Here is a 57,552-nt window from a genome sequence, read left to right as displayed (position 1 = left end):
CCGAGGGACATGGAGGAAATTGCGGTGTCGACAACGTCAGCGCCGGCCTCGATGGCCTTCATCAGCGTCACCAGGGTCACGCCAGTGGTGGAGTGGCAGTGGACGTTCACCTGAGTATCTTCGCCGTAGGTTTCCTTGATGCCCTTGACGATGTCATACGCAGGCTGTGGCTTGAGCAGCGCAGCCATATCCTTCAGAGCGATGGAGGACGCGCCCATGTCCAGGAGGCGACCGGCCTGCTCAATGTACCCTTCCACCGTGTGCAGCGGGGAGACGGTGTAGCAGATTGTACCCTGGGCATGCTTGCCGACGCGGGTGACCGCGTTCATGGCTCGCTCCAGGTTGCGTGGGTCATTGAGGGCGTCGAACACTCGGAACACGTCCATGCCGTTTTCGGCGGACTTCTCTACGAATTTGTCCACCACCATGTCTTCGTAGTGGCGGTAGCCGAGGAGGTTCTGGCCACGCAGCAGCATCTGCAGGCGGGAGTTGGGCATCAGTTTGCGGAAGGTGCGCAGGCGCTCCCAGGGGTCTTCGTTCAGGAAGCGGATGCAGGAGTCGAAGGTCGCGCCGCCCCAGCACTCGACGGACCAGAAACCAGCTTGATCAATTTCTTCGCAGATTCCGACCATGTCTTCCATGGCCATGCGGGTGGCCATGAGGCTTTGGTGAGCATCGCGGAGGGCAACTTCAGTAACACCAATTTTTCGTGGGCTCATGCACTCAAGGTTAGGTCAGCTTGGAGTTTCGCGCACTGGCTGTAAGTCAGTTGCGCAACCCAACGTTGGCTTTTCGGACAGCCTCATCTCACTTGAGCTGCGGTTTTGCTAACAATTTCACATGGCGGGCGTCACAGTGAAATTGCCCATACTTGCACGAATTTCTTTGTTTGATGTCTGCTTATGTTGTTTTTCGTGCTTGGTTTACTAACCACCGCGGGTCAGCTTGAGTAATACCGGGCCCCGCGCACCCGTGGAACCACTACAGCCCGAGTTGTGAGAACAGGAACTACAGCCGGAGGTGGGACAAGAGCTTAGGCTTTCTCGCACTAATTCGCCGGTGTGCCCCATATGATCCATGACAAGCTCGACTGTGCCGCGAGATAGTCCGCTGTGGCGCGCGACGTCAGCCACAGTGCCACAACCAGCGCTAATGGCGGCGCGTACCAGTTCGGTGGGGGTCATAGGAACACCTTGAGGATCTGGAATGCCACGACCGCAAGCATCCACGAACCGACGAATTGCACGGCGAAGCCGAAGAGGGTCCACTTGGCCCCAATTTCCCGACGCTGCGCCGCACTAGTCGCCACGCACGGGGTGTAGGAGAGCATGAAGATCATGAAGGCCCACACCGCTGCCACCGCGTGACCGCCAGAAGTGTCCTCAAAATCTTGGCGAATGTTCTTGGACAGGGCAGATTCTGCTTGGTCTTCGGGCGCTGCGTCGGTGACATCCTCCACGGCGTAGACCTGCGCCCAGGTCGAAATAACCGCTTCCTTAGCTACAAATCCGGTGATCAGAGGACCGGTCAGGCTCCATGATCCGAAACCAGCTGGCTGGAACACTGGAGAGATTGCTTCGGAGACAACACCATAGGCGGAATCCTGCGGTGGCACATCGGCGATATCATGATCACCGCGAACCGGGATAGCCATGAGCAGCCACACCACCACAACCGTCGTGACGATGATGCCACCAGCGGTTTCCAGGAAGCCACGCAGTCGCTGCCAGGTGACCGAGCCCGCCATGCGGGCTGTCGGTAACTGATAGGTTGGCAGATCAATGACCAAGGCCTCGCTGGGCATAGCGCGCCACAATGTCGAGCGCAGCAGCAGGCCCGTCGCCACGATCAACACGATCGATAGCACGTACATCGCAAACACTGCGCTACCGGCATGGTCTGGGAAGAAGATCGTCGTCAGCATGAGGAACACGATCAACCGCGCCGAGCATGAGGTGAACGGAATGAGCAACGACGTGAGGATGCGGTGGCGGGGGCTACCCAGCACGCGAGTTGCGGAGATCGCGGGCACGTTGCAGCCAAAGCCGACCACGATCGGAATAAAAGCTTTGCCGGGCAGGCCGATAGACCGCATCACCCGGTCTGTAACCACGGCCGCGCGGGCCATGTAACCGGAATCTTCCAGGACCGCCAGGCTCAGGAACATGAGCGCAAGCAGCGGCGCAAACGTTAGTACCATGCCAACGCCACCAATGAGGCCGTCGACAAGCAGGCCGGTCACCAACGGGTGATCCCACCCTGTCGCGGCGAGCCCGTCGGAGACTACCCCACCGAACCAGCCGGTGATCAGCGTTTCCAGACTGTCTTGCAGTGGCGCAGCCACAGTGGTGGTGATCTTGAAAACCAGCCACATCACACCGAGGAAGATCAGGGGCCCGAGGAAGGGGTGGAGCACAACGCGGTCAATGCGCTGCGTCCAGGTTTCCCGCTCTTCGCCCTCCACGACGGCTGCCTTAACGGCATCGTCCAGGTCAGCAAAGCGCTTCTCGACGCCATCCCCCACGCGCACCTGCACCTTCGGGCGGCCTAGTTGCGCGAGCACAACCTGCTCCAGGTCTGCCAGCCCCTCAAACTTTCGACCGTTCACTACCACGGCTGGAATACCAGTGACCTCAGCGAGGCGCTGGACGTCGACGGAGATGCCCTGCGCTTGGGCCAGATCCATCTTGGTCACAGCGAGGACAACGCGATAGGGGTGCTCGGCAAGCTGAAAAGCGAGATTGAGTCCGCGTGCGGGAGCCGTAGCGTCAACCACAACTACCGCCAGGTCGGGGCGTTCGTCCTCGGCACGCTCGATGAGCATGTCCCGGGTGAGCTCTTCATCTGGGCTGAGCGGGTCCAAGGAATAGGTTCCGGGGAAGTCAATGACATCCAACGCCATGCCATCCTGGGTTTTCCACACACCTCGGCTCACCTCAACGGAGGTCCCCGGCCAGTTGCCGGTCTTTACTTTCGCACCGGTGAGCGTGTTAAAGGTGGTGGACTTTCCTGAGTTAGGCGCGCCAATGAGCGCCACGATTGGCGACCCCTTCGGGGCTACCACGGTGGATGCTGCAGCATGGCAGCTAGGAATGTTGGCAGGCTTGCCGCTCACAGCGTGACGTCGAGGTGACGGAGGGTGACGCGATCGATGGCATATCGCGTCGTTCCAACGGTAACGATGCGTCCGCCACCAGCAACTTTTTGGCCAAGCTTAACGCTCATGCCAGGACGGATTCCGAGTTCTTCGAGTCGCATCGCCAGCGCCGGATCACGCTCGATCGCTCGTTCAAGGCAGCACTCTGGGAGGCTAGCGCAGCAGCCGACTGGTGCTTGGTCCGCAGAGATGCAGTCTTTACGTTCGCACTGCACTCTGCTCTTGAGCTTGAACATGGTCATTACCGTTACCGCTGTACTTCCCCGGGAGAGTTTCTTAGGTCCCCCTACCCTCATCTTGGTAAGCCTTACCTTAAACTGTAAGCGGGGGAAGACAATGAGTAAGGCGCTAAAAATCCCCTTATAGCCCCTGTTCTTCAGGACCGGCTCGCGCTATCCCAACATCCGGGCCCGGAACACTCGGGGTGCTTCCCCAAATTCAGCCTTGAACACTCGAGAAAAGTGCGAGGGCTCATGAAAGCCATACTGACTACTAATGTGATGAATCGATTCTGTCGCGTGGGCAGGGTCAGCGAGGTCATTTTTCACCCGCTCCAAGCGCCTACCCCGAATATATGCCGCGACCGTGACCCCTTGAGTAGCAAACTGCGCATGCAGGTGTCGCACGCTCACGAACAGCGCAGCTGCAATCATGCCCGGCGAAAGGTCTGCATCATGGAGATTCTGCTCAATAAAAGCTGTCGCTTGCCTAAAGAGGAGATTGGCAGTTCCAGATTCCAGCTCAGCAGCATATTCCGAAGAAAACACGGAGATCAACATGTTCAACGCCGACCGCACTAAAGCTTCAGCATGTTCCCCGTCGAGCACATCAATATTGGTGGCTAGCTGCTCGAACATCGGGATGGCCACCCTCCCCAGTCCCGAGCAGCGAGAAATAGGAGAGGCGGTGAGTGCTTCAATCTGGTTGGGCGTGAAATTCAAATAGCGCTGCGGAAAATACACCACCAGCGTGTGCTGGGGTTGCTCGTACACCAACTCATAAGGCCGCTGGGTAACGTACAGAGCCAGGTCCCCCGGATGCAGCACGCAGGTTCGCCCGTCCTGCGTCATCGCAGAGGAGCCTTCAAGTTGCAAGCTGAGCTTACAGAACGGCTCACGGTCCATACCGATGGATTCGCTTGTCCTGCGAACAGTATGGGGCGACGTGATCATGTCAAAGAGGGCAATCTCCCCCAAGGTTGCCGCCGACATGCGCGCCGAGAACGCTCCGCCAGGGGCGCTCCTGATATCCATCTTTCCAAAGTGCGAGGTCACCGCACTGCGCCACTGGGCGAGGGTAAATTCTTCCGACATTGGTGGTGTCATGCCCACCATCTTAAAGTGACGCAGCGCACATTTAAAGCCAAATTGCGTGCACTCAAAGTCAACTCCTATCGCTGTGATCGGGGCAACATTGGGGAACATTCTGTCGTTTGTCCCCCAAAGGAGGCACTCATGTCTGACTTTTCAGCGCTGCTCGAGTCCGTCGTCACCAGCGAAGGCCAGGAAATCTTCAACCCAGCTACCGGAGAATCCCTCGGTTGTTGCCCAGTAGGCACTCCCGCTGATGTCGATGCCGCAGTCGCACGCGCCCGCGCTGCCGCTCCGGGCTTGGCCCAACTCAGCCATGAAGAGCGCAGCGAACTGCTCATGCGCGCCGCTGATGCCATCGAGGCAAAGGCCGAAGCCCTCGCGGAACTGCTCTCCCGGGAACAGGGCAAACCCCTCAATGGCCCGAACGCCCGCTTTGAAGTCGGTGCCTGTGCCGGGTGGTTGCGCGCCACCGCGTCCTTCGATTCGCCGGACTATGTCGCAGTTGACGCCGATGTCACCGCGACCGTGACCTACAAACCACTCGGTGTGGTCGGGGCGATCGGCCCATGGAACTGGCCCATGATGATTACCATCTGGCAAATTGCTCCGGCAGTTCGTATGGGCAACACGGTCGTCGTTAAGCCGTCGGAATACACCCCGCTGTCTGTGCTCGCTCTGGTGAAAACCATCAACGAAGTCCTCCCTCAGGACGTCGTGCAGGTAGTCACGGGCGGTGGTGACGTTGGAGCTGCCCTCTCGACGCACGCTGGCATTGACAAGCTCATGTTTACCGGCTCTACCGTCACCGGCAAGAAGATCGTCTCTGCATCTGCGGAAGGCCTCACGCCACTCACGCTGGAGCTCGGCGGCAACGACGCCGGCATCGTCCTCGACGACGCCGACCCAGCAGCCATCGCCGGCGACCTCTTCTGGGGCGCCTTCATTAACACCGGCCAGACCTGCGCAGCGATGAAGCGCCTTTACGTTCCAGCCTCGCTTTACGACGCCGTATGCGACGCACTCCTCGCCGTAGCCGAAGCCTCCCCCATGGGTGTCGGACTCGACGAAAACAACGTCCTCGGCCCGCTGCAGAACAAGGCCCAGTTCGACATCGTCGACGGCTTGGTGAAAGAAGCCGTCGCCTCAGGTGCGCGCGTCCTGACCGGCGCCAACCCTGATTACGAGGCACCCGGCTACTTCTACCCCACCACCCTCATCGCAGACATTGACCCAGACAATCCATTGGTCACCGAGGAGCAGTTCGGCCCGGCGCTGCCGATCATCAAGTACACCGATCTGGATTGGGCCATCGAACAGGCCAACTCTCTGGATGTGGGACTGGGGTCGTCCGTGTGGTCATCAGATCGTGACCGCGCCCTGGAAGTAGCAAGCCGACTGGAAGCGGGTACTACCTGGATCAACTCTCATGGCGCAGTGGATCCTCGGGTGCCGTTCGGTGGCATCAAATCCTCCGGTTACGGCGTCGAATTCGGCACCGAAGGCCTCAAGGGTCTGGCTTATCCACACATCATCAACGGCTAGGGAGGGATCTTGACCATTACTGCTCCAGATAAAGAATTCCTGCACCAGGATGACGGTCTGCATCGCGGAATGAAGTCCCGCCATCTGCAGATGATCTCGTTCGGCTCCGCCATTGGCACTGGCCTCTTCCTCGGTTCTGGTGCATCAATCCAGCAAGCTGGCCCGAGCGTGGTGTTGGCTTTCGCCATCGGCGGATTCATCATCTACTTGATCATGCGCATGCTGGGCGAAATGGCCGTTGAGCACCCCGTATCGGGTTCTTTCAGCGCATATGCACGCCATTACATTGGCCCCCGCGCAGGGTTTATCACCGGCTGGAACTGGTGGTTCACCACCATCGTGGTGGGGATGCTGGAACTGACGGCAGCGGGTACCATCATGGACTTTTGGTTCCCAGAACTACCGCACTGGGTGACAGCGCTGGTGACCCTGCTGGTGGTTACCGCTATTAATTTGGTGCATGTGGGGGCGTTCGCCGAGGCTGAGTTCTGGCTATCCTTCATCAAGGTCGCAGCTCTTATCCTCATGATTGTGGTCGGGGCTGCAATCGTATTGGGCCTGACTCCAGAACCTGCCCTGGGTATGAAAAACATCACCGAAAATGGCGGTATTTTCCCTAACGGTGCGGTTGGAGTCCTGTTCTCGTTAGTCGCTGTGATTTTCGCCTTCGGTGGCATCGAGTCCATCGGCACCGCGGCGGGCGAAACCCAAGACCCAGCAAAGACTTTGCCCAACGCCATCAACTCCGTCATCTGGCGTATTTTGATTTTCTACATCGGTGGCATGTCAATCATCGTCCTGCTGGCGCCGTGGAATCAGTTGGATACCGCCACCTCACCATTCGTGCGTGCACTAACCACAATCGGTATCTCCGGTGCAGCTACCGGGCTCAACCTCATCGTGCTAGTCGCCGCGCTGTCTGTGTTTAACACCATGACGTTCTCCGGCACCCGTATGCTTCGGGACCTGTCGCTCGGTGGCCAAGCACCACCGTTCTTCTCGGCAACCACCAAGAAGGGCGTGCCGCTGCGGGCCTTGTTGTTTAATGCCGGACTGATGGGCACCGCCGTGCTGCTCAACTACCTGTTCGAAGGCAAACTGCTCATGGTCTTCATCGCCATCATCGTGGGCGCTGAACTAATTTCCTGGTCGGCCATCGCCATCGCACACTGGAAATTCCGTAAGGAATACGCCATTAAAGGTAAGTCCTCCGCGTACCGCGCTCCCTTGTTCCCCATCGCAAACATGCTGTGCCTGGCGTTCTTCGCCATGATTGTCGTGTTGATGGCTTTCCTCCCCGACTATCGGATGGGTGTCGTCGCACTTCCACTCTGGATTTTGCTCCTCGGTGTGATCTGGGCGGGTAAACAAGCACACGAAAAGCGCCAAACGACTAACTAGAAAAGGACACTGATTCTTCATGCAGACCACCGTGGGTGAATTCATCCTCGATCGACTCAAAGCTATTGGCATTTCCGAGATCATCGGCGTGCCAGGCGACTTCAACCTCAGCTTCCTCGAGCAGGTAAAGGAAACCCCTGGTATCCGATTTGTTGGTAGCTGTAACGAGCTCAACGCGGCTTACGCAGCTGATGGCTATGCTCGCCAGCGTGGTGTTGGCTGTCTGCTCACTACCTATGGTGTGGGCGAGTTGTCCGCGCTCAACGGAATTGCTGGTGCCCGAGCTGAGCATGTACCCGTGGTGTCTCTTGCAGGTGCGCCGCCGTTGTATGCCACCGAGTATCGGTGGGCGATGCACCATTCTCTTGCGGATGGCGATTACGCGAACATGCTCGAAGCTATCGCACCTTTTACGGAAATCTCGTGTCGTGTCACCCCAATGAACGTGGTGGAGGAGTTTGACCGGGCGCTGCACACCTGTCTGCGCGAAAAGCGGCCGGTGCACATTCAGATCCCTTCTGACATCACCCACCTCACCATTGAGGTTCCTGACCAGCCATTTTCCACGGATTTGGCGACCTCCGACAAGGAGCGCTTGGAAGCTGCCACCGCAGCTGTGCTGCGACGCTTCGAGGAAGCCACCGATCCGATCATCTTGATCGACCAGGACACCGACCGCCACGGTTTCACGGAAAAGTTCCGACGGATCATCGACAAGGCCCAGGTGCCGTACTCCCAGCTCTCCTCCGGAAAGGCCATCCTTTCCGAGCGCGACCCACTGTTCATCGGCACGTACAACGGCAACGCCTCCGCACCGGGTGTGAAGGAACGCGTGGAAAACTGCGACTTCCTGGTCACCACGAATCCACGCTTCATCGAGGTCAACTCCGGGTCCTACACCCACGAGCTCCCCGAGGAACACATCATCAACTTCGGCGATCAGCATGCCAACGTCGGCGGAGAGTTCTTCGTTGGCATTAATACGCTGGAGCTTCTCGACGCCATTGCCGACCAGATCCCGGCCGCTGAGCAATCCGCGGCCGCGCCATACGAAGAGGCAGCAGTGGACGTCGATAAGCAGGCGCCTCTCACTCATGCCCGCATGTGGCCGCAGATGGTCAGCCACATCGGGGAAGGTGACGTGGTGATCGCAGAGGCGGGCACCTCCAACATCGGCCTCGGGCCGCTCCACTTCCCCGAGGGGGTGCAGTACATTAACTCGCCGATTTGGGGCTCAATTGGTTTCACCCTGCCTGCGCTGCTCGGCTCGATGTTGGCTGCCCCGGAGCGTCGGCACGTGCTGTTTATCGGCGACGGGTCCTTCCAACTCACAGCTCAGGAGCTTTCCACTATCCTGCGAGAGGACCTCAAACCGCTCATCGTGCTGGTCAATAACAAGGGCTACACCATCGAGCGCTTCATCCTCGGTATGGAGGAGGACTACAATGACATCCAAGACTGGTCCTACAATGAACTACCTAAGGTGTTCAAGCGAGATACCACCATGCAGTCCTACAGTGCCCGCACTGAAGGGGAACTGGAGGACGCACTGAACCAGATCAAGGCATCCGATGCCGGAGCGTTCCTGGAAGTGCACCTCGATCCCTTCGACGCACCACGTGGGCTGCAGGTGTTCGGCCCGCTGACCGCCGACTTTGACTACGGCCCACGCGGCCCACGCAACCCGTAACGTAAGGAGCTGTTCATGATCCGACCTGACCTTGCCTCGCTGCCTGTCTACGTCCCAGGCAAGCGCCACCCAGGGGCAGTCAAGCTCTCTTCCAACGAAACGACGCAACCGCCGCTTGCCGACGCCGTAACCGCCATGACCACTGCCGCAGCGTCGCTCCACCGCTACCCCGATATGGGAGCGGTACAGCTGCGCACCGACCTCGCCTCGCACCTTGGCCTAACACTCGAACAGGTCGCCGTGGGGACCGGGTCCTCCGCCCTGTGCCAGCAGCTGGTCCAGATCACCTGCGGCGCCGGGGACGACGTCGTATTCCCCTGGCGTTCCTTCGAGGCATACCCACTCTTTGCCCAGGTAGTCGGCGCAAACCCAGTGGCTGTGCCACTTACCGCCGAGCAAGGCGTGGACCTGCCAGCCATGGCGGCCGCCATCACCGACCGCACTCGGCTGATCTTCGTGTGCAACCCCAACAACCCCACTGGAACAACCGTCACCACGGCAGAATTCCGTGATTTCCTCGACGCCGTCCCCTCCGACGTCATCGTGGCCCTCGACGAAGCCTACTTCGAATACAACAATGCCACCGATACGCCCGTCGCCACCGACTTCCTGGAATCACACCCCAACGTCATCGGGCTGCGCACCTTCTCCAAGGCCTACAGCCTCGCCGGCGCCCGCGTCGGCTACGCTTTCGGCGCCACGGAGATAATAGAAGCGCTCAACAAGGTTGCGATCCCCTTTTCCGTGAACGCCGTCGCCCAGGCAGGCGCCGTCGCCTCCCTCAAAGCATGCGACCAACTGGACGAACGTATCGCGCACACCGTCACCTCCCGCGAACGCATCGCCCGGGAACTCGCCCCCTACGGTGCCCTGGAATCCGAAGCCAACTTCGTATGGATCCCCGCGGCCGGGCTCGCTTCGCTTGGAACCGGGCCACTCGAACTTGCCGACAAGCTCGCCGACGCCGGCGTCCTCGTCCGTGCCTTCCCAGAAGGCATTCGCATCACGGCCACCACAGATGAAGAAACCGACGCGTTTCTCACCGCATGGAAAACCGTGATTGAATAACGCATCTCAGATGGATACAGCCCCCTTCGATAATTTTTCGACGGGGGCTGCTTTGGTTGTTTGTGGGTTAAGTATGTCCGCTTTCCTCGGTAACGCCTGGTCAGGAGATTTTTCTATTGCTTTGGGGCGTTGGGGCTTTAGGGCTTTGGGGTGATTTTGTTTTCTCCCCGACATTACCCTCCCGAAGTTCGGGCTCATCGCAAAGATTTTCGAACAACCTCGGGGGCGTAATGTCGGGGTCGTGGCTCCGACCCACCAATCTCGGGGGCGTAATGTCGGGCTCAACGCCACAGCCACGCCCCCAAAACAATCAACTATTGGGCCAGCAGCTCCCGCATCAGTGCTGCAGCTTGAGATGGTGTTTTGCCGACTTTCACCCCGGCAGCTTCAAGGGCGGCTTGTTTTCCGGCGGCGGTTCCGGCACTGCCAGAGACGATTGCTCCCGCGTGCCCCATGGTTTTTCCCTCGGGTGCGGTGAAGCCAGCGATGTAGGCGACCACCGGTTTGGTGACGTGTTCTTTGATGTAGGCTGCTGCATGCTCTTCCGCGTCACCGCCGATTTCGCCGATCATGATGATGGCTTCGGTTTCTGGGTCGTTTTGGAATTGCTCGATGACGCCGATGTGGGTGGTGCCGATGATGGGGTCTCCGCCGATACCGACGCAGGTGGAGAATCCGATGTCGGAGAGTTCGTACATCATTTGGTAAGTGAGGGTGCCCGATTTGGATACGAGGCCGATCCGCCCAGGGTTGGGGGCGGTTTCGGCTGGGATGATGCCGGCGTTGGATTTGCCTGGACTGATGATTCCGGGGCAGTTAGGTCCGATCAGGCGGGTGCCAGATTCTTTAGCAAGAGCGTGGAATTCGGCGGTGTCTTTGACTGGGATACCTTCGGTAATGACGATGCACAGCGGGATTTCAGCCCGGATCGCTTCTTCCACTGCGTATTTCGTGAAAGCGGCGGGGACGAAGATGACGGTGGTGTCGGCGCCGGTGGCGCGCATTGCTTCGCGGACGGATCCGAAGACAGGGATGGTGACGTCGTTGTCGAAGGCGACGCTGCTGCCGGCACGCTTCGGGTTCACGCCACCTACGATGTTGGAGCCGGAGTTCAGCATCCGCTGGGTATGCTTTTGACCTTCGGAGCCGGTCATGCCTTGGACGATGATTTTCGAGTTTTCGTTAAGGAAGATTGCCATGTCAGTTGCCCCTTTTTTATTGCGATGCCAGTTCGGCCGCGCGGTGGGCGGCGTCGTCCATGGAGTCTGCTTGTTCGAGTTTCGGGAGGTTGGCGTCGGAAAGTATGCTTCGTCCCAATTCTGCGTTGTTGCCGTCGAGACGCACGACCAACGGCTTCGGTTCGATTCCTTCGGAGGCGAGGATGCGGAACGCTTGGACGATGCCTTTGGCTACTTCGTCGCAGGCGGTGATTCCGCCGAAAACGTTGACGAATACGGATGTGACCTGGGCGTCGCCGAGGATCACTTCAAGGCCGTTGGCCATCACTTCGGCGTTGGCGCCGCCACCGATGTCGAGGAAGTTCGCAGGCCGCGGCTGGCCGGGTAGTTCTTCGCCGGCGTAGGCGACCACGTCGAGGGTGGACATCACCAGGCCGGCACCGTTGCCGATGACGCCGACATTACCGTCAAGCTTGACGTAGTTGAGCCCCATTTTCTGCGCTTTGAGCTCCAGCGGGTCAGTTGCGCCATGGTCCTCCAGCGCTGCGTGGTCGGGGTGGCGGTAGGCGGCGTTGTCATCGAGGGTGACTTTGCCATCCAGTGCCACGATGTCGCCGGAACCGGTTTTGACCAAGGGGTTGACCTCGACGAGGGTGGCGTCTTCGGCGGTGTAGACGTGGTAGAGGCGTTTGAGGACGGGCACCAGCTTGTCGACGTCCACTGCATCAAATCCAGCCTCCCTAGCCATCTCACGTGCCAGGGTGTCCGTCATGCCATCCAACGGTGAGAAGTTCCGCTTGACCAGCGCTTCTGGCCGCTCCTTGGCCAGGGTTTCGATATCCACCCCGCCTTCCTTAGACAGCATCGCCAGGTAGCGGCGTTTGGTGCGGTCCAAGAGGATGGAGAAGTAGTACTCCTCGGCAATGTCAGCACCTTCCGCGACCATCACCTTCCGAACCGTGTGACCTTTAATTTTGAGTCCGAGGATGTCGTCTGCCACCTGCCCAGCCTCTGCTGGGCTATGCGCGAGCTTTACGCCACCAGCTTTACCGCGTCCGCCCACTTTTACTTGGGCTTTGACCACCACAACTGGGGTTGCCAGTTTCGCTGCAGCGTGTTCCGCTTGGATCGGGCTCGTGGCCACAATGCCGCACAGGACGGGGACGCCATGCTTTTCAAAGAGATCTCGAGCTTGGTACTCGTAAAGATCCACTGTGAGTCTCCATTTCAGTCAATAATCAATACCCCACATTGATATATGACTTGCCTCACAGATAACAAGGTGGTCAATTTACATCACTTTGCATAATTCACAAACACAGCGTAACAGCAAATCTTTTTGCAAAGGTCAACACCCCCGCTGTTTACCCCCTATTTCCTAATGGATTAATGGTGGGAGCAGAAAGGCCATCCCGACTCCCCAGGTGAGGTGGAGAGCCGTTGCCGAAACTAGATTTCCCGCACGCCGAGCTTCGAAAGTAGCTATCCCACCCACCAACAACGCTGCAACAATTAATAGCGGAACCCCCATCGCCATAGTGACCAGCAAGTAGATTCCTACCTGCACAATCACAGATCTTTGCCCTGGAAGAACGTTGTCAAGGTGTCGTTGCACCACATCCCTGAAAAACATCTCTTCACCCACACCATTGACCACCAAGGTGATCAACGTCAACAGCACCGTTCCTGTCCGCATATTATCTAGGAGGTCGCTGACCGGACCCGCTAGAACTGGAATCATCCTCACAGCCATAGCTCCTGCCATGAAAAAGACAATCAGCAGGCTTCCCACCAGCACCCCACGGGTGACACCGGAAAGGCCCTCCCGATAGGCATCACGGTTTCCGTAGCGCCACCACGTAACCAACCAGACTGCCGCGGTGAAGAAGGTACCAGCATAAAAGCCTGTGGAAGCTGGGGGTGACTGCGCAGCGAAGAACAACCCAGACGCGCCCAGCGTGGCGGGAAAAACGACTTGCCACAGGGCTGGTCGCTGCAAAAAAGAGGTAGTCGGTGAGGGCATGAAGCCAGTGTTGCACGAACTGAAGGATGAATTCACCCTCGTTAAAGCTGTGTACCCTGGGTGCCAATTATTGGATTAGAAAAACCACTACTGAGAGGACCTCCCCACTATGGACCAAACCACCATTCGTAAGGCCCTAGTCACGGGCGCAACAGGATATGTCGGAAGTAATGTCACCAAACGTCTATTGGAAGAGGGGTGGGCTGTGCGCACCCTGTCCCGCAGCCGGGAGAAGGCGTTAGGAATGGAATGGGGCGATAAAATCGTCGCCGAGGGAGAGCATGCGGGCGCCGGACAAGTAGAGGTTGTCGAGGGCGATGCGTCGCAGCTTTCCCACGTCCATGATGCGCTCCAGGGTGTCGACGTAGCCTGGTACCTGGTGCACTCAATGTCAGATGCCAATGACTTCAAAGACACTGAGTTGCGCATGGCTAAGATTTTCGCTTCCGCTGCAGAGGCCGAGGGGGTGAAACGAATCGTTTATCTTGGTGGCTTGCACCCCGAGGGCGAAGATCTTTCCGAACACTTGGCTTCCCGAGTAGAGGTAGGCGAGGTTTTTCTGTCCTCGCAGGTGCCTGCCGCTGTACTTCAAGCCGGAGTTGTCCTCGGGGATGGTTCGGTGTCATTCGAGATGCTGCGCCACCTTTCAGAGCGGCTTCCTGGCGCGATTGGCCCATCGTGGATCCGTAACCGTATTACGCCAATATCGGTTCGTGATGCTGTGTTCTACCTCGTTAGAGCCGCCGACCTTCCGGAAGAAGTCAACCGTACTTTTGATATTGGTGGCCCCGATACTCTCCGTTACGCAGACATGATGAAGGAATATGCGAAGGCAACCGGATTGGGGCCACGGTTGATATTGTCTGCCCCGGTAGCAACCCCTCAGCTTGCAGCCCAGTGGATTTCGCTGGTGACGCCTGTGAAAGCGCAGATTGCGCGCCCACTCATCGGCAGCCTCATGCACGATACTGTGGTGAAGGAACGCGACCTTGAGCGCTACACCGGCACCCCTGAAGGTGGAAATCTCACGTTTCGTGAAGCGATTCTGGCAGCCACAAAAGAGCTTGATACCCATCGGTGGATGCGAACGTTTACGTCGGTAAGTGCCGCGGTTGCGCTCTGTAGCGCAGTAGGTTCTGGTTTCGTGGCGACGCAAACCAAAGAGTATAAGAAGCTAGATTTTCCGAGCTGGCAACCTCCGGCGTCTGTCTTCCCTATCGTGTGGACTGCTCTTTACACCGACATCGCCATTATGAATGCGCTAGTGCTGTCCGATGAGCTGGAGGAAAACAACCGGGACTCCGCGAAGAAGCACGCCGGTGCCCTCGCAGTTAACCTGCTCCTCAATGCTGGATGGACGGGAGTATTTTTCCGCTCGCGCCGCAGAAAGCTAGCTACGGCGTGGGCTGGGGTCTTGGCGGTGAGCAGTGCTGATTTGGTGAGGCGAGCGTGGCGTTCCGCACCGCAACGTGGAGCACTGCTTTCTCCTTACGCTGTGTGGACTGGATTCGCTACTGTCCTAACCGCTGCAATCGCAAAGCGAAACGGTTAAACAAAAACTCCCTAGCCACATTGCTGTGACTAGGGAGTCTACTTAGTAGCGGGGGCAGGATTCGAACCTACGACCTCTGGGTTATGAGCCCAGCGAGCTACCGAGCTGCTCCACCCCGCGACGGGTGATAATTCACCGTGCCGTAACCTTCCGTTTTACCGGTGGCCTCGGCAACAGGGATTAACTATACACACCACCCGCCCGCTTGGCCAATCCGCAGGTCAAAAGGCAATTAACCGCGCGCCCATGCCCCGATTGGTCCCGGCACTACCGGCGGAAGATCACCCAGCAACGCATGCAGGTTGCTTTCTTCTTCTACCGCCGAGGTCACCGTCTTTACCTTGCCTCGTCGATCATCTTGTTGCGCTCCCGCCAACGGTGCACCTCCCATCGGTACCATTCCCCTGCCCATAGCGGAACCGGATCCGGATACGCTGGCTTGGGCGGGCAGCGCCGTCGAGAAGCCCGGCGCGGTCATCATGCCGGGACGCCCGGAAGCCATCCCGGCACCGACCGAACCGGCACGCCCCGCAGCACCGAACGCAGGCGCACCGCCAGCCAAAGGAGACATCGCCCCGAACTGCTGACTGCCACGCGCCAGGTCAGTCGGCCCCAGCGCCCCACCGCCACCAGCAAGCTTGCCGACGCCCCCAACAGGAGCCATCTTCCCGCCCGGCGTCCCAGCAGCCCCTAAACCGCCACCGACGGGCGAGAACTGGTACGGAGTCACTGCCGCATGCGCGCCCGTAGGCACATCTGCGACCATCCCACCTACCGGGCTGATCCCACCGAACGCACTGGAAACTTCAGTTCCGAAATCACCCAAGGATGGCAAACCAAACCCACCCATAGACGGATCAATGGCATCGAGCTGCTGCATATTCTGAGCAATCGCCTCAAAACTCCCCGGCCCCATGTTCTGAGGCTGGGCAACCAACTGCTCTAACTGCTGCGAGCCGGCCTGAATGCGGGCAATAGGACCTGGTTTGCCATTGCCGTCGACAAGCCCCATCTGCGCCTGCAGCTCCTCACCTCCAGCCGCAACCTGCTCCATCTTCATCAAATTACGAATCACCGGCATCGTGCTCTCCACCGCGGCCGGGAAGGTAGAGCCCATAAACGACGTCAAAAACTCCTGCTCAGCCGCCTTCCGCTCCACAGGATCCGGGATCATCGCAATCGCCATCTCAGCCATCGCCACATGAGCCCCACTAGCCTGCGCCACCTGCCCCATGTACTCCACAGACGTCGACATCAACCCGGCATTATTCGCAAAAACATCCGCAGCATCCGCAACCTCAAGCGCACGATCAACCGCCGCATTAATGCTGTCAGCCTTATTAATCTCAGCAATATCCCACGCGGTTGTGCGAATGTTCTCCGCTAGCTGCGCAGCATTCTTCGACATCCCCGACCACGCCTCAACTGACGCAGCCACAGCCGAAGCATCCGTCGCCGCAAACGCAGCACTCAACTCCGCCAAACTCGCCGGAATAGAAACCGAAGGCGTAGGGAACGAAAAATCCTCAAATACCTGATCAGGACGAGCAGGGAACAACGTAGACTCAGCCCCCACAGCACCGCCCTCATCAGCAATCTGCAACGCCCGCTCAGCCAACCCCTCCTGGCTCACCAACGAACGCTCCGTCGCCTTCAAACCATCCCGCAACCAAGCAACCTGCTCCGCATACTTCTGCAACGTCTGCACCGCCGAACCAGCGCCACCCTGAACAACAAGCCCATGAGAAGCACCCATCTGATCAAGCCCCGACACCTCGGAATACGCAGCGGAGAGGCCGGCTTGTTGGCCTCCTGCAAAGATCCCCTGCGCTTTGACCGCGAGAGTACCAATTTCTCCAACCTGCCTGTTTAGAACTGCAGGATCAATTTCTATATGTTCCATTTCTGATCTTCTTCTCCACTTCTGGGTAAAGGTTTTCAAGAAATGCCAATGATTGATCACAAACTTCGTTGCCACTTAACTTCTTATCCAGGTCATGAACCTTTATCTCAAACTGCCCCATGCGCGTTTGAGACGTTGAAGTACACTCATGGACTGATTCTGCATCCAACCGATACTGGTATACACCAGGGATTTCAGACTCAACGGACTCAGAAATTAGATGCTGTGTTCGTCGCACTGTTTTTTTATTGACGGAATTCATGATTACCGAAACAGACCCAAAATATTCCGAATCTTCACCGGTCGTGAAGGTGCAAATCCTAAAATCCGCTCCTGGCCAATTCCCGAAACCAGACCGCTTCCCCAACCCCGTTTTTTTGAACACTTCGTCGTCAAGCTCGGTGCATGGGTCGAAGAGGCGGAAGTTGGGATCTTTTGGGTTTAAGGTTGCGGGGGTTTGGGCGTCGATAGGCGCGGTGTCTGCACTGACCGTCGTGGTCGTTTCCCCCTTGCGTGGCGCAGTGTCCGCACCGTTGGTGCAGCTTGTAAGGCTGAGTGTGAAGAATGTGATTGCGATGGCAGTAGAGAGCACTGCAGATAGACGCGTGTGAGCTCCGCGCATGGTTTCCCCCTGTTGGTAATCAAGCGTGTATGAGGCGTTGCTGTGGTTGTAAGTCTATGTACAAGTGCCCTCATTGTCTTTAGACTCTGTGCCACCCCGAAATGGTTCCATCGGTAGGGAAAGTATTTTCTTGGGGGTGGTTTTGGGGGGTGCCCGAAGTGGTTGCGATGTCGGTGCAGGGAGAGTTCTGCGGTGGTGCTTGATAGGGATTAAGACGCTTGTTGCAGATCCCTATGTTTGTCGTGCTGCCGAGTTGTTTGCGTAATGACCCCGACATTACCCTCCCGAACTTCGGGCTCGCGGACACGTTTTGGGAGTAACCTCGGGGGCGTAATGTCGGGGTCAAGCGTCTGCCCCACCAACCTCGGGGGCGTAATGTCGGGGCCATGCCTCTGCCCCACCAATCTCGGGGTCAAGCTTCCAAGCAACCATCCTCGAGACCAAAGCACCGAGAGAACTGCCACCCCAAACCATTTGACGATCTTCCACTTATCCGTGGCGAATTCCCAGTTCGTGGAGTGGGGTGGGCGTAGTTATTTGTCGGGTCCGCCGCCCAAAAACTTAGGCCCCGCACCACCAAAGTGCGGGGCCGAAAGGGGCCGAAAGGGTCCGAAGGGGCTGGGCCCAAGGGGCTACTTCTGGGCCTTCTGCAGTTCTGCTACGGCCTTGTCCAGCTCATCCAGGGCTTTGCCATACTCTTCGTGCGACTTGTTCTTTGCTGCATTGAGCGCATCAAGGGCCTTGCGCAGGTTTTCCGTCGCGGCCTTGGCATCTACCGGGGCCTCAGGTGTATCCGGTTGTGGGGTGTCCGCTGGTTTGTCGGCGGTCTCTGATGGTTCCGTTGGCAAATCCTTCGCTTCCTCTAGGTCGCTTGCAGCTCGTGGGTCAATTCCCACCTGCTGCAGTGCCTCTGCGATGGTTGGCGCGTAGCCGACCTTGCCGTCGTAAGACACCAGAACACGCAGGAGCTTCGGGAACGCAGATTTTTGTTCCTTGCGCTGCGAGTAGATCGGCTCCACGTACATGATTTCCCCATCACCGACCGGCAGGGTCAGCAAGTTGCCGTTGGTGAGGGTGTTGGTGCGCTCCCACAGGGCGCGGTCACGGGCGATCTGGTCGGAGGACATCATGGTGTCCTGTGCCTGCTTCGGTCCCTGGGTTTGGGTGTCGGTAGGCAGGGCACGGACGGTGATCTTGCCGTAGTTCGCTGGGTCAGAGGCCACCGACATGTGGGCGGCGAGGAACTCACGCTCCAGGCCACGGAACGGCGTGATCAGCTGGAACGATGCCTTCCCCGACTCTGGGTCGGCTGCCACAACATAGTACGGTGGCTGGTTGAGCTGCTTACGATCGTCCGGCGCAGTCGGGTCGGAAGGAACGGACCAGAAAGCGTCGTTGGTGAAGAAGATGCCAGGATCATCCACGTGGTACTTCGCAATCAGCTCGCGCTGCACCTTGAACATGTCCTGTGGGTAGCGCAGGTGGCTGTTCAGCTCGTCAGAGATCGCAGACTTGGGCTTCACGGTGTTCGGGAATACGCCCTTCCAAGCCTTCAGCACCGGATCATCGGTGTCGAACTCGTATAGCTCCACCGTGCCGTCGTAAGCATCGACGGTGGCCTTGACGGAGTTGCGGATGTAGCTGGTGCGGTCCGTGACGAGCGGCTGACGGGTACCGTCCGGGTTGAGCGCGTCCTCGGTGGCTTCGGTGAGGGACGTGCGTTGCGAGTACGGCAGGTTGCTCAAGGTGGTGTAGCCGTCGACGATCCACTTGATGCGGCCGTCAATCACCGCGGGGTAGGTCGTGGAGTCTGCGGTGAGCCACGGCGCTACCTTTTCGACGCGGGCCCTCGGATCGCGTTCAAAGATAATCTTCGAGTTCTCGCCGATCCGCTCCGACAGCACCAGGTTCATTTCCTGGTATCGCAGCGCGAACAGCGCACGGTTGAACATGTTGGAAATGTCCACACCGCCGTTGCCGTCGTAGGTGAAATTCACCCCGTCGGCGTCGTACTCCACCGGGTTTCCGGCAGTGCCGACAATCGAGTAGTCCACACTTGGGTGAACATCAGAGATCACCGGGCCGAAGTAGGTACGGGGCTGCTCCACGTCGAGGCCCATTTTGTTTTCTTCGCCACGTTCCTTCGCCTGCAAGTCAGACACGGAGTACAGGGGGTAGCCGCCGCGGGTGGATCCCACATCGCGGGCAACCTCATCAACCTGGTTAGCCGGCGCGGCGATGAAACCATTTCCGTGGGTGTACACGGTGTGGCGGTTAATCCAGTCTTTCTGGTTACCGTCCAGCTCATTCGGGTCCATTTCACGGACAGCCACCACATAATCACGCAGCTCACCATCGACGGTGTACCGGTCGATAGCAAGGGTGTCTGGGAACCCATAGAAGTTCTTCAGCTGCTGTTGCTGGGTGAACGTCTTGGACAGTACCTCTGGGTCCAGGAGTCGGATGTTAGAAACGGTCGCTTCGTCAGAGGCGACAGACTCGGCGTCGGAGCCGGTTGCTCCCCAGTTACGCTGATAGGTGACCTTGTCGTCGGTAATGCCGTAGGCATAACGCGTCATCTGGATGTTGCGGCTAATGGATTCCGCTTCCTTCTGCGCACGGTTCGGCTTGACGGAGAACTGTTCCATCATCATCGGCCAGCCAATCCCAATGACACCGGAAGACAGCAGCATCAGAATTGCTGCCAGTACGGGGATACGCAGATCCTTGAGGAACACTGCGGAGAAGAAAGCCACAGCCACCACCGCCGCGATCACCATCAGGAGAATCTTGGCTGGCAAGTAAGCATGCAGGTCCGTGTAAGAAGCACCGTGGAACGTTTCGTGCTGGCGGCCCATCAAGTCATAACGATCCAGCCAGTACCCGGCCACCTTCACCAGCATCCACGCCCCCGCGGTGAGCGCCAGCTGGGTGCGGGCACCATAGGACACGAAGCTCTTCATCCCCGGCCCGCCTGGGCGGATGCTGCCGAGCAGATAGTGCCCAATCAACGCGATGAAAAACGCGACGACCAGCAGGACGGAGAGAGTGTCGGTGATGAGTCGCCACATCGGCAGACTGAAAGCGTAGAAACCGAGGTCGAGTCCGAACTCAGGGTCAGTGACCCCGAACGTTTCCCGGTTGAGGAACAAGGAGACAGTGCGCCACGCACTTTGCCCAGCGATACCTGCCAAAACACCCACCACGATGGGCAAGCCGATGAGGATTTTCTTCAGCGACTCTTCCACCATGCGCCGATAGCCATGGATGGGGTTGTCGAGGTCAAACACGTCGATATTGTGAGGCCGGTTTCGGAATGCCAGGAACCCGGCAGCCCAGACAATCGCGGCAGCAAAAATGAAGAAGATAAAGAACAAAATGATGCGCGTGACCAGCACCGTGGTAAACACTCCACGGAAATTCACCTCCCCGAACCACATCCAGTCTGTCAGATACGTGACGGCCATCGGCGCTACCACAATGAGTAGCGTCAGGACGGTAAGAACAATGCTCAACATCTTCGGAGAGCGTCTAGCTGGGGGTTGTAGGCTCGTCGCCAATTCCAACTCCTTCTATTTTGCAGGTATTCTCCTAATACTCTACGGATTTTAGTAATTACGCGAACAAAGGCAGGCAATGACCCAAAACGCTGCACTGAACAAAGCAATGCTCGAAGCCGTCGAATTTATCCATGCCGAAGGCTGGGATGCGAGCCCCACGTTGTTTGCGCTGGTAGGCGTCGAGAAGCTCGGGCTTCCTGAAGAGGAAGGACCACTCGCTCTGGTCGTACAAGACGACATCCCCGGCGCGATCGAAGACTTCCTCCCCACCGTCGCCTGGCCCGCCGATGTTGAAGGGGTCGTGCTGGCGCAGGAAATTATGTTCAGCGACGCCGGCGCCCCCGCCCGCCCGGCGCGACTGTTTTCCGGCGTTCTTCGCGACGACTCGGAGCTGACCCTCTTGCAGATCCGACCAACCGAAGATGAGCTACAAGAACCCTTTGCCGAGGACAAGATCGACCTGCGGGGTGGCCCAGACGTAGCGCCAGAAGTGATTGAGGCGCTACGCTACACTTTGAACGCCAACCCCTACGACTATTAATGGGAAAGACCGCGCTGTGCACAATCGCTGGAATATTCGTCTCGCCGGGTTTTTAGTACCGGTTGCGATGCTTGGGCTGTCCGCATGTAGCAAGGACGCCCTCGAGCCGGAGCCAGGCCCGGCACCTACGATCACCTCCAGTACCAGTGCGCTGCCCACGGCGTCGCTAAGCCCGTCAGCGACGGCCACCACCAGTGCTGCTTCGTCGACGGCGGACGAGGAAACGCCGACCTCCACGGCTACAAAAGAAGCGTCGTCGGTAAGCAAGGTGGCGCAGATGTACGGCTCGCTGGCGCCGGCGGAGTTCTTCGACATGTTTGAGGACTGCGCCCCTAACGGCATCCCGGATTCCAGCGCCTGCACCGGCCCGGAAGTCGGCCAATTTCAGTTCTTCAAGGGGGATGCAAAAGCCGCATCGACCACCCAGCTGCTCACCGAGTTGCGCAGTTCCCGGGTGGTGGAGGACTCCGGCGACCGGATCGTCGGTTGGTCGACCCTCGGTACCACCGCCGTGATCACCGTGGTGGATAACAAAAAGGGGCTCACCATGCAGCAGATGGTCTCCTCCGACAAGCAGGATCCGCTGGAGCGCATCTATGAGCTGGGCCTGGCCGCAGCGCCAGAACCAACCCCAACAGCAGAGCCCAGCGAGAACCCCTCCTAACTAGTCACACGTAGTGACCTGCTGGCCGCCGTTGTAGGCCTCGAGCTGTTTCACCGCGTCGGTCAGTGAGGTTACCTTGAGCAGCGTGATGTCCTTGACCTTCGCGGTTTTCGCTTCCCCGCAATTGGCCGCCGGGGTCAAAAACACCTCCGCCCCAGCGTCTTTCGCAGCCCGGATCTTGTGGGTGATACCGCCAATCGGCCCCACTTCACCCGATTCCGCGATCGTGCCGGTGCCCGCGATGAACTTCCCACCAGTGAGCTCACCAGGGCTGAGCTTATCGACGACCGCGAGCGTGAACATCAAGCCAGCACTCGGACCGCCAATATCCTCCAGGTTGTATTCGATGGTGGCGCCATCCGCGGGCACAGACACCAGGATCACCCCCAGAAGCCCCTTGCCGGTGTGCGGGTTCTTCCCCAACACCACCTCACGCGTCTGCCCTCCCTCAAAACCGAGGGTCACCTTCTCCTCCGGCGCTTTAGCCGCAACAAATTCCCGCAGCTGTGCCGGGGACTCCACCTTCTCGCCGTTGAAAGAGACAATGCGATCCCCCGCAGTCACCAGGTCTTTCACCGGGGCGTCCGGCATGACGTCTTTTACTTCTACCACTGTCGGGCGGCCCAAGTACCGGTAAGCAGCGAGTGTGGCCGAGGACTCGGAGTCAGAAAACGCCGTCTGGTTCTGCTGCTTGATTTCTTCTTCGGTGAGGTCCGGTGGGAACACGGACTCGATGGGCACGATTGTGTCGTCGCTGAGCAGCCAACGGCTCATCACCTGCGCCAGAGTCATTTGGGTGCGGACGGACACCGTGGTCATATTGAGGTTGCCTGTGGTCTGATCGACGTCCGTTCCCGTGATGTCAACGATCTTCTTGCCGTCGTATTCCGCCAGCGTATTGAAGGTAGGGCCAGGGCTTTCCGCAGCATAGGGCACCGTCAGCGGGATGTCCGTAAACGGCACGGTGGGGCTGGAAATAAGGTAGCTGAAAGCGAGCACTGGGATGGCGCCCCAGATCACTGTTTTCGATCGACGATTCACGCCTAGCTACCTTACCCGCTCTCAGGGTGTTCGCTAACAGCGTTGATAGAGATAGGGTCTTATCGGGTTGCACTGCGGTACTTTGGTGACTATGAACGACAACAATAATTTTTTCTTTGGTGGCAACTTCGGAGGCCCCGGCGGCTTCGGAGACTTCTTTAACCAACTAGGCCAGATGTTTAACGGCGGGGTAAACAGTAACCCGGACGAGCCGGTCAATTATGAGTTAGCGGAGCGCATTGCCAAGCAACAAATTGGCAAGGTTTCTCCAATTAGCAGCAAGGAAGCCACCGCTGTCGTCGACACGGTGCGCCTTGCAGACATGTGGCTCAACGACGCCACCGTCCTGCCCACCTCGGAGGGCTCCGTCAACGCCTGGAACGCCGAGGAATGGCTGCTGGCCACGCTACCGACATGGAAGCGTTTTGTTACCCCCGTAGCTAGGCGCATGAACGAGGCGCAGCTGGAGCAGCTACCGGAAGAAGCCCGTGACATGGTCGGGCCGATGCTGCAGATCATGAACTCCATGTCGGGGATGAATTTCGGCGTCCAGCTCGGCAACGCCCTGGGAGATCTTGCCACCCAGGCCTTAACCGGCTCGGACTTCGGCCTGCCGGTAGTTCCGAGTGGCACCATCGCGGTGTTGCCAACAAACCTCAAGGCGATCGCCAAGGATTTGAAAATCTCAGAGCTTGACGTCCTGATGTACATTTGCGCCCGCGAAGCCGCCCGACAGCGCCTGTTTAAGCACGTGCCCTGGCTCGTGGAACGCCTCGTATCCTCAGTCGAGGAGTACGCAACCGGCCTGGTGATTGACACCTCCCACATCGAGGAAGCCACCCGCGACCTGGGCCTGGAATCCGGCGACCCGGCCCAAATCCAGGAAGCGATGCAGCGGCTGCAAAACATGGATCTCTCGCCACGCATCACCTCCCGCAATGCCGGGGCCACTGCCCGCCTCGAAACCATGCTCGCGCTCGTCGAGGGCTGGGTCGAACTAGTCGTGACTCAGGCAATGGGTGAACGCGTCCCGTCGACCGACGCGCTCAACGAGGCATGGCGTCGCCGCCGCGCGACCGGTGGCTCCGCGGAAAAGGCCTTCGCCAAGGTGGTGGGCATCGAGTTCGCCGCGCCAAAGGTCGCTGAGGCAATGGAACTGTGGCGACGAGTGGAAAACGCCGTGGGTATCGAGCGTCGCGACGCCGTCTGGGATCACCCAGACTTCCTACCTGTCGCCGAGGACCTGGACAAACCGGCAGCGTTCATCGATTCCCTCCTCGGTGACACCCTGAGCGAGGACTTTGATCCCATCGCCGAAATCAACGCCCTGGAAGAGCAGCTGAAAGATCGTCCCGAGGACGAACACGGCGACGAGGAAAAGTAACTAAAACTGGCGCGCGTAGGCCTCCAAATAGCCTTTCGCGCGTTCTGCCTTCGGCGCCCGATCCGCCCACGCCCAAAACTCCGCGGAGTGCCCGGTACGAATGAACGTGTGCACCAGCTCGTGCACGATCACAGCGTCCAACACGTACCCCGGCACGTCCTGCAACCTGTGGGACACTCGAATTTCGCCCGTCCCCGCAGTACAGGACGCCCACCTGCTGTTTTGATTAGTCACCCACCTGATTCGGGTGAACCTTGCTCGGCCTTCCAACACCGTGGCGTTGAGTTCTTTCGCGCGGGCGGCCAGTTGTGCGTCGGTAAGCGAGCTAGCGTTCTTGGCCAACTTCACCTGCAGTCGCTCCACTACCTGCGCCACTTCGCGTTCTTCATCCGCCTCCGGCATCCCGGACGGCACCCGCACCTCGATGGTGTCGCCCACTAGTTTCGCGCTGATCGTGCGTTTGCGCCTTGTCGAACGGATTACCCGCACCTGATGAGCCATGTCACGATATTCTATGGCACATGGGGGAAATGCTAAAGCTCACGAGTGCTGCCCGGGTCGTGGTCCGGCCCGGCCCAGCAATTCAATTTGGTATCGATGCCACCACCGCGGGGGTAATCGACGGCATCGAACCGCACCATATCGGCCCGGTGGTGGGGGCGCTCGCCAGCGCCAAGTCCCCTGTGACGAGAACCGACCTCGCGATCAGACTCAGCAAGGCCGGTCTCAACTCCACTGCCGCCGAACAACTAGTGGGTGAACTGCTCGCTTTCGGGATCCTGCGTCACCTCCCCACCGTAGAACCACGCGTCGCCCTCCTGGGGCGCAGTTCCCTCTCCGCTCTGATCGCAGAGTTGCTGACCGGCAGCGGGTGCACGGTTCGCCGACCCTTGCGCGGCGAAACTGATGGGAGGTTTCTGCGGTCGCTACCAGGTGAGATGCCGCTGGTGGCCGTCGATAAGCTGGCGCATGCGCGGGTGCTGGCCGGGGCGCTCAGCGGGGGACGACGGGAGCTGTTCGTGCCGGTGCAGCTTGTCGACGGCCGTGGCGTCATCGGCCCACTTCGCTCCGGCGGCCTCGGTCCGTGCCCACTGTGCACCCAGCTGCACCGCACGGATGTGGATCCACATTGGCCACACCTTCTTACCCAGCTACCTGGCGCCGCCTCAGCGGCTCCGGTGACTGTGGCGGCGACAGCGGCTCACGCAGCTGCGATGGTGCTCGCCCATTATGGGTTGGATCGCCCGCCGTTGGGCACCACGTCGCGACGTTGGCAACCAGGGTTAGTGCTGGATGTGGACCCGTTTGGTGAGTTGCGGGAATCCGTGGTGGCCAGCCATCCCCATTGCCCGCTATGTTTCGAGTCGCAAAATATCCAGCAGAGCCTCCCCGAAGCTCGCTGCCTTGACCGGGCCAATTCCTGAGACTTCCAACAGTTCACTTTCGGTCTGCGGTCGGGCTTCAGCCAAGGCCATCAACGTGGCGTCGGTGAACACAATGTAAGCGGGCACCTCAAGTTCTTTCGCCTGTTCCAGACGCCACTGGCGGAGCTTGTCAAAGACGCTCTCGTCAGCGTCTGATGGGCAATCCTGGCATCTACCCAGCACCTTTTCCTGGGGCGCTTTCAGCGGGCTGCCGCACACCCGACAGCGCTGAGGGCGCTTGCTCCGCGGAGGCACATTCACAGCTTCTGCCACGATCCCGTCGAGGAAGCGACTGCGCTTGCGGGACTGTCGGCCCCCGTCTTGTCGAGCGAGCGCCCACGAACAGTGCAAATGCTCCCGAGCGCGGGTAATCCCGACATAGAATAGTCGGCGTTCCTCTTCGATCTGCTCCGCTCCCGCTTTGATAGCAAAGGAGATGGGAAGGGTGTTTTCCACCAATCCGGTGAGGAACACGGCGTCCCACTCCAGGCCTTTCGCCGCGTGCAGCGACGCCAGTGTCACGCCTTCTACTGTGGGAGGTGCTTTGGCTTCAGCCCGGTTTTTGAGCTGAATGAGGATCGCTTGTAGATCACTGTCCGGCGTTGCGGTTCCTAGTTCCTCGATGAGATCGACGAGAGCGGTGAGCATCTGCCAGCGTTCGCGGGCTTCCACGCCTTCGGGTTCTTTGGAGGTAAGTCCCAGTGGCACCAGGGCGGCGCGAGCGATGGCCGCCACTCGTGGCCCTACAGCATCCTCGGGGAGGTCGCGGCGCTGCGCGGTGCGCACCAGCTGGCTGATCGCCTGTTTAATCTCGTTTCGCTGAAAGAACCCTTCGCCGTTTTTGATCTGGAACACGATGCCCGCGTCAGCAAGCGCTTGTTCAAAAACCGCGGATTGGGCATTGATGCGGTATAGCACCGCGATTTCGCTGGGTGGGGTGCCATCGGCGATGAGCTTTTTTATCTGGCGCGCAACTTCACGCGCTTCCGCCGGCTCATCGGGGTAGGACTTGAACGTAGGTTCCGGCCCGGAAGGTCGCATACCCTGCAGTTCCAGCCGGGTGCCCGCTACCCTGCCGGTTGCTTTTCCGATGACGGTGTTGGCGAGGGCCGTGATTTCCGGGGTGGAGCGGTAGTCCCGTTGCAGCCGGGTCACCGTTGCGTGCGGGTACGTCCGTGAGAAATCGAGCAGGTAGTTTGGGGTCGCCCCGGTGAAAGAATAAATGGTCTGGTTGGCGTCGCCGACGACCGTGAGGTCATCGCGATCCCCAAGCCACGCATCAAGCACCCGTTGTTGCAGTGGGGTGACGTCCTGGTACTCGTCGACGACGAAGCTGCGATACTGGGCCCGGAACTCCTCTGCGACCGCCGGAGAATTTTCGATGGCTCCGGCCGTGTGAAGCAGCAGGTCATTGAAGTCCAGCAACATCCCAGCATCGGTGGTTTTTGCTGCTTCGTACATCCGGTACACGTCCGCGACCTTCTCCGCGGGCACCGGTGGGGTGCGCTGCGCCTTATCGACGGCCTCAGCGTATTGCTGGGGCGTAACCAGGCTCGCTTTTGCCCACTCGATCTCCCCGAGGAGGTCACGCACATTTTCTGTGTGGGATTCAATTCCGACGTTACGGGCGGCGCGCCCGACGAGGGAGAACTTGTTATTATCCAGCATCCGCCACGGCAGGTTCCCGGCGATCTGGGGCCAGAAGTACTGGAGTTGGCGCAGGGCTGCGGAGTGAAAAGTACGGGCTTGTACTGCCCCGATACCCATGAGGCTGAGACGGTGCCGCATCTCAGTGGCGGCACGGTTGGTGAAAGTGACGGCGAGGACTCGGTGTTGGCTGATGAATCCTTGGTCGATGAGGTGCGCGATGCGGTAGGTGATGGTCCGGGTTTTGCCGGTACCGGCTCCGGCAAGGATGCAAACCGGGCCGCGGGGTGCGGTGGCAGCGCGGCGTTGGTCGTCGTCAAGGTCGTTGAGGTTGATCATTGGTGCGTTTTTGCCCAGTCGTCGATGAGTTGGCGGGCGATGCTCCCGGGGGCAGCCAGTGGCAGCTGGCGGATCTGCTCGGGGCCAGCCCAGACGATTTCTTCGAGTTCACCGTCGGTGGTGCTGACGGGGTCTTCGTCCGTCGTGCTAGCAGTGAACCCGATCATGAGCGAGCCGGACATGGGCCAGGGTTGGGAACGCACGTAGGTAATGTTGTCGGCTCTGCGCCCGGTTTCTTCGAGCACCTCGCGGGCGAAGGCCGCTTCGAGGGTTTCGCCTGGGTTGACATAGCCCGCGATCAGGGAGAAGTAGTCGGGGCGGAGCCGATTTCGCCCGAGGAGGATTCTATTGTGTCCGTACAGTTCCACGAGCCCGATGACGGAAGGATCGATCCGCGGGTAGATCATGCGCTGATCGTGCCCAAACGCGAGGGAGCCGAAGTGGTGCAGGGGTGAGCCGTATTGGGGGTCGAAACGTTCGTTTTCCCGGAATCGCAATTTCGCAATCACTGACGCGACGTTGGGGTGGTCGAGGTAACCTCGGGCGCTGCGCCAGGTGCCAGTTGTAAGGTGCGGGAGTTCTTCGATTTCGGTGTCGGTGGCCCGCACTGCCACGTATGGAAAGCTCGGTCCTACGCTGGCGTGTGGATGGAAATGTTCTGGGGCGTCGGCCAGGGGTGCGTAAACAATGGCCGCGGCGTATCGCTGCTCGTCGACGGCTTCCAACGGGAGCCAGAGTGGTTGGTCTTGAGCATCGACGAGGATGCGGTAGTCCGGGGTGACGAAAAGCAGAGACATAGCGTGTTCCTAGAAAACGCGTCGCACGTAGAGTAGTCGGTCGCCTGGTTCCACGATTTCGGCTTCTGGCGCGTCGATGCGATAGAGCTCACCGGAGCGCACCACACCGAGGACTATGTCTGCCAGGTGCCGTGGGTTAGCGCCCACTTCGTCTTCCCCGACGAGCCGTTCAGCGATAGAGAATCCTTCGTCTGGAGACAGGAGGTCTTCCATCATCTCCACCACGGATGGCGTGACGGTGGCGAGGCCGAGCAGCCGGCCTGCCGTTTCGGAGGAAATCACCACGGAATCGGCCCCGGATTGCTTAAGCAGGTGCATGTTTTCGGATTCGCGGACGCTGGCAACGATCATGGCGCTTGGTGCGATTTCTCGGACGGATAGGGTGACCAGCACGGCGGTATCGTCCAGGTTGGGAGCCACGACGACGGCTTTGGCGCGGGTGACTCCGGCGAGTTTCAGCACGTCAGATTTGGTTGCCGATCCTTGAACGGTGGCAAGGCCTTGGTTTGCTGCGAGTTCCAATGATGTTGGATCGTTGTCAATGACCACGATCTGGCTGGCTGGGGTGCCGTCGGCAAGCAGTGCGGCGACGGCGGAGCGTCCCTTGGTGCCGAATCCGATGACCACGGTGTGATTACGCAAGCGCTTTCTCCATCGTTGAATTTGCAGGGCGCGACGGGATTCTTCCGTCAGGACTGACAGGGTGGTGCCGACCAGGAGGATCAGGAAGGCAATACGAAGTGGCGTGATGACGATGATGTTCATCAGTCGCGCGTGTTGGGTCACTGGTGTGATGTCGCCGTAGCCTGTGGTTGAGAGCGACACCGCCGAGTAGTACACGGCGTCGATGAAGGTGAGGTGCTCGGTGTACCCTCCCTTATCGAAGTACACGAGCACCGCCACGAGTGCGAGGAGCAGCGTGGCGTACACGAATCGTCGGATGATCAGTGCCCAAGGGCTGGTGTACGCAGCCCCTGGCACGCTGACAATGTTGATGAGCGCGTGATCAGGTAGATCACTCAGTTCCATGTCACCACGGAACCTGTCCCCGATCCGATTTCGCATTCGCGCTCCTTCAGTGTCCTTCTATTGCGTGTCATCCATTGCGAGCATCCGCGCCATTTCTTGTGCGTCAGGTAGTTTACCTGGCTCCAGTGTGAAACCTGCCGATACGTAGTAAAACGCTGCGCGAATCTTCTCTGGGTCGATGGCTGTGCCGAGTTTCTTGCTGAGCAGTTCGGCCCATGCGTGCCGGTACACTGCGAGCTGCAAACTCGCGGTTTCCAGGGCTGCCCCTGATGGGGGGCGACCTGTCTTCCAGTCCACCACGAGCCAGCCTTCTTCGTCGGAGTCGGCCTCGTGAAACACGGCGTCCATGCGACCACGCACGACGTGGTCGCCGAGGACCACTTCAAAGGGCTGCTCCACGTACTTCGGGGTTTTTTCAGCCCATTCCGAAGCCAGGAATTTCTCTTTGAGCTGCTCCACTTCCGCTTCGACGTACCCTTCGTCGCCCATCCCAGGAAGCTGTTCCTCATCGAGGAAGGATTGACCGCCGAGTTTGCGTTCGAGCCATTCGTGGAACGCGGTGCCACGCTTGGCGTATGCGTTGGGGCGGAATGGCACGGGGCGTGCGCTGCGCCGGGCGAAGTACTCCGGGTTGGAGGCAATGGAGACCATGTCTGTGGCGGTGAGTTCCTTGAGCACTGGGACGTGCACCTCTGTCACCTGCTGAGCTCGATGTTCCTCGATCAACGCGACCACGTCGGCTTCCCATTGTTTCGTCAGTTCGCTGCTGTCGAAGCGAGGCTCTGGCGGGGACGCGAGCGCAGCCTTCACAGCCTCCGCGGCTTTCGCCACTGCTTGCCGACGCCCGCCCAACGCATCCTGTGGGAAACTACCGTGTAGCGTTTTGGTCCCATCCTGGTTCGGCTCGAGTTCTTCTTCCCAGTGCACAACTGCGTGTGGGAGGGCCCGCTTGAGCTTGTTCAGGTGCAGGTAAGGCGCGTTTGATCGCCAGCCGTCTTTTCCGTTGTAGGAGGCGCTGACATAGAGGTGTTCTTCGCTGCGGGTGATGGCCACGTAAAACAATCGCTCTGATTCGGCGTTGAGGTTTTCCCGGAATTCATCGATGTGCGCATTGATCCCGTTGCGTAGTTCCTTGATAGTGTCGAAGCTTTCCAGTTCGAATACTGGGGCTCCGGTGAGGTCATCAACGGATCGGGCGTCGCCACGCAGGCTAGAGGGAATGCTGGTGACTGTGCTGACCCAGGTGGGGTTTTTGGCCCCTTTGCTGGTTTCATCATCGTACGTTTTGTTGTCCGCGTGTAGCACGGCAACGTGCTGCCATTCCAGCCCTTTGGACTTGTGCACGGTGAGGATTTGCACTCGTTCTGAGCGGACGGATACTTCACCGGGCTCGAAGCCGTCTTCTTCTTGGGAGGCGAGCTCGAAATATTCGAGAAGTCCGCGCAGGGTTGCTCCCGGAATGTTTTCGAAGGTGGCTACTTGGTCGGCAAAGGCGTCCAGGTGGGCGGTGCCGGGTGCACCGTCGGCGGTGGGGTCTTGCCTAGCTAGCACCTCGGTGCGGATGCCCATGACGGATTCGATATCGGCAAAGATGTCGCTGATGCTGCGGCCGAGGCTCTGCGTACGCAGGTGGCGCAACGCCGCTGCAAGTTCAGTGAGGCGTCGATAGCCTTCCGCAGAGTATTTTTCCGGTTCTCCCAGGTCAGCAATGGCATCGCTGAGACCGACGATGGTGCTGGGGTCGGGTTTATCGGCAGTGGTGATGGTCCAGGCGAGTTTTTCCAGCGGGTCCTTTGGTGCTGGCCCGACGTCTTCCGCGCTGCGGCCGGCGAGGTTCCGGGCGCGCTGGTAGACAGCCCGGATGTCGTTTGCTCCGAGGCCGACTAAGGGGCCGGTAAGGATCCGCAGTGCTGCCTTGTTGTCTTGCGGGTTGATCAGCATGGATGCGATCGACGTGAGGTCAGAGATCTCTGGGATGGAAAGCAGACCGGATAGACCTACCACTTCCACGGGAACTCCGCGTTCTTCCAGAGCTGCGACGATTAGCGCGATATGCCTGCGCTTCCTGACGAGCACTGCCCCGGTGAAATCATGCTCCCGTGGGGCGTGGAATGCCGTCGCCAGGGAGTCTGCCACCCAGGAGATTTCTTCCGCTGGCGTTCCGAACCAGCCAAGCTGTACGGTGCCTTGGCCGTTGGCTGCGAGTGGTTCCAGTGGCTGTACTGGCCGCTGGGATGGCCCACGGTCCTTAAATGCGTGGTCAGCAATGGTGTTCGCAGCTGCAAGGACGTCTGCCGGGTTTCTAAATGACACGGTGAGTTCTTGCTTTGGCGCTGGACCTAGTGGCTCTGAAGTCTCGGAAACGCAAGGGAAATCCGTGACGAAGCGATCGAGGTTGGCAGCCGTAGCGCCACGCCAACCATAGATGGACTGCATCGGGTCTCCCACTGCGGTCACGGTGAGGTGCGGATCGTGGCCCCCATACAAACTGCGTAGGAGCACGCGTTGGGCGTGCGAGGTGTCTTGGTATTCGTCGAGCATGACGACGCCAAACTTGGCTCGTTCCCGCTGCCCTACTTCTGGGTGTTTTTCAGCCAGGGTGGCTGCCAGTGTCATTTGCTGCCCGAAGGTAATGACGCGCTGCTCCGCGAGGGTTTCCCGGAGTTGCTGGACTAGTGGAAGGAAGTCAATGCGTTTTTGCTGTGCACTCAGCCAGTCCCGGTCTTTTTTAATCAGGTTGGCGGGGTTGCCTTTGTCATCGACGGGGTCGTCGAACAGGCGCATGAATTCTTGTGATTCGGTGCGGACGTCATCCAGGCTCACCATGTGGTTGTCGATTTCTGCCGAGAGTTTCAGCAAGGTTGCGGTGGTGTAGGCGACCTGGGTGGTGACGGACAGTTGTCCGGTGTAGTTCACCACGAGCTCACGGGCGATGGCGTACAGCTCGGTTTGAGTGATGAGCCGGGCAGAGGGCTCGACGGGCAGTAACAAGCCGTATTCTCCGACGAGCCGACCAGCGTAGGAGTCGTAGGTGAGCACGGTTGGGTTGATGTTTTCCAATGTGGCCGAAAGTCGGCCTTCGGGGTCCAGGTCACGCGCCTGTGGGGTCATAGCGAAGGTAGCCAGACGGGTTTTGATGCGCTGACGCAGCTGCTGGGCGGCCTTTCGGGTGAAGGTTAGGCCCAGGACTCGTTCTGGGTCGACGTACCCGTTCGCAACGAGCCACACGACGCGGTTGGCCATCGTTTCGGTTTTGCCGGCGCCGGCTCCTGCCACCACCAGCATTGGGCCTGGTGCTGCGCCGATCACGGCAGCTTGTTGCGGAGTTGGCGGAAATTTTTGGCCTTGAGCTGCGGCGAGTTCTTCCGGTGAGATCCGTTGCTTAAACATTGGTGAGAGCCTTTCCCTCGGGATGCGCTGGGCACATGGTGCGCAGCACGCACCGGTCGCAGGCTGGGTTTTCATGTGCTTGAAACTGGGGTCCTTGGATTGCGGTGACTACTTCGGGCAGGAGCGCGGCAAAATCGGTGAGCTGTTGTTCGTCTTTCATGGGTTGCTGCCGCTCGGTGACCTTCACAGCTTCGGACGCTGGGTATACCAGCCAGCCGCCACCGAGTACCTCTGGGCGGAGTCCCATGTTAGACGTAGTCGCGCCCTCCGGCCCTACCTCGGCGTGGGCGAGGGCGAGTTGGTAAGCGAATAGCTGCGGATGCACTTCCGCATCGTCCTTTGATACCCCATGCTTTCCGGTTTTGAGGTCAATGACCAGCAGGGCGTCATCGGCTTGTTTTTCTAGCCGGTCGATTCTGCCGCGAATGGCTATCGGTGTGCCGTCGGGTAGTGCGCTCACCACCACATTGACGGGGTATTCCACGCCCACTAGTTCGTTGGTTCGTTTATCCAACCATTCAAAAGTTCGGTCGAGGGTGCGCTTCCAGTTGGTTAGTTCGTTCTCCACCAGCCAGGCCGGAAAGTCGGTGTGGGCGACAAATGCCTCGGTGAGCATCCTTTCGATGTCCGCCCGTGGCACTGATCGGGCGTAGGCTTCTGCCCCGGCGTGGATGAGGATGCCTTTGAACAGGTGCAATGGGCTGTCGTCTTCTTCGCCGTATTCGCTGAGGACGGTCCGTAGTGGGCACACCAGAGCGCTTTCGATTTTTGATGGAGAAAGCTGCACTGGCGGGTTAAGGTTCATGATCGGTTCTGCTTCACTCGGCGCAGCGAGCCCCCACCAGGTGTCCGGGTGGGCACCGTGGATTCCGGCTTCGGCAAGCCTGGCCAGTTGGCGGGCTGCTTCCCGCTTGTGATGTTCTGGGGCATCGGGTGCTTCGAGGGTGCGGCGAAGTTCAGCGACGATGCTGGGCTGTGACAGCAGTCGGGGAAACTGTGTGCTGTCTCCGATGTCGTTGTTTAGCTCAGCGAAGGCGTCGGGGGTTCCTGAGGTGGTCACGAGGACATCAGGGTCCTCGGCTAGCTCGGTGACGAAGCGTGAAGGTTCTTCTACCTCATCTGAATCTGGTGCAGTGACCGCGGTGACGAGCAATGTGTGGGTTGCGCGCGAACAGGCGAGCAAGAACAGCCTGCGTTCCTCAGCGACTTTGTCTTTGGTGTTGGAAGTGATGACGTTGGGGTCGATATCGCGGTCATGCAGTTGGACAAGTTCTTCCTGGCCGAACAGCGAACCGGTCTCCCCCAGCGCGGGCCATTGCCCTTCCTGTACTCCGCAGACAACCACGAGAGGCCAGTGGCGACCGATGCAGCTGTGTGCGGTGAGGATTGACACGGCTTCTGGTGCGAAACCGCGTCGATCGCGAGTACCGCTGGGCAGTTCCTCTTCTCGAATGGTGGACACGAACCGCATCAGTGGTGCGGCTGGGTGGCGTTCAACGAAGTCTCCCGCTGCATCGAAAAGTGCCATGACAGCGTCAAGGTCGATGTCAGCTTGGCTTCCCAAGGCCCCGCCACGCAGTGAGGCGTTCATGAGCCGATCGGAAAGCCCTGTGGCGTCCCATACTTCCCACAACGTGAGTTCAATGGAGGCTCCTTGGGCAAGTGCCTCACGACCGGCTTTGAGCACTCCGGTCAGACGGAGCAGGATGTCTAGCTCGCGTTGCGTGAGATATTCGACTGTATCGGTTGGTAATTCGTCGGTAGCGCGGAGGATGTCGGCGAGGACGTCAGTGGCGCGACGAGTGCCGCCCCGCTTCATTTCGGCTTGCCGGAGTCCGCGGAGCAGCCTGCGCAGGGTCACGGGGTCGGCGCCACCGATGGGGCTGAGAATGAGTTCCTCAAGTTCCGTGGTGGTCAGTGGCTCGGTGAGCAGCGTGAGCGCTAGCAGCAGCCCGGACACCAGTCGTTGCTGTGCGAGGACCATCGACGTGGGTTGCAAGGACACGGGAACGCCAGCAGACAGCAGGGCACGACGGACCGCAGGGATGCTGCTACTGGAACGGACAATCACTGCCATCTCATCCCACGATGTCCCGTCGATAAGGTGGGCGCGGCGCAAGGTGTCCGCGACGACGAGGTGCTGTGTCGCCTCCGAGTCGGCGTAACAGATTTGTTGCCGGGGCGCGTGACGACGCCGATCCAGCACAATCTCATGGTCAACCGGCCAGCTCGTTAATGAATCCGGGGTTGCACCACGGAAGTGGAATACTGAGTGTTCGGGATTTCCCGCCAGCACAGCGCACTGCGCAGAGTGCGTAAAAACGCCGATGAGCTGCGCTGCTTGTGGGTCGAGGTTTTGGGCGTCGTCCACAAACAGGGAATCAATTTGTTCTTGCATAGCCTCGCGAAAAGCCTCGTCGGCGTTGAGGTGGTCGTGGGCCGCTACCACGAGTTCTGAAGCGTTGTACAGCTGGGCACCTGTGAGCTGAGTGATTTCTTCGTATTCCTGGAGGAATTTTCCGGCGGCCACCCACATGGGTCGGTTGTAGACGTGGCCGAGCCCTTGGAGCTGTTCCGGCCCCAGTCCGCGTTCTTGGGAACGCAGGAGGAAGTCACGAAGTTGCCTCGCGAAACCCACCATGGTTAGTGCGTCTCGTACGTTGTCCGGCCAGTAGTTATCCTCCGATTCAGCATGAACCTGGAGCAGCTCTTGAATAATCAGGTCCTGTTGTGCGCCGGTGATAAGGCGCGGGGTTCGCCCCAGCGACGCATCTTCCGCTGATTCGGGATTACGCAGCCGTGCCAGGCGCACCAAGGAGAAAGCGAACGAGTGCACCGACTGCACGAGAGGAGTTTCGGACACGTACCCGACGCTGGGCAAGAGCTTCGCAAACTCCTTGCGAAGCAATGCGCCCGATTCTTTAGAGGTAGCAAGGACCACAATCTCGGACGGGGACACCCCGGAAGCAATTCGCGCTAGAACAGCATCCACGATGAGGGAGGTGACGCCCGAATCGGCGGTGCCGGTGACCCGCCATTTTCCTGGTTTAGGGGTGTCCATCGCAGCGATAAGCTGCTGGGCAGCCCCATCCCAGGTACGAGATTCCGGCGAGGAAGACTCTCCAGCTACGAGCTTGACCTGTAGTTTTTCCGGCGGGGCGAAGCGAGCTGAGGGCACGAACTGATTCATGCCTCCATTGTGACAGACGCACCGGACACGGTAAGCTCCCCTACCGCCATTTTTAGAACATGTGCTCTATTTTCCGGTGAGAATGTTAGCAACCCTCTCCAGCCGTTCCGACACTCCCTCAACCTCATCGCTCAAGGCTGATACGAAAATCCGGTACATCAGCGCGCGCAGCAACAGCCCAGTGAATTCAGGAACATGGGAGAAGCGATGCACGATGTCGGAGTCGACAGCGTCGAATAACAAGCCATCCACCGCAGCGAGCGCTGCCGTGTAGCCATGCGGCCGCACAGTAGCGACGATGTCCGTCACCAGAGGTGGCTGGGTTCCGGAAAACAGCATGGTAGTGAGCATGTCAGCATGACCCACGTGCGACGGTCCCTCAATCGGAGGCAGCAACGGGCTAATGCGTGCTGCCAACCGCAGCGCGGCCTCCAGCTGCGCCCCCGCGACCGCGGAAGTATCAAGTCCGAGCGCCAGCAACTGTGCCGGATCATCGGACCAGGCCGCCTGGTCAGCAACACGGTAAATCTCGTGGGTTTTCCACTTCCCCGTTACTGGTTTGGTAGCGAACTCGGGGGATGGGACGTCGGCAAGCGCGTCAGCGAGGCGAAGACCTACGATCACCACTTCGTCCACCCTGCCCGACGCCAATTCCCCGGCTGCGTAGCTGTTCGCCCGCCATCCGGAGACCACAAACCGGCCGTCGGTGGCCCGCACAGGCTTGACCACGCGCAACCCCTCCACATGCAGGTTCTCCCGCACTTTCGCCGACCACGCCGCGTTATCGGGGTCCAACGCCGGGCTAAGCACAATGTTTCCGATTCGGAACCCGTAATCCCAGGCGTAGCCCAGCGGGGTGGCATCGCCAGATTCGGCATGAAACGCAGCGCGAACGTGTTCTGGCACAGCCATCATCGTCGTTCCTTTCCTTAAGGGTGATATCCCAGTGGGTACGGCCAAGGATTAAAAACGCAGGCCTGTTGATTGTCCGGATAGATTTCCTCCGGATCGATCTGATGCAACACAGAGTTATCCAGGCTCAACGTTTGCTGCATCATCACCGGAGCTAGATCACCATTTTTCGGACACGCCGCGTGTGCCGCATAGCCGATGCCGTGTCCCACCTCGTGATTAATCAGGTATTGGCGGTAGCTGCCCAGATCTCCGCTAGCAGTTATGGCACCGCGTACCCACCGGGATTCGTTGATGACTACCCGGTCGCCATCGGTGGTGTAACAGCTGGTTTCCATCTCGAGGTCATGTCCACACAGTTCATGCGTGGTGGCCATCGACGCCAGCTGGATTCGCATCGTGGGATTTTCCTCCGGCAACACATGTTGGAAAGAAAACGCTGGGTCAGCGATCCACCCTTTCGGATTGCTCAACGTGGCGTCGATCATGGCAGCGACAGCATCGTCGCCACCGTAGGCGGCAGTGTCCACGCCGTTTTCTACTTCGACGACGTAGGTGACGGCTTTGTCGCGCCCCTCACCCACCTTTGGCCCAGGCTTACCGACGACCCGGTACGTCTTATCCCCCGCCTCAGCGAAGGAACCACCAGGTGGAAGATCCCCTATGCCAATCGGTAGCGCCATTGTCCTATCTGGGACGGGGCCGATGGATTTGGACTCCTCATCGCCATGGTGTGATGCAGCATGCGTTGTCGCTGCTGGCGTGGTGATGTCCGGTTGTGGGTTGCGCGTTATATCGACGAGAATCCAGATAGTGACCACCAGTAACACTGGTATGGCATACGCTCGCCACCCGTATTCACGCGCAAAACGGACCAGGACCGGTTCCGAATGAGGAGAATTCACAGCTCTTTAACCAACAAATCCCACTGGTCGGGAAGCTGCGGCACCGAACTCCACGTAGGCGATCCGCGCGCCGCGCACCAGGAACGTGCGACCGCGTTCGTCGGAAAGCTCAAGCACACCACCGTCCTGGCTCAGCACCTCCGCAACGCGAGCCTGAAGCTCTTCCTTCGGCGTATCGGTGGACAGTGTCAATTCCCGCGGGTTGTCGCTAAAACCAATTTTGATGTCCATGATGTCCTCTTATCTCGCTGGATTTACGCAATTCGCTGCCCTAGTTTAAGGCAGCAGCTACACTCGGTTCATCTTATCCTTGACGGTAGCTAGCCGGAGCGCAGGCCGGGCCGGTGTTAAAACCGCTGTTCGTTGACTAGTATCAAGATCGTGTCTGCACAACAGAAATCCAGTAAACCGACCTTTGCCGAACTAGGTGTCGCCGCGGAGATCTGTGAGGCGCTAGCTGCGCGAGGGATCACTCACACCTTTGCCATTCAGGAGCTGACGCTTCCGATCGCGTTGGAGGGGTCCGATATAATCGGCCAAGCACGCACCGGCATGGGAAAGACCTTGGGTTTTGGTGTCCCGCTGCTGGATCGGGTGTTTGACTCCGCTGACATTGCAGAACTTGATGGCACCCCACGCGCGCTCGTCGTCACGCCAACCCGTGAACTGGCCGTGCAGGTGGCAGAAGACCTCACCATCGCCGCACAACACACGCCCGTGCGTGTCATGACGGTGTACGGCGGTCGCCCATATGAGGAGCAGATTGCCAAGCTTAACGACGGCGTAGATGTCATCGTGGGCACTCCCGGGCGCCTCATTGACCTGTACCAACAGGGCGCCCTGGCCCTTGACCAAGTAGCAATCCTCGTGCTGGATGAGGCCGATGAGATGCTCGACCTCGGTTTCCTCCCTGCGATTGAGAAACTGCTCAAGGCCCTGACTCATCAGCACCAAACCATGTTGTTTTCCGCCACGATGCCGGGCCCTATCATCACGTTGGCCCGAAGCTTCCTGAACAAGCCCATCCACATTCGTGCAGAGAGCGACAGCAATCAACACACCCACGCCACCACAAAGCAGGTGGTCATTCAGGCTCACCGCATGGACAAAGTGGCGATCGTCGTAAAGGCCCTGCAGGCAGCTGAGCGAGGTCGCACCATCATCTTCACCCGCACCAAGCGCAGCGCCGCGGAAGTGGCCAATGATCTTGCCACCGCGGGATTCACCGTCGGCGCCGTGCACGGCGACTTGGGCCAGGTCGCCCGTGAGAAATCCCTCCAGGCGTTCCGCGATGGCACCGTGGACATTCTGGTGGCCACCGACGTTGCTGCCCGAGGCATCGACGTTGACGACGTCACCCACGTCATCAACTACCAAACTCCCGACGATCCCATGACCTATGTCCACCGCATTGGCCGCACCGGACGCGCCGGACATAGTGGCACTGCTATCACGCTGGTAGGCTTTGACGAGCTCGCAAAGTGGCAGCTGGTCAATTCCGAACTTGATCTGGATGTTCCAGAGCCACCGCAGCTCTTTTCTACCTCACCGGAGTTGTTTGAGCTGCTGAATATCCCGGAGGATGCTGGTAGCAGCGTGGGACCTGCTAGGCGAGTGTTCGGTGGGTTCAGCAGCACCCAGCGGCTTCGTGGCGGTCGCCGCCCTCAGGAACGTGGTTCGCGAAGTGACAAGTCGACCCATGAGCGCATGACTTCCGCACGTCCCCGCCGAAAGGGTCGCAAGAGGTGAACAAAACGCACCGCAATACCCCGTTGCAGCGCTCGCCCAAGGATCTCATCGCCACCGCGGTCATCACTACCGTGGCACTCACCGGAATCGCAGTGGCGTGGGCCGCTGCGCCGATCCGACATTCTGAGCTCACCCCTGCAGAGCAACCATTCGAGAGCCCGGTCGTGCTAGCAGCGCTTCCGTCTCATTTGCGGGAAACGTGGCGAGCTGCCGATAGCGCCGTCCCTGCCCTTGTCCGCCCCTTGGTGGTGGATGGGCTCGTGATCACCGCGAACGGTGGCACTGTGTCAGCAATGGATCCCCACACGGGGCAGCCGGTGTGGACATACACCCGTGACCTTGAGGTGTGTTCCTTGGGCTTAGCCTTCAACTCCGTTGTCGCCACTTACCGCAACTCTGCGGGGTGCGGCGACGTCACCCGGATCGATGCCAAACAGGGCACCTACGAGGCGACACGGAGCGCCCCCGCCCCCGATCACGTGGTGCCCCTGGCTTCAAATGACCGCGTCGGCACTGTCAGCCCAGAGCGGGTCGAGCTCTGGCGCAGTGATCTCGTCCGCACCGTCGAGTACGGAGACAAAACTGCCAAGCAGGAGCCGAATCAGCAGCCTCATGAAGCCTGCACGATCTCATCGGCACTGAGCCGCAAGGAGCTCCTTGCGGTGGCAGAAACCTGTCCTGAGCAGCCCGATAACACCATGCTCCGGTTCCTAAGCTCCACCCCGGATGACTCGCGCGAGCCCACCGTCAAGGCCGATGTCTCGGTACCTGGCTCCGACGCACAGCTGATTGGCGTTGGCCAGAAACTTGCCTCGGTATATGTACCGAGCAGCACGCCCCAGCTGATTTCTTACGACGATACCGGGAAGGAAAAATCCAGGCTCGCGGTGAAGCCGAGCCGCCTGGTGGCTGAGCACTTGAGCAGCGATACTGCGACTGCGTTTGCTCCGGAGACCGCGGACTTGCCACACCACATGACCTGGTTTGATGGCGAGAGGCTGTACCTTTTGAATCCGGCGACCCTTGCCACCGAGGTCATCTTCGAGGGGGCCATTGGCACAGGCGCTGCGGTCGGCGATCGCATCGCGTTCCCGATACCTGGTGGAATTGCTGTCGGGAATTGGAGCACGGGGAAGGTAGAAAAAACTATCCCCGTTGACAGGAAGGGCTACACCGGTAGGGTGTCACTAGCTGTAGCGGGGACTACTGTCGTCGAGAAGCGCGGCGATGCCGTGGTGATCCTTCGCAGCTAGCGGTGGTTTGCGGTCGCCCACGCCAGCGACTTCGAGTTGAACAATAGGAACAGGCCGAGCACGCCGGACACCGCCACGACGCCTGCCCACGCGGGCTGACCTGCAGACCACATGTAGTAGGCCACTACCAGCAGGAACATTTCCAGCATGGCGACGGGACCTCGTCCCCAGCGGCGTCCCTTATTCATGCTGATTGCTCCCGCGAGCACCGCGCCGAAAATGATGATGAAGTAGATGGCGGTGCCGTAGCCGATCAGTCCAGCACGAGCCTCGGTGTCCGTGACAATCGCGGCGTCTCGCTCGCCGATCAGCTCGCGGTAAATCAAAATTCCGGCGTACCCCAGGCCGATCAACGACTGGATCATAGCCAGGTAACCAGCATATTTTACGGGGGTGGGGACTCGAGGCTCAGCATTAATCACGCTCCACATCCTAACCCGAACGCGCGCGATGCCACTACACTGACCAGTTATGCGATGCCTGCTGCTGACCAACCCCAACTCGACGAGCCTCACCGAGCGTTCCTTCCGAGCTGCCCTCGCCCCACTGCTTGCGGTGAGCAACGTCACTGCCAGGCATACCCAACACCCCGAACACGCCGCCGAGATCGTACGGGGCCTGACCCGCGACGATTACGATGCAGTTATCGTCTTCGGTGGCGATGGCACCGTGAACGAGGTGATCAGCGGGCTGCTGGGTCCAGACCCTTCCCAGCGCCCCGCTCCTGAGGAACTTCCTCGGGTCGCGGTGGTGCCTACGGGGTCGGCCAACGTTTTCGCCCGCGCGCTGGGCTTTCCGAACAACCCCGTGGAGGCCGCCCACCAACTCGCTGACCTCATGGCTGCCGGCACTTATCGACGACTGCCGGTTGGCGCCGTGAATGACCGCTGGTTTTGCGTGAACGTCGGCTTCGGCATGGACGCTGAAGTGATCCGACGGATGGACAAACTCCGTGACCGTGGCATTCCAGCCACACCGTGGAATTACTCTGCCATTGCACACTCTGCGTGGCGCAAACTCCGCCGCACCCCACCACATATTCACTTTGATGCTTGGACACACGAGGAGAAACACGTAACCGGGGACGTGCCTTTTGTCATCGTGTCCAATACGAATCCGTGGACGTACGCGGGGCCAGTACCCATCGTCACCAATCCTGAGCACAGCATGGGAAGCGGATGCTCGTTGTATGCACTTTCGCGTATCTCCGACATCGATGGTTCCCTCGCCATCATCAGCGCAATAGGCATCCCATTAAGCAATTTGTTGAAAAATCAGCTCGACTTCCAAGAAACCCGAGTTGACGATGCGGTACACATCACTCTATCTTCACAAACGAAACTAAAGTGGCAGGTAGATGGCGAATATGCCGGAGCAAACAAAGAACTAACCATCACATCCTTCCCGGAATCCATCGATGTAATCTGCCCAAAAAATCATCACTTCGCGTGATCTTGCACACAAAATTGCTCTAAAGTCTAGCCAAGATTGCGTGGACATGTCATGATTCATCGGTAACGAAAACGACGGGTTGTAAAACCTTAGTCGAACTTTTTGGGTACAACAGGTTACGCCCTGATGAACTAGCTCCCACAGAGCCAGCCCCCGAGGCTGCCATCACCGCTAACCGCCACCACGCATCAAACAAGGGACCGTCCCGGACCCTCCCCTTGTGCTGCCCCGGTAGCAGTTGACTCATCAAGTACCACAGACTGTAAGAACGACACGCTAGGAGAAACCCCATGGATTGGCGCCACGAAGCCGTATGCCGCGACGAAGACCCAGAGCTCTTCTTCCCAGTAGGCAACTCCGGCCCAGCACTCGCACAGATCGCAGCCGCAAAGATGGTATGCAACCGCTGCCCAGTAACCTCCCAGTGCCTCGCATGGGCACTCGAGTCCGGCCAGGACGCCGGTGTCTGGGGCGGTATGAGCGAAGACGAACGACGCGCACTCCGCCGCCGCAAGAACCGTGGCCGCGGCCGTACCCGCACCACCGTCTAATTAACACGTTTGCCCATCCCTCCATTAAAGTGGATGAGACTTAATACCCCTTTTAACCAAGCAAGGAGGCAGCCATGAGCAAGCGTGGCCGCAAGCGTAAGGATCGCCGTAAGAGCAAAGCAAACCACGGCAAGCGCCCTAACGCATAACTAGAGCGTGTTCTTACAGCACCGAAGCTCCTGCTGGGATTACCAGCAGGAGCTTTCGCTATGCCCTGAGGTTGTTGTGTCAGTGCGTGGGGGCCAGGATTGCCTTGCCAAACACCACGACCCCGACATTCCGCCCCCGAGGTTGCCCCTAAATCGCTGCGACAAGCCCGAACTTCGGGAGGGTAATGTCGGGGAGAAAACCAAACATCCCCCACCGCACCTCAACAGCGCAATTATTGTAGCCAATGTGACTATTGGGAATCCTGTGACAGTAGGAAACGTGCCCCGCGAGCGCGGTCCCGGGATTGCCTTGCCCGAATCCTTGACCCCGAATTTACGCCCCCCGAGGTTGCCCCTAAATCGCTGCGACGAGCCCGAACTTCGGGAGGGTAATGTCGGGGAGAAAGCCAACTTCCCCCTAAAATCCGAAAAATAACCCCGCGGTTACGAGAACCGTTGCACGCGGATGGAAATGGAGATTCGTTGGCGCAGGCGTAGGGGTGCTTGAGCGGCGCAGGATCGGCGTAGGATTTCGCGGACTTCTTCTTCGATGCCAAGTTTTTCGAAGCAGTGCGGGCACGCTTCGATCCGGGAGCGCAGTTCAGCGCGGGTGGCGTCGCAGCAGTCGCCGTCGAGTAGTTCGACCAGGAGTGTGTATGCGTCGGCGCAATTGCATTCGCACCTGCGATGGGGTGAGTTTGTCATGGTTATTCCTTAAGCTCCGATCCCGTAACTGCGTGCTACTTCTTTTAACGCTTCGCGGAGTTGTTTTCTTCCCCGATGGAGTCGGGACATGACGGTACCGATGGGCACTCCGAGGATCTCGGCGACTTCTTTGTAGGGCAATCCTTCGATATCCGCGTAGTAGACGGCCATGCGGTATTCGTCGCTAAGGGCGTTGAGCGCATCGGTGATTTCGGAGTCTGGGAGGCCCTTGAGGGCCTCCACTTCGGCGGAATCGAGGCCGGTGGATTGGTGCGAGGAAGTGGAGTAAAGCTGGTAGTCGGTAATGTCGTCCGTAGGAAGTTGAGCGGGCTGACGTTGCGCCTTGCGGTACGAGTTGATGTACGTGTTCGTCATAATGCGATAGAGCCACGCTTTGAGGTTGGTGCCTTCTTTGAAGCTGTCGAAGGATTTGAAGGCTTTCATGTACGTTTCTTGCACCAGATCCTCGGCGTCGGAGGGGTTGCGGGTGAGACGCAGCGCACCGCCGTACAGTTGATCTAGTAGCGGAAGCGCCTCAGCCTCGAACCTTTCGACGAGCGCGGGGTCAGTCATTGTGCGGCATGTCCTTATGTCGTGAACGTACGTTGCTTTTAACATTCTAGGTGCACTGATAGGAGATATGACATATGGCCAAGAAAAAGGCAGCCAGCACTGCAGCGATTGCACAGCTTATCGACGCCGCTCTCCCCCATCGCGTGCACACTTTCGAAACGCACTCTCACAATTTCGGCGCAGAAGCAGCCGAGCTGTTGCGCCAAGAGTTAGGTGTGGCAGAGTCTCGGGTGTTTAAGACGCTGGTGGTGGATCTGACTGCGGGGAAGGGACCCCGGCGCGAGTTGGCGGTGTGCTGCCTTCCGGTCACCGGCTCGTTGTCACTGAAGAAGGCTGCCAAGGCACACGGGGTGGCCAAGGCGTCGATGGCCGATCCGAAATTGGCGGAGCGCAGTAGCGGATACGTGGTGGGAGGGATTTCACCGATTGGCCAAAGGCATCCGCTGCCGACGGTGATTGATGCCAGCGCGGCCAACCATGAGACGGTGTTTGTCTCCGGTGGGCGTCGTGGCCTTGACCTGGAGGTCACAGCGGATGTGCTGTTACAGGCCACGAGCGGTTCGCTAGCTGACTTGGTCGCCGAGTAACTCTGGGTAGTCGTTGCGAACGTTTCCTACCGCAGAATCTGCGGGGGTAGCTACCAGGCCTGCCACCAGGGATTCTTCAGTCGGGTGTAGCAGGTCTTCATCTCCAGCGAGCCACCGTGGGATCTCGTGAGGGCTTAAGAAGCGTGGTAAGCGGTGGTGAAGCCAGGCCAGTGGCTCCACTGCCTCGGTGGTGATCATCGTCGCGGATAGTTGGTTCATTCCAGTGTCCCACAGCCCCGCTGCCCACAGCATTCCACTGTCGGCCGGGCGGACGAAGTAGGGCTGCTTGTTGTGCCACTCGTAGTAGCCGTCCAGGGGAATCACGCAGCGCCCACGGCGATAGGCGGTGCGAAAAGAGGGCTTGGTAGCGACGGTTTCTGCCCGCGCGTTGAACAGTGGTGGGCCGGAAAGATCTGTTTTCCAGTGCGGCAGCAGGCCCCACCGGGCTGGTTCCAGGAGTGTTTCGCTGCCATCTGGCGACCGGCGCACGATGGGGATCACAGTGGTAGGGGCGATGTTGTAGCGCGGTGGCGGGGTGCCGTGGGGTGCTCGGACCGGCACCGTGGCGTCGTGAAGCATGGCTGTGGTGGCGTCGAGGAGCGACTCACCTGTGGTAAAGAGAACGAAGCGTCCGCACATACCCCCTATTATGGATGACATGGATTCTCAAGGTTTAGCTTTGTGGCAGGCCCCCGTGGCGGATGGGCCGGTTTCCTGGAACGGATCGATTCCAGGGTCTAAGTCGATGACGAACCGGGCACTGATCCTGGCGGCGCTCGGCAGCTATCCCTCGACAATCAAAAACGCACTGGTCAGTCGCGATACTGACCTGATGATGTCCGCGCTCGAGCAGCTGGGCGCCGCCATCACCCGTACCGAGCCAAGCCACGGCTCCCCCACAACCACGATCCGGGTTGAGCCAGGTGAACTCTCCGGTGGCACCATCTACTGTGGCCTGGCCGGAACGGTGATGCGTTTCGTCCCACCCGTCGCTGCGCTATCTGACGGCACCGTCTTTTTCGATGGTGATGTCCAAGCGCGGGTGCGCCCCATGGACACGATCCTCAACGCACTGCGTGACCTCGGCGTATCCGTCGACGGCACCGCATTGCCCTTCACTATCCATGGCACCGGTGCGGTTCGCGGCGGCACCGTGGAACTCGACGCCAGTGCTTCGTCCCAGTTCGTCTCCGGACTCCTCCTCGCCGGTGCTCGCTACGGCGAAGGCCTGACAGTCCGCCACTGTGGTGGGCGCCTGCCGAGCATGCCTCACGTGGAGATGACGGTGGATATGCTGCGACAAGCCGGGGTAAGTGTTGATACCTCTGTGGCGAACCAGTGGCGTGTTGCCCCAGGCCCCATCGAAGGCCGTGTCTGGGCTATCGAACCAGACCTGTCCAATGCCACCCCGTTCCTCGCCGCCGCAGCGGTCACCGGGGGCCAGGTGGCCATCCACGATTGGCCGACCGCCACTCACCAAGCCGGTGACGCGATCCGTGGCATTCTGGAGCAGATGGGATGCACCACGGAGTTCCGCGCCAACGGCGAAACCAATGACCTGGTGGTGACGGGTCCTGAACCCGGCTCCCTCCGGGGCATTGACATCGACCTGGGCGATATTGGTGAGCTCACCCCTACCGTCGCCGCGTTGGCTGCCCTCGCGAGCACTCCGAGCAGACTGGAAGGGATCGCGCACCTGCGCGGGCACGAGACCGACCGACTCGCCGCCTTGTCCACGGAGATCAACGCCCTCGGGGGCAATTGCGTGGAGTTTGAAGACGGCTTGATCATCACCCCAGCGCCACTGAAGGGTGGGGTGTGGCACTCCTACGCCGATCACCGTATGGCCACCGCCGGCGCGATCATCGGGCTGGTCACCTCCGACGTCACCGTGGAAGACATCGGCACCACCTCCAAGACGCTGCCAGGTTTCGAGCTCATGTGGCAGGCCATGATCGATGGCTAGGCGACGCTACTTCGACGAATCCGACGTCCGGGTCCGCCCTGGCAAGGGTTCGCGCCCGCGTACAAAGGATCGCCCCGCCCACGAGAACGCGAGAGTGGGCATGGTGGTATCCAAAGACCGGGGTCGCTGGGGAGTAGTGCTCGATGGGCACACGGATCCCATCGTCTGCATGCGCGCCCGCGAGTTGGGGCGCACCAACATCGTGGTGGGAGACCGCGTCGGGGTGGTCGGAGACACCTCCGGTAAACCGGGCACGCTCGCCCGTATTATTCGACTCGAGGATCGCACCAGCGTGCTGCGGCGAACCGCGGACGATACCGACCCGTACGAACGCATCGTGGTCGGCAATGCCGACCAGCTCCTGATTGTCTCGGCAGTGGCTGATCCCCCGCCACGCGCTGGCTTTGTGGAACGGGCGCTTGTCGCAGCGTTCGTCGGTAAGCTGAAGCCAATCTTGTGTTTGACCAAGTCAGATCTCGCTGACCCTAGTGAGTTCGCCGCGGAGTTTGCTGATCTCGACGTCCCGGTGGTGATTGCCGGGATCGACGATGACATTACCGCCATCACCAGCATGGTATCTGGGCATGTCACCGCATTGATCGGGCATTCCGGGGTCGGGAAATCGACGTTGGTCAACCGACTCGTGCCTGACGCGGATCGGGCAACGGGCGAGGTGTCGGGCGTCGGTAAGGGGCGCCACACATCCACGCAGTCAGTAGCTCTCAAGCTCCCCGGCGACGGCTGGATCATCGACACCCCCGGCATCCGTTCCTTCGGGCTGGCGCACGTCGACGCGGACACCGTGGTCGGGGTATTCGACGACCTCGCGGAAGCTGCCGAACAGTGCCCACGTGGCTGCACCCACATGGGCCCACCAGCTGACCCGGAATGCGCCCTCGATGAACTAGAGGGCGCATCTCTGCGACGAGTCACCGCGGTCCGCAAACTCCTCACCGCACTACGATCCAACGACGACTGGGAACTCGGCATAGAAAAGGACTCATAACCGCAATGGAACGCCTCCCCTTGGAGCACACGTCAATCAGTCGACTTTCGCTGTACGCCGTGATCACTGGGGCCCTCACCGGTCTAGGCGTAGCGGCACTGAACTGGGCGGTGATTTTCACCGAACGGGCGGTGTTTGGGGTGGATCACCTGGTCAATCATGATCCGACGTCTGCGGTTTCGCCACTGCGGCTATCCCTCACCCTCATCGGATTAGGTTTCATCCTGTCCTGGGCCTGGTTCTTGTTAGACCGGAGCGGGTCTGAACAGGTGTCGGTTCCGGAGGCAATGTTCGGAAAGAAGATGCCCGTCCTCACCACGCTCTGCTCCGCTTTTATTCAAGTCATGTCTGTGGCTGCGGGTGCCCAGGTCGGTCGCGAGAACGCTCCCCGACTGATGGGTGCGCTCTGGGGCTCTCGCCTCGCAGTCGCGCTGCGCATCGATCCCACCGCCCGACGGCTGCTGGTAGCGTCAGCTGCTGGCGCAGGTCTCGGCGCATCGTTCCATTTGCCACTGGCAGGCGCGATCTTCACCCTCGAGCTGTTGCTGGTGGAGATGTCCGCCCAGGCGGTGATCACCGCGATGCTCACCTCCGCCACGGCTGCTGCGGTCACTGGTATTTTTGTGGAGCCGCACCCCGTGTACCACAGCGTGCCCGTTGCGGAAAGCATGGCCACAATTGTTATCGCCCTGGTCGTAGGAGCGTTCACTGGGTTGCTGGGCCACTGGTTCGGCGCTCTGGCTCGTTCTGCGGTTAAACACCGTGCCCGTGGCCGGCAGCTGCTGTGGCAAATGCCTCTTGGGTTCGCTGTGCTGGCCGTGATTTCGTACGTGGTCCCCGGAGTCAGCGCGAATGCCCGATTCACTACCGACTCCATTTTCACCGCCCAAAGCGCGGCTTTCGGTCTGCTGCTGTTGGGCGCGTTGCGGATGTGCGTGATCTTGCTCAGCTTCCGGGTCGGTGTCATTGGTGGCACGCTGACTCCGGCGTTTGGGCTAGGTGCGATCTTCGGTTCCCTGCTGGGGCTAGCTCTGCACCCGCTGTTTCCGGAAATCCCCTTCGGGGCCTTCGCCATCCTGGGCGCAGCCGCGTTCCTTTCCACGGCGATGGCGGCCCCGATGTTCGGGATGATCGCCGCCATCGAGTTCACAGACATGGCGGCGCAGGGCTACCTGCCGGTGTTCGTAGCCGTGGTCGCCGCGGCTCTCTCAGTGCGTTTCTGGGGCCTGCTCATTCAGAAAGAGCAGAAGCTGGCCCCGTTCACGTCCGCGTTGTTTAAGCAGCAGCCTTAACGACGCACCGGGCGCATCAACGCATACCGCACCGCTTCCCCCACTGTGGGGCGCGCTTGCTTCAGCAGTTTCAGTCCGGGAACCAAGCCTCGACGCTTGCCGCTGTCATCCTTGCCGACGTGCAGCTTGCTCTCAATGTCTGGCGTGAATGCGGCTTCGGAGCGTACCTCTGGCGCATTCTCCGGTCGGGCTGCCAGCATGGAGTTCGGCAGGGTCAGCTTCAACAAGGTCTTTTGCACCTTGCCGAACTGCACCAGGAAGGAATCGGTGTTGTACGGCAGATCGAACTCGCGGGCGATGGCTTCGATTTGCTTCCCCACCCCTGCCAGACGGTTGGAAGGCATGTCCGGGAACAGGTGGTGCTCAATTTGGTAGTTCAGGTTGCCGGACATGATGGTGAGGATTTTGCCACCCCGGAAGTTCGCGGAACCGAGCATTTGACGCAGGTACCATTCGCCCTTGGTTTCGTTTTTCCACTGGGCTTTGGTGAACGTTTCGGTCTCGTCTGGGAAGTGACCGCAGAAGATCACGGCGTATGCCCACCAGTTGCGGATCAGGTTGGCCCACATGTTCGCCAGTGCGGTGTGTTTGAAGTTCGGTCCGGTGAGCGCCGGGTAGAAGACGTAGTCTTTCAGCACCTGGTTGCGCACCTTACCGACGGTTTCCCAGAACTTTGGTGCCGTTTCCTCCCAGGTTTGCTTGCCCGCAAACAGGCGACCGAACTCGACGTCGTAGAAGGCGATGGCCCATTGGAACAGGGATGCCAGCACAGCGTTGGTCAGGGGTTGGAAGGCGTGTTGCGGGGTCCACTTACGGTCGCGGGTCACGCGCAGCACGCCGTATCCCACGTCGTGATCCATGCCGAGGATGTTCGTGTAGGTGTGGTGGACGTGGTTGTGGGTGTGCATCCACTGTTTCGAAGGGCAGTTCATGTCCCATTCCCAGGTGGTGGAGTGGATGGTGGGGTCATTCATCCAGTCCCATTGGCCGTGGATGACGTTGTGTCCGATTTCCATGTTTTCGAGGATCTTTGCCACGCTGAGCATGGCCGTTCCCGCGAAGAAAAATGGTTTTTTGTGGCTCAGCAGGAGTGCGATGCGCGCCCCAATCTCCAGGCCGCGTTGGGTACGGATGAGGTTCTTGATGTACTTGACGTCTTTTTCACCGAGGGATTGTTCGACCTCCGCTTTGATGGCGTCGAATCGGCGTCCGATTTCTTCGATATCGGCGTCGGTGAGGTGCGCGTATGCTTTGATGTTCGCAATTGCCATATGTTTCTCCTAGATATCGAGGGTGATGTCGCCGTTTGCTACGGTGCAGCACACCCGCACGCGACTGCCCGGTTCGTGTGTTTCACCGGTGCGTAGGTTGTGGGCGTGGCCCTCTTTTACGGTCTGCACGCAGGTTTGACAGATACCCATGCGGCAGCCAAATGGCAGCTGAACGCCGGCTTCTTCTGCCGCTTCCAGGATGGTGGTGGCGCCGTCGGCGGCCACGGACTTTTCTCCCAACCGGATGGTGCCGCCCTTAGCGTCGCTCACGCGGTCCAAGGTGAAGCGCTCGGTACGCAGCGGATATGCCTTATCGACGCCCCCGTCCCACCACTGCTCCGCCTCGTTAAGCATCTGTGCTGGGCCACACGCGTAGGCGGCGCGCTCAGCAAAATCCGGGACGAGCCGCTCCACATCGCCTGAGGTGATTCGGCCTTGCTCGGAGGTTACCTGGAGGATAAAGCGGAAGCCGGGGTGGCGTCGTTCCAGGTCCGCAAGAGTGGAAGCAAACAGCAAATCCTCTCGGTGACGGATGGAGTGGATCAGGGTGACGTCGTGAAGCGCGCCCTGCTCGTCGAGGTGGCGGAGCATCGAGATCACCGGGGTAATTCCCGAGCCGGCGGTGATGAAGAGAAGCTTTTCTGGGACAGGATTGGTGAGATAGAAATCTCCGGCGGGGGCAGCCAGACGGATCACCTGCCCGGGTCGGGCACACTCCAGCAGGTGCTGCGATAACTTTCCGCCGGTCACGCCGCGGACGCAGATTTGGAAGCTGTGGCGCTCACGCTTCGGCGTATTGACAAGAGAGTAGCTTCGCCAGACAAACCGACCATCCATCTGGACACCAATTCCGATGTATTGGCCAGCTTCAAAACGTACCGGCACGCCCCAACCCGGCTCAATGTCTAGCAGCACCGTATCGGCAGCTATGTCGCGATCAACGAGGCGGATCACGCCGCGCAGCTCCCGGATACTCCAGAGCGGATTGACTAGCGCGGTGTAGTCATCAGGCAGCAAGGGAGTTGTCCACGCTTTCAGCGCAGACCGGATTCCCTTCAGCGCATCTGAGGTTTTTACAGTCACAACAACTCGTTTCCATCGCAAAACTTTAAGGTACGTCAGCGTAGCTTACGCGAGCGTAGGTTATTGGTGCAAGCGCACCAGCGTAAATTTAGCTGTGGAAACAACGAGAAAACGCCCACAGCAGTCCACTGCGGGCGTTGTCGAAGGTAGCCACAAGCTACAGCAAATCAACCAAGAATGGCAGCTCAACCGTGTCATACCACGCCATGAAGTTGTCATCGGCGTCACCAACAGTCAGCTCGGCGTCCTCGTCCCCCAAATCAGCAGCATCGATCGCTGCGATCGCAGCGGCAGTTGCCGACTCCGAGGATTCCACGTCCACGTGCAGCGCCGCGACATCATCAAAGTTAATCTGCGCCGGGGACAGCGCTACCACTGCTTCCCCGTTCTCCGGCGCGAGAGTGACCTGAGAATCAGGCAGGTCAGCTGTAATCACCACTCGACGGTGCGGGAAGGCAGTCTCATCACCGATAGCGAGCAGTCGCAGCGAAGCGCGCGCTGCCTCGATGAACGCAAAGTGCGCAAACTCCTCCTCGTCCCCTTCTTCAAAAAACTCAACCAGCGCAGGAGTTACGGCAAAACCCCAGCCAGAACGGGCATGGAAACTACCCGTTTCCTTTAGCTCTTTCAGAATGGAAAACGTCGCCGGAAGGTAGACGCGCACTAGAATTCCCCTTCAATCCCAAACAGGCCCACTATTTCCACCACGGCGCGATCGAACTGCTGGTAGTAGACGCCCACCAATCCGGACTCAACTGCGGCACGGACATTGAGGATTGAGTCGTCAACAAGCACGCAATCACGCATCGGCAGCCCAACCGCATCGGCAGCCGCCTGAAACGCTTCTTCGCTCGGCTTTTCTGCGCCGATTTCACCCGAGAGAACAACGGCGTCCACCAGTTCACGGGTCTGCCACTGACGAATCGGGTCAGCAGCTGGGCCACCCGGATCGTTGGACAAGATGGCGGTCGCTACCCCATCACGCTTTGCTGCAGCCAGCAGGTTACGCCACCTGCGCTGATCATCTTCGGTCCCGTCCAACACTCCGACGTAATCGACGATTAGTCCTCGCACACTCAACTCCCGCTTTCCTAAAAGACCTAAAACACTATTACCGCTCGACGGCATTACCTTTTCGTGGCACACTGTTTGACAAGTGAGCGACCACTGCGAACATTTATTCTTCCACAGCACATCGCACCACCGCTCGCCAAGCAGCCCCGGGACAGCTCTAAGGAACACACCATGCTCCGCGCACTCCCCGGATACAGCCACCTGAAAATTCTCACCCCTACAGTAGCGCATCCCAGCCGAGTGATGACCACCCAGGTTGCCCCAGATGCGTCACTACGGGGGCTCATCCAGGTCGCGCTCGACGCCGCTTTCGGCATGCGACCCGAAACCTCCCTGCGACGCCCACTCTTTGACACCCAAGTTCGCGTCCACGTCGCCGCCCACCTCAAGCGCAGCGCTCTGCGCGGCCCCGTAACGGTGCGGCGTATCGACGTCCACCCCGCCCCAACTCGCCCACCCCATGATCCCCTGGAAGTGGCGATCGTGGCAGCCACGGAATTCATCGGATCCTATACCGTAGCCGGAACGACAAAGGCGTTTGCCGGCCGGGGAGAACTCCCGGAAGGCAAACGCCAATGGGTATTGCGGTCACTGCGATTGATGTGACTGCTTATACCTCTTCGGGCCCGGAGGTGCGCATTTGGTCTGGGCGCGGGCCGGTGTTGCCACCGAGGTCCTCCGCGTCGAGCTTGCCGTCATTGTTGACGTCCACAGTTCCGGCAGCCTCGGCCTGAGGCACGAACTGCTTGCGGATCAGGAACAGCTGGCGAACGGTTTCTTCCTTAATTCCGTCCTTCATGGCGTTGAACATGTCACCGCCCTCGCGCTGGTATTCCACCAGCGGATCACGCTGCGCCATGGCACGCAGACCAATGCCTTCCTTGAGGTAGTCCATCTCATAGAGGTGCTCGCGCCACTTCGTATCCACCACGTTCAGGATGGCCACGCGCTCGATGCTGCGCATCTGTTCCTCGCCACCAATCGCCGCGACCTTATCTTCCATGTCCTGGTAGAGCGTGTGGGCGTCTTTGAGGAGTGCTTCCCGCAGGTCTTTAGCGGACAGCTCACCGGCAGCGCCGTACTCGGTGCCGTCGACGAGGGACTTCCAGCTCATGGATGGGCCGTAGAGAGTCTCCAGGGCGTTCCACAGCTTATCCAGATCCCAATCCTCTACATAGCCGTTGGCCGTGGCATGTGCGACGTAGTCGGAGATCGTGTCATCGATCATCGCCTGGATCTGCTTAGAAACGTCCGCACCTTCCAACACCGCGCGACGCTCGGCGTAAATCACCTTGCGCTGTTCGTTCATCACCTCGTCGTACTTCAGGACGTTCTTACGCATCTCAAAGTTCTGCGATTCCACCTGGGTCTGTGCGTTTTTGACCGCGTTGGACACCATCTTGGAATCGATCGGCTGGTTATCTGGGATGTCCAACCGATTCATGGTGTTTTCCAGCATTGGGCCGACGAAGCGCAGCATCAGGTCATCGCGCAGGGACAGGTAGAACCGGGTGGTTCCTGGGTCGCCCTGACGACCGGAACGACCACGCAGCTGGTTATCGATACGCCGGGAATCGTGTCGCTCGGTGCCCAGCACATACAGGCCACCGGCCTCACGCACCTTCTCGGCCTGCTCAGCCGAGCGCTTCTTCACGCGGGCGATCTCCTCGTCCCACGCTGCTTCGTATTCTTCCGGGTTTTCTACCGGGTCCAGCCCGCGTTCCCGCAGGTTAATGTCCGCGAGAATATCTGGGTTGCCACCCAGCACGATGTCAGTACCACGACCAGCCATGTTCGTCGCCACGGTCACTGCCCCTGGCAGGCCTGCTTGCGCGACGATCTCGGCTTCCTTTTCGTGGTGCTTCGCGTTCAGCACGTTGTGTTTAATGCCCTTAGCTTGCAACAGGCGCGAGAGGTACTCTGAGCGCTCCACCGACGCAGTACCCACCAACACTGGCTGGCCCTTCTCGACGCGCTCCTCAATATCGTCAACCACAGCGGCGAACTTGGCTTCCTGAGTCTTGTAGATCAGGTCCGTGAGGTCTTCGCGCTGGTTTGGTCGGTTGGTCGGGATCGGCATGACGTCCAGCTTGTAGATCTGGTGAAGCTCGGACGCTTCGGTTTCTGCAGTACCGGTCATACCAGCGAGCTTGTCGTACAGGCGGAAGTAATTCTGCAGCGTAACGGTAGCCAGGGTCTGGTTTTCGTTCTTGATCTCGACGTTTTCCTTCGCCTCGATCGCCTGGTGCATGCCCTCGTTGTAGCGACGCCCGTCCAAAACGCGGCCCGTAAACTCGTCCACGATCATGACTTCGCCATTGCGGACAATGTAGTCCTTATCGCGGGTAAATAGTTCCTTCGCCTTAATAGCGTTGGTCAGGTAGCTAACGAGCTGGGAGTACTCCGGAGCATACAGGTTAGTAATACCAAGCTGATCCTCAACGTACTCCACGCCTTCTTCTTTAACGCCTACGGTGCGCTTGCGTTCGTCGACTTCGTAGTGCACGTCGCGCTGCATGCGTGGCACGATCGTGGCGAAGGCGTTGTACCACTCGGAGGAACCATCGGCAGGTCCAGAAATGATCAGTGGGGTACGGGCTTCGTCGATGAGGATGGAGTCCACTTCGTCCACGATGGCGTAGTGGTGGCCCCGCTGGACCAGGTCATTCAGCGAGTGAGCCATGTTATCGCGCAGATAATCGAAGCCCAACTCATTGTTGGTGCCGTAGGTGATGTCCGCATTGTAAGCTTCACGGCGCTGCTGCGGGTTCATGTGGGACAAAATAACGTCTGTTTTGAGCCCCAGGAAGCGGTGCACACGACCCATCCACTCCGAGTCACGCTTAGCCAGGTAGTCGTTGACGGTGACCACGTGGACGCCCTTGCCTTCCAGAGCGTTGAGGTAAGCAGGAAGCACACAGGTCAGGGTCTTGCCTTCACCGGTGCGCATTTCGGCAACGTTACCGAAGTGCAATGCGGCACCACCCATGATCTGAACCGGGTAATGCTTCTGCCCGAGCACACGCCATGAGGCTTCGCGGGCGGTGGCGAAGGCTTCGAGCAGGAGGTTGTCAATCTTCTCGCCCTTTTCTACGCGTTCCTTGAACTCAACGGTTTTGGCCTTGAGCTCTTCGTCAGAAAGCGCTGCGTACTCATCTTCGAGTGCGATTACTTGGTCAGCAATGGCCTGGAGGCGCTTGACAGCGCGGCCCTCGCCGACGCGGAGAATCTTGGACAATCCAAACACTGGCAGTTGGTCCTTACGACATTCAGTAGGTAATTAATGTACAAATCTCCCGACTATTCTACGCATACGACGCAGCATGCCGGCGCCCTGGCCCTCCAGAGTGCCAAAATGGGCAACCCCCACTGCTTCCGCGTGGGGAGCGTGGGGGTTGCCGACTATGGCGAAGTGATGCTTACTGCTTCTCTTCGACCAATTCGATCAGACCGTAGTCAAATGCATGACGTCGGTAAACGACGGATGGACGACCGGTCTCTTCGTTGAGGAAGAGGTAGAAGTCGTGGCCGACCAGTTCCATTTCAGACAGGGCGTCATCAACAGAAACCGGGGTGGCGGAGTGCTGCTTGGTGCGTACGACCTGACCGGGAGTGACGTCCTCCACCTTGTCTGCGTACGGATCTACATCAAACTCGCCGACCTTTTCCTGAGCCTTCTTAGCTTCAGCCACCAACTCAGCTGCCATTTCACCGGCGCCAACTGGTGCGCGGTGGCCGGAACGGCTGATGCTGCGACGAGCCTTCACCTTGCGCAGGGACCGCTCCATTTTTGCCAACGCGGTTTCCAGCGCTGCGTAGAAGCTATCTTCCTTGGCTTCAGCGCGAGCGATGTGGCCCTTGCCGGTGGCAGTGATCTGGATACGATCAGATTGTGCCTCGCGACGTGGGTTTGGCTCATGCTGCAGCTCAACGTGGAAGAACGTCAGGGTCGGGTCAAGACGCTCGATCTTTGCGAGCTTCGACTTGACTCGTTCCGCGAAGTGATCGGGCACCTCGACGTTGCGGCCGGTGATATTGACCTGTGCGCGCAGGGCGTCGTTGTTCTCAGCAGGTGTAGTCACTTTGCTTTACCTCCCGGTATCTGCCACCGCACAATGTGAGCGGGATTACTCACAACGTCCACGGTGACGCCTATCTAGCTACATTCCTGATTTTACATCTGGTCATAACCATTGCGCCATGACCCCCTCCCAAGCGCAATCCAGGTCACGCTTGTGCCATAACCAGCGCCCCAGCCACCTGCACATTTGCGGAAAATAGCACCGCGGCAGTCGCTGCCAGGGTGGCACCAGTGGTCACAACGTCGTCGATAATGAGCACCGGGCCAGGCGGGATACGGGTCAGCACCACGTTGCCCACGAGGTTTCTGCGCCGCGTAGTCGCGCTGAGGCCCACCGATTCCTTCACCCGGTCACCATGTTGCACGCAGGGGACGGTCCGCAGCGCGGTTGCCACGCAGATGGCTGTCACGGGGTCGCCACCACGCAGCCTTGCCGACGCCGCTCTGGTCGGAGCCGGGACCAGCGTCAAACCCTGTGGATCAGGGAT

50 protein-coding genes and 1 tRNA gene (2 of these 51 cut by a window edge) are annotated in these 57,552 nt (G+C 59.4%); 19 read left to right on the top strand and 32 right to left on the bottom strand.

The features are described from left to right. From ACZ6ZO_RS07020 to ACZ6ZO_RS07005, 4 genes are all read right to left on the bottom strand, one after another. Positions 1–719, bottom strand: the 5' portion of a protein-coding gene (locus tag ACZ6ZO_RS07020; protein WP_465291552.1) for a methylmalonyl-CoA carboxytransferase subunit 5S. Its footprint begins 778 nt before the window's first position; the window shows 719 of its 1,497 coding nt (coding positions 1–719); it begins with the start codon at positions 717–719; its stop codon lies off the left edge, out of view. Between the two features lie 461 nt (positions 720–1,180). Then, the gene (gene feoB / locus ACZ6ZO_RS07015) at positions 1,181–3,115 is read right to left on the bottom strand and encodes a ferrous iron transport protein B (RefSeq protein WP_465291550.1); all 1,935 of its coding nucleotides are present in this window, start codon (positions 3,113–3,115) and stop codon (positions 1,181–1,183) included. Beyond that, positions 3,112–3,393, bottom strand: a complete 282-nt coding sequence (locus ACZ6ZO_RS07010; protein WP_465291548.1) for a FeoA domain-containing protein — start codon at positions 3,391–3,393, stop codon at positions 3,112–3,114. The genes feoB and ACZ6ZO_RS07010 overlap by 4 nt, the downstream gene beginning before the upstream one ends. 156 nt (positions 3,394–3,549) lie before the next feature. Continuing rightward, positions 3,550–4,482 (bottom strand): AraC-like ligand-binding domain-containing protein, encoded by a 933-nt coding sequence (locus tag ACZ6ZO_RS07005; protein ID WP_182386712.1) that lies wholly within the window; start codon positions 4,480–4,482, stop codon positions 3,550–3,552. 129 nt (positions 4,483–4,611) lie between these two features. Here ACZ6ZO_RS07005 and ACZ6ZO_RS07000 point away from each other — a divergent pair, with 129 nt between their 5' ends. The 4 genes from ACZ6ZO_RS07000 to ACZ6ZO_RS06985 are packed head-to-tail and all read left to right on the top strand — an operon-like array spanning position 4,612 to position 10,171. After that, on the top strand, positions 4,612–6,012 hold the full coding sequence (locus ACZ6ZO_RS07000) for an aldehyde dehydrogenase family protein (RefSeq protein WP_465291546.1): 1,401 nt from the start codon (positions 4,612–4,614) through the stop codon (positions 6,010–6,012). A gap of 9 nt (positions 6,013–6,021) precedes the next feature. Then, complete coding sequence (locus tag ACZ6ZO_RS06995) at positions 6,022–7,413, top strand: amino acid permease (RefSeq protein ID WP_232843327.1); 1,392 nt, start codon at positions 6,022–6,024, stop codon at positions 7,411–7,413. A 19-nt stretch (positions 7,414–7,432) separates the two neighbouring features. Beyond that, positions 7,433–9,103: an alpha-keto acid decarboxylase family protein gene (locus ACZ6ZO_RS06990; protein WP_208768870.1), complete on the top strand. Its 1,671-nt coding sequence runs from the start codon at positions 7,433–7,435 to the stop codon at positions 9,101–9,103. A gap of 15 nt (positions 9,104–9,118) precedes the next feature. Beyond that, positions 9,119–10,171, top strand: coding sequence for a histidinol-phosphate transaminase (locus tag ACZ6ZO_RS06985; RefSeq protein WP_465291543.1), 1,053 nt, complete (start codon positions 9,119–9,121; stop codon positions 10,169–10,171). A gap of 314 nt (positions 10,172–10,485) precedes the next feature. Here the strand turns inward: ACZ6ZO_RS06985 and sucD are convergent, their stop codons facing one another. The 3 genes from sucD to ACZ6ZO_RS06970 form a co-directional block, all read right to left on the bottom strand. Further along, positions 10,486–11,370, bottom strand: coding sequence for a succinate--CoA ligase subunit alpha (gene sucD / locus ACZ6ZO_RS06980; RefSeq protein ID WP_465291541.1), 885 nt, complete (start codon positions 11,368–11,370; stop codon positions 10,486–10,488). 16 nt (positions 11,371–11,386) lie between these two features. Further along, on the bottom strand, positions 11,387–12,562 hold the full coding sequence (gene sucC / locus ACZ6ZO_RS06975; RefSeq protein WP_465291539.1) for an ADP-forming succinate--CoA ligase subunit beta: 1,176 nt from the start codon (positions 12,560–12,562) through the stop codon (positions 11,387–11,389). Positions 12,563–12,727: 165 nt separating this feature from the next. After that, positions 12,728–13,372 (bottom strand): CPBP family intramembrane glutamic endopeptidase, encoded by a 645-nt coding sequence (locus ACZ6ZO_RS06970; protein ID WP_182386718.1) that lies wholly within the window; start codon positions 13,370–13,372, stop codon positions 12,728–12,730. A gap of 109 nt (positions 13,373–13,481) precedes the next feature. On the opposite strand from ACZ6ZO_RS06970, the gene ACZ6ZO_RS06965 reads away from it, so the two are divergent. Next, positions 13,482–14,924, top strand: coding sequence for a tryptophan-rich sensory protein (locus ACZ6ZO_RS06965; RefSeq protein ID WP_465291536.1), 1,443 nt, complete (start codon positions 13,482–13,484; stop codon positions 14,922–14,924). Between the two features lie 46 nt (positions 14,925–14,970). Here ACZ6ZO_RS06965 and ACZ6ZO_RS06960 read toward each other — a convergent pair. The 4 genes from ACZ6ZO_RS06960 to ACZ6ZO_RS06945 all read right to left on the bottom strand — a co-directional run bounded on the left by ACZ6ZO_RS06960 (position 14,971) and on the right by ACZ6ZO_RS06945 (position 21,009). Next, positions 14,971–15,044 (bottom strand) — tRNA-Met (locus tag ACZ6ZO_RS06960). Between the two features lie 112 nt (positions 15,045–15,156). Next, positions 15,157–16,827, bottom strand: coding sequence for a hypothetical protein (locus ACZ6ZO_RS06955; RefSeq protein WP_465291534.1), 1,671 nt, complete (start codon positions 16,825–16,827; stop codon positions 15,157–15,159). Then, positions 16,808–17,449, bottom strand: coding sequence for a DUF3558 family protein (locus ACZ6ZO_RS06950; protein WP_465291532.1), 642 nt, complete (start codon positions 17,447–17,449; stop codon positions 16,808–16,810). The genes ACZ6ZO_RS06955 and ACZ6ZO_RS06950 overlap by 20 nt, the downstream gene beginning before the upstream one ends. A gap of 632 nt (positions 17,450–18,081) precedes the next feature. After that, positions 18,082–21,009: a UPF0182 family protein gene (locus ACZ6ZO_RS06945; protein ID WP_465291530.1), complete on the bottom strand. Its 2,928-nt coding sequence runs from the start codon at positions 21,007–21,009 to the stop codon at positions 18,082–18,084. Between the two features lie 76 nt (positions 21,010–21,085). Between ACZ6ZO_RS06945 and ACZ6ZO_RS06940 the strand changes: the two genes are divergently transcribed. Together ACZ6ZO_RS06940 and ACZ6ZO_RS06935 are read left to right on the top strand one after the other, a co-directional pair. Next, complete coding sequence (locus tag ACZ6ZO_RS06940) at positions 21,086–21,550, top strand: PPA1309 family protein (RefSeq protein WP_465291528.1); 465 nt, start codon at positions 21,086–21,088, stop codon at positions 21,548–21,550. A gap of 16 nt (positions 21,551–21,566) precedes the next feature. Next, positions 21,567–22,214 carry a hypothetical protein gene (locus tag ACZ6ZO_RS06935; protein WP_465291526.1) on the top strand — a complete coding sequence of 216 codons (648 nt, stop codon included), beginning with the start codon at positions 21,567–21,569 and terminating at the stop codon, positions 22,212–22,214. Here ACZ6ZO_RS06935 and ACZ6ZO_RS06930 read toward each other — a convergent pair whose 3' ends face one another. Continuing rightward, positions 22,215–23,255: a YlbL family protein gene (locus ACZ6ZO_RS06930; protein WP_465291524.1), complete on the bottom strand. Its 1,041-nt coding sequence runs from the start codon at positions 23,253–23,255 to the stop codon at positions 22,215–22,217. Between the two features lie 91 nt (positions 23,256–23,346). Between ACZ6ZO_RS06930 and ACZ6ZO_RS06925 the strand changes: the two genes are divergently transcribed. Further along, a complete protein-coding gene (locus ACZ6ZO_RS06925; RefSeq protein WP_465291522.1) occupies positions 23,347–24,639 on the top strand; it encodes a zinc-dependent metalloprotease in 1,293 nt (430 codons plus the stop codon). Here ACZ6ZO_RS06925 and ACZ6ZO_RS06920 read toward each other — a convergent pair whose 3' ends face one another. Then, on the bottom strand, positions 24,640–25,140 hold the full coding sequence (locus ACZ6ZO_RS06920) for a YgjP-like metallopeptidase domain-containing protein (RefSeq protein ID WP_465291520.1): 501 nt from the start codon (positions 25,138–25,140) through the stop codon (positions 24,640–24,642). It lies immediately after the preceding gene. A gap of 20 nt (positions 25,141–25,160) precedes the next feature. Here ACZ6ZO_RS06920 and ACZ6ZO_RS06915 point away from each other — a divergent pair, with 20 nt between their 5' ends. After that, complete coding sequence (locus tag ACZ6ZO_RS06915; RefSeq protein WP_465291518.1) at positions 25,161–26,063, top strand: hypothetical protein; 903 nt, start codon at positions 25,161–25,163, stop codon at positions 26,061–26,063. Here the strand turns inward: ACZ6ZO_RS06915 and ACZ6ZO_RS06910 are convergent. From ACZ6ZO_RS06910 to ACZ6ZO_RS06875, 8 genes are all read right to left on the bottom strand, one after another. Next, on the bottom strand, positions 25,992–28,049 hold the full coding sequence (locus ACZ6ZO_RS06910; RefSeq protein WP_182386729.1) for an ATP-dependent DNA helicase UvrD2: 2,058 nt from the start codon (positions 28,047–28,049) through the stop codon (positions 25,992–25,994). The genes ACZ6ZO_RS06915 and ACZ6ZO_RS06910 overlap by 72 nt on opposite strands. Next, a complete protein-coding gene (locus ACZ6ZO_RS06905; protein ID WP_465291516.1) occupies positions 28,046–28,846 on the bottom strand; it encodes an NAD(+) diphosphatase in 801 nt (266 codons plus the stop codon). Before ACZ6ZO_RS06905 ends, ACZ6ZO_RS06910 begins: the two co-directional genes overlap by 4 nt. A 9-nt stretch (positions 28,847–28,855) precedes the next feature. After that, complete coding sequence (locus ACZ6ZO_RS06900) at positions 28,856–29,911, bottom strand: potassium channel family protein (protein ID WP_182386730.1); 1,056 nt, start codon at positions 29,909–29,911, stop codon at positions 28,856–28,858. Between the two features lie 21 nt (positions 29,912–29,932). Continuing rightward, positions 29,933–33,265, bottom strand: coding sequence for a UvrD-helicase domain-containing protein (locus tag ACZ6ZO_RS06895; protein ID WP_465291513.1), 3,333 nt, complete (start codon positions 33,263–33,265; stop codon positions 29,933–29,935). After that, positions 33,258–36,455 (bottom strand): PD-(D/E)XK nuclease family protein, encoded by a 3,198-nt coding sequence (locus ACZ6ZO_RS06890; protein ID WP_465291511.1) that lies wholly within the window; start codon positions 36,453–36,455, stop codon positions 33,258–33,260. The genes ACZ6ZO_RS06895 and ACZ6ZO_RS06890 overlap by 8 nt, the downstream gene beginning before the upstream one ends. 66 nt (positions 36,456–36,521) lie before the next feature. Continuing rightward, positions 36,522–37,370, bottom strand: a complete 849-nt coding sequence (locus ACZ6ZO_RS06885; RefSeq protein ID WP_465291509.1) for a TIGR02569 family protein — start codon at positions 37,368–37,370, stop codon at positions 36,522–36,524. A 14-nt stretch (positions 37,371–37,384) separates the two neighbouring features. Beyond that, complete coding sequence (locus ACZ6ZO_RS06880) at positions 37,385–38,272, bottom strand: DUF3152 domain-containing protein (protein WP_232843330.1); 888 nt, start codon at positions 38,270–38,272, stop codon at positions 37,385–37,387. A 6-nt stretch (positions 38,273–38,278) separates the two neighbouring features. Continuing rightward, positions 38,279–38,503 carry a DUF3107 domain-containing protein gene (locus ACZ6ZO_RS06875; protein ID WP_182386734.1) on the bottom strand — a complete coding sequence of 75 codons (225 nt, stop codon included), beginning with the start codon at positions 38,501–38,503 and terminating at the stop codon, positions 38,279–38,281. A gap of 150 nt (positions 38,504–38,653) precedes the next feature. On the opposite strand from ACZ6ZO_RS06875, the gene ACZ6ZO_RS06870 reads away from it, so the two are divergent. Then, positions 38,654–40,021, top strand: a complete 1,368-nt coding sequence (locus tag ACZ6ZO_RS06870; RefSeq protein ID WP_465291507.1) for a DEAD/DEAH box helicase — start codon at positions 38,654–38,656, stop codon at positions 40,019–40,021. Then, positions 40,018–41,274 (top strand): Rv3212 family protein, encoded by a 1,257-nt coding sequence (locus ACZ6ZO_RS06865; RefSeq protein WP_465291505.1) that lies wholly within the window; start codon positions 40,018–40,020, stop codon positions 41,272–41,274. The genes ACZ6ZO_RS06870 and ACZ6ZO_RS06865 overlap by 4 nt, the downstream gene beginning before the upstream one ends. Here the strand turns inward: ACZ6ZO_RS06865 and ACZ6ZO_RS06860 are convergent. After that, positions 41,271–41,639 (bottom strand): hypothetical protein, encoded by a 369-nt coding sequence (locus ACZ6ZO_RS06860; RefSeq protein ID WP_232843368.1) that lies wholly within the window; start codon positions 41,637–41,639, stop codon positions 41,271–41,273. The two genes, ACZ6ZO_RS06865 and ACZ6ZO_RS06860, sit on opposite strands and share 4 nt — an antisense overlap. 106 nt (positions 41,640–41,745) lie before the next feature. Here ACZ6ZO_RS06860 and ACZ6ZO_RS06855 point away from each other — a divergent pair, with 106 nt between their 5' ends. From ACZ6ZO_RS06855 to ACZ6ZO_RS06845, 3 genes are all read left to right on the top strand, one after another. After that, positions 41,746–42,726: a diacylglycerol/lipid kinase family protein gene (locus ACZ6ZO_RS06855; protein WP_465291503.1), complete on the top strand. Its 981-nt coding sequence runs from the start codon at positions 41,746–41,748 to the stop codon at positions 42,724–42,726. Positions 42,727–43,016: 290 nt separating this feature from the next. Further along, positions 43,017–43,277, top strand: a complete 261-nt coding sequence (locus tag ACZ6ZO_RS06850) for a WhiB family transcriptional regulator (protein ID WP_156193028.1) — start codon at positions 43,017–43,019, stop codon at positions 43,275–43,277. 74 nt (positions 43,278–43,351) lie between these two features. After that, a complete protein-coding gene (locus tag ACZ6ZO_RS06845; RefSeq protein WP_407926296.1) occupies positions 43,352–43,426 on the top strand; it encodes a 50S ribosomal protein bL37 in 75 nt (24 codons plus the stop codon). A 444-nt stretch (positions 43,427–43,870) separates the two neighbouring features. Here ACZ6ZO_RS06845 and rsrA read toward each other — a convergent pair whose 3' ends face one another. After that, entirely contained in the window at positions 43,871–44,131 is a 261-nt protein-coding gene (rsrA, locus tag ACZ6ZO_RS06840) for a mycothiol system anti-sigma-R factor (RefSeq protein ID WP_465291500.1), read from the bottom strand. Between the two features lie 9 nt (positions 44,132–44,140). Continuing rightward, complete coding sequence (locus ACZ6ZO_RS06835; RefSeq protein WP_343159368.1) at positions 44,141–44,704, bottom strand: sigma-70 family RNA polymerase sigma factor; 564 nt, start codon at positions 44,702–44,704, stop codon at positions 44,141–44,143. 74 nt (positions 44,705–44,778) lie between these two features. Here ACZ6ZO_RS06835 and ACZ6ZO_RS06830 point away from each other — a divergent pair, with 74 nt between their 5' ends. Next, a complete protein-coding gene (locus ACZ6ZO_RS06830; RefSeq protein WP_465291498.1) occupies positions 44,779–45,291 on the top strand; it encodes an aminoacyl-tRNA deacylase in 513 nt (170 codons plus the stop codon). On the opposite strand, the gene ACZ6ZO_RS06825 is transcribed toward ACZ6ZO_RS06830, so the two are convergent. Then, positions 45,268–45,930: an SOS response-associated peptidase gene (locus ACZ6ZO_RS06825; RefSeq protein ID WP_465291496.1), complete on the bottom strand. Its 663-nt coding sequence runs from the start codon at positions 45,928–45,930 to the stop codon at positions 45,268–45,270. The two genes, ACZ6ZO_RS06830 and ACZ6ZO_RS06825, sit on opposite strands and share 24 nt — an antisense overlap. A 19-nt stretch (positions 45,931–45,949) precedes the next feature. On the opposite strand from ACZ6ZO_RS06825, the gene aroA reads away from it, so the two are divergent. From aroA to ACZ6ZO_RS06810, 3 genes are read left to right on the top strand one after another with little or no spacing between them, the layout of a single operon-like run. Beyond that, a complete protein-coding gene (aroA, locus tag ACZ6ZO_RS06820) occupies positions 45,950–47,257 on the top strand; it encodes a 3-phosphoshikimate 1-carboxyvinyltransferase (protein ID WP_407926272.1) in 1,308 nt (435 codons plus the stop codon). Continuing rightward, the gene (gene rsgA, locus ACZ6ZO_RS06815; protein WP_182386744.1) at positions 47,250–48,263 is read left to right on the top strand and encodes a ribosome small subunit-dependent GTPase A; all 1,014 of its coding nucleotides are present in this window, start codon (positions 47,250–47,252) and stop codon (positions 48,261–48,263) included. The genes aroA and rsgA overlap by 8 nt, the downstream gene beginning before the upstream one ends. 5 nt (positions 48,264–48,268) lie before the next feature. Then, positions 48,269–49,555 (top strand): chloride channel protein, encoded by a 1,287-nt coding sequence (locus ACZ6ZO_RS06810; protein ID WP_182386745.1) that lies wholly within the window; start codon positions 48,269–48,271, stop codon positions 49,553–49,555. Here the strand turns inward: ACZ6ZO_RS06810 and ACZ6ZO_RS06805 are convergent. The 4 genes from ACZ6ZO_RS06805 to ACZ6ZO_RS06790 all read right to left on the bottom strand — a co-directional run bounded on the left by ACZ6ZO_RS06805 (position 49,552) and on the right by ACZ6ZO_RS06790 (position 52,983). Further along, positions 49,552–50,826 carry a fatty acid desaturase family protein gene (locus tag ACZ6ZO_RS06805; protein WP_182386746.1) on the bottom strand — a complete coding sequence of 425 codons (1,275 nt, stop codon included), beginning with the start codon at positions 50,824–50,826 and terminating at the stop codon, positions 49,552–49,554. The genes ACZ6ZO_RS06810 and ACZ6ZO_RS06805 overlap by 4 nt on opposite strands. 9 nt (positions 50,827–50,835) lie before the next feature. Next, positions 50,836–51,909 (bottom strand): ferredoxin reductase, encoded by a 1,074-nt coding sequence (locus ACZ6ZO_RS06800; RefSeq protein ID WP_465291493.1) that lies wholly within the window; start codon positions 51,907–51,909, stop codon positions 50,836–50,838. 157 nt (positions 51,910–52,066) lie between these two features. Continuing rightward, on the bottom strand, positions 52,067–52,573 hold the full coding sequence (locus ACZ6ZO_RS06795) for a DUF6912 family protein (RefSeq protein WP_182386748.1): 507 nt from the start codon (positions 52,571–52,573) through the stop codon (positions 52,067–52,069). Continuing rightward, the gene (locus ACZ6ZO_RS06790) at positions 52,573–52,983 is read right to left on the bottom strand and encodes an HAD family hydrolase (RefSeq protein ID WP_465291490.1); all 411 of its coding nucleotides are present in this window, start codon (positions 52,981–52,983) and stop codon (positions 52,573–52,575) included. Before ACZ6ZO_RS06790 ends, ACZ6ZO_RS06795 begins: the two co-directional genes overlap by 1 nt. Before the next feature lie 171 nt (positions 52,984–53,154). Between ACZ6ZO_RS06790 and ACZ6ZO_RS06785 the strand changes: the two genes are divergently transcribed. After that, positions 53,155–53,589, top strand: a complete 435-nt coding sequence (locus ACZ6ZO_RS06785; protein WP_182386750.1) for a hypothetical protein — start codon at positions 53,155–53,157, stop codon at positions 53,587–53,589. A 4-nt stretch (positions 53,590–53,593) separates the two neighbouring features. Here ACZ6ZO_RS06785 and secA read toward each other — a convergent pair whose 3' ends face one another. The 3 genes from secA to ACZ6ZO_RS06770 form a co-directional block, all read right to left on the bottom strand. Further along, positions 53,594–56,230, bottom strand: a complete 2,637-nt coding sequence (gene secA / locus ACZ6ZO_RS06780) for a preprotein translocase subunit SecA (protein WP_182386751.1) — start codon at positions 56,228–56,230, stop codon at positions 53,594–53,596. Between the two features lie 172 nt (positions 56,231–56,402). Next, complete coding sequence (gene hpf / locus ACZ6ZO_RS06775; RefSeq protein ID WP_182386752.1) at positions 56,403–57,065, bottom strand: ribosome hibernation-promoting factor, HPF/YfiA family; 663 nt, start codon at positions 57,063–57,065, stop codon at positions 56,403–56,405. A gap of 145 nt (positions 57,066–57,210) precedes the next feature. Then, positions 57,211–57,552 carry the 3' portion of a ComF family protein gene (locus tag ACZ6ZO_RS06770; protein WP_465291487.1) on the bottom strand. The gene runs 270 nt beyond the window's last position, so only the last 342 of its 612 coding nucleotides appear in the window; its start codon lies beyond the right edge, outside the window — the gene reads right to left on this strand; its stop codon occupies positions 57,211–57,213.

The organism is Corynebacterium sp. NPDC104732 (assembly GCF_055583565.1).
Note: the sequence above shows the minus strand (reverse complement) of the source record. Positions and strands in the feature narration are given on the sequence as shown.

Excerpts from the sequence above, each read along its gene's own strand:
- ACZ6ZO_RS06860 (WP_232843368.1), bottom strand. The coding sequence starts at position 41,639 with ATGATCCAGTCGTTGATCGGCCTGGGGTACGCCGGAATTTTGATTTAC.
- rsrA (WP_465291500.1), bottom strand. The coding sequence starts at position 44,131 with ATGACAAACTCACCCCATCGCAGGTGCGAATGCAATTGCGCCGACGCA.
- ACZ6ZO_RS06825 (WP_465291496.1), bottom strand. The coding sequence starts at position 45,930 with ATGTGCGGACGCTTCGTTCTCTTTACCACAGGTGAGTCGCTCCTCGAC.
- ACZ6ZO_RS06885 (WP_465291509.1), bottom strand. The coding sequence starts at position 37,370 with ATGATGGCTGTGCCAGAACACGTTCGCGCTGCGTTTCATGCCGAATCT.
- ACZ6ZO_RS06925 (WP_465291522.1), top strand. The coding sequence starts at position 23,347 with ATGAACGACAACAATAATTTTTTCTTTGGTGGCAACTTCGGAGGCCCC.
- ACZ6ZO_RS06850 (WP_156193028.1), top strand. The coding sequence starts at position 43,017 with ATGGATTGGCGCCACGAAGCCGTATGCCGCGACGAAGACCCAGAGCTC.
- ACZ6ZO_RS06905 (WP_465291516.1), bottom strand. The coding sequence starts at position 28,846 with ATGTCTCTGCTTTTCGTCACCCCGGACTACCGCATCCTCGTCGATGCT.
- ACZ6ZO_RS06990 (WP_208768870.1), top strand. The coding sequence starts at position 7,433 with ATGCAGACCACCGTGGGTGAATTCATCCTCGATCGACTCAAAGCTATT.
- ACZ6ZO_RS07000 (WP_465291546.1), top strand. The coding sequence starts at position 4,612 with ATGTCTGACTTTTCAGCGCTGCTCGAGTCCGTCGTCACCAGCGAAGGC.
- ACZ6ZO_RS06805 (WP_182386746.1), bottom strand. The coding sequence starts at position 50,826 with ATGGCAATTGCGAACATCAAAGCATACGCGCACCTCACCGACGCCGAT.
- ACZ6ZO_RS06970 (WP_182386718.1), bottom strand. The coding sequence starts at position 13,372 with ATGCCCTCACCGACTACCTCTTTTTTGCAGCGACCAGCCCTGTGGCAA.
- sucD (WP_465291541.1), bottom strand. The coding sequence starts at position 11,370 with ATGGCAATCTTCCTTAACGAAAACTCGAAAATCATCGTCCAAGGCATG.
- ACZ6ZO_RS06955 (WP_465291534.1), bottom strand. The coding sequence starts at position 16,827 with ATGGAACATATAGAAATTGATCCTGCAGTTCTAAACAGGCAGGTTGGA.
- aroA (WP_407926272.1), top strand. The coding sequence starts at position 45,950 with ATGGATTCTCAAGGTTTAGCTTTGTGGCAGGCCCCCGTGGCGGATGGG.
- ACZ6ZO_RS06915 (WP_465291518.1), top strand. The coding sequence starts at position 25,161 with ATGGGGGAAATGCTAAAGCTCACGAGTGCTGCCCGGGTCGTGGTCCGG.
- ACZ6ZO_RS06910 (WP_182386729.1), bottom strand. The coding sequence starts at position 28,049 with ATGATCAACCTCAACGACCTTGACGACGACCAACGCCGCGCTGCCACC.
- ACZ6ZO_RS06895 (WP_465291513.1), bottom strand. The coding sequence starts at position 33,265 with ATGTTTAAGCAACGGATCTCACCGGAAGAACTCGCCGCAGCTCAAGGC.
- ACZ6ZO_RS06875 (WP_182386734.1), bottom strand. The coding sequence starts at position 38,503 with ATGGACATCAAAATTGGTTTTAGCGACAACCCGCGGGAATTGACACTG.
- ACZ6ZO_RS06900 (WP_182386730.1), bottom strand. The coding sequence starts at position 29,911 with ATGCGAAATCGGATCGGGGACAGGTTCCGTGGTGACATGGAACTGAGT.
- ACZ6ZO_RS06920 (WP_465291520.1), bottom strand. The coding sequence starts at position 25,140 with ATGGCTCATCAGGTGCGGGTAATCCGTTCGACAAGGCGCAAACGCACG.
- ACZ6ZO_RS06940 (WP_465291528.1), top strand. The coding sequence starts at position 21,086 with ATGACCCAAAACGCTGCACTGAACAAAGCAATGCTCGAAGCCGTCGAA.
- ACZ6ZO_RS06950 (WP_465291532.1), bottom strand. The coding sequence starts at position 17,449 with ATGCGCGGAGCTCACACGCGTCTATCTGCAGTGCTCTCTACTGCCATC.
- ACZ6ZO_RS06835 (WP_343159368.1), bottom strand. The coding sequence starts at position 44,704 with ATGACTGACCCCGCGCTCGTCGAAAGGTTCGAGGCTGAGGCGCTTCCG.
- ACZ6ZO_RS06890 (WP_465291511.1), bottom strand. The coding sequence starts at position 36,455 with ATGAATCAGTTCGTGCCCTCAGCTCGCTTCGCCCCGCCGGAAAAACTA.
- rsgA (WP_182386744.1), top strand. The coding sequence starts at position 47,250 with ATGGCTAGGCGACGCTACTTCGACGAATCCGACGTCCGGGTCCGCCCT.
- ACZ6ZO_RS06855 (WP_465291503.1), top strand. The coding sequence starts at position 41,746 with ATGCGATGCCTGCTGCTGACCAACCCCAACTCGACGAGCCTCACCGAG.
- ACZ6ZO_RS07005 (WP_182386712.1), bottom strand. The coding sequence starts at position 4,482 with ATGACACCACCAATGTCGGAAGAATTTACCCTCGCCCAGTGGCGCAGT.
- ACZ6ZO_RS06985 (WP_465291543.1), top strand. The coding sequence starts at position 9,119 with ATGATCCGACCTGACCTTGCCTCGCTGCCTGTCTACGTCCCAGGCAAG.
- ACZ6ZO_RS06830 (WP_465291498.1), top strand. The coding sequence starts at position 44,779 with ATGGCCAAGAAAAAGGCAGCCAGCACTGCAGCGATTGCACAGCTTATC.
- ACZ6ZO_RS06785 (WP_182386750.1), top strand. The coding sequence starts at position 53,155 with ATGCTCCGCGCACTCCCCGGATACAGCCACCTGAAAATTCTCACCCCT.
- ACZ6ZO_RS06965 (WP_465291536.1), top strand. The coding sequence starts at position 13,482 with ATGGACCAAACCACCATTCGTAAGGCCCTAGTCACGGGCGCAACAGGA.
- ACZ6ZO_RS07010 (WP_465291548.1), bottom strand. The coding sequence starts at position 3,393 with ATGTTCAAGCTCAAGAGCAGAGTGCAGTGCGAACGTAAAGACTGCATC.
- ACZ6ZO_RS06810 (WP_182386745.1), top strand. The coding sequence starts at position 48,269 with ATGGAACGCCTCCCCTTGGAGCACACGTCAATCAGTCGACTTTCGCTG.